This is a genomic window from Sorangium sp. So ce1504, from assembly GCF_051521635.1.
Taxonomy (GTDB): Bacteria; Myxococcota_A; Polyangia; order Polyangiales; family Polyangiaceae; genus Sorangium; species Sorangium cellulosum_B.
This window is the reverse complement of sequence record NZ_CP150365.1, coordinates 10,447,737-10,504,154: the sequence shown is the minus strand read 5'-3', so window position 1 is coordinate 10,504,154 and position 56,418 is coordinate 10,447,737. Positions and strand designations below refer to the sequence as shown.

47 protein-coding genes and 1 pseudogene (2 of these 48 running past the window's edge) are annotated in these 56,418 nt (G+C 72.6%); 19 read left to right on the top strand and 29 right to left on the bottom strand.

The window, feature by feature from the left end:
• The 5 genes from WMF39_RS39515 to WMF39_RS39495 all read right to left on the bottom strand — a co-directional run.
• Positions 1-620 carry the 5' portion of an NTP transferase domain-containing protein gene (locus WMF39_RS39515; RefSeq protein WP_437741626.1) on the bottom strand. It extends 88 nt beyond the left edge of the window, so the window shows 620 of its 708 coding nt (coding positions 1-620); its start codon is at positions 618-620; its stop codon lies off the left edge, out of view.
• Positions 617-1,180, bottom strand: a complete 564-nt coding sequence (locus WMF39_RS39510) for a thiamine pyrophosphate-dependent enzyme (RefSeq protein ID WP_437741625.1) — start codon at positions 1,178-1,180, stop codon at positions 617-619. The genes WMF39_RS39515 and WMF39_RS39510 overlap by 4 nt, the downstream gene beginning before the upstream one ends.
• Positions 1,177-1,689, bottom strand: a complete 513-nt coding sequence (locus WMF39_RS39505) for a thiamine pyrophosphate-binding protein (protein ID WP_012239914.1) — start codon at positions 1,687-1,689, stop codon at positions 1,177-1,179. Before WMF39_RS39505 ends, WMF39_RS39510 begins: the two co-directional genes overlap by 4 nt.
• A gap of 4 nt (positions 1,690-1,693) precedes the next feature.
• A complete protein-coding gene (locus tag WMF39_RS39500) occupies positions 1,694-3,358 on the bottom strand; it encodes an isocitrate lyase/phosphoenolpyruvate mutase family protein (RefSeq protein ID WP_437741624.1) in 1,665 nt (554 codons plus the stop codon).
• 335 nt (positions 3,359-3,693) lie between these two features.
• Positions 3,694-4,005, bottom strand: coding sequence for a 2Fe-2S iron-sulfur cluster-binding protein (locus WMF39_RS39495; RefSeq protein WP_437741623.1), 312 nt, complete (start codon positions 4,003-4,005; stop codon positions 3,694-3,696).
• Positions 4,006-4,089: 84 nt separating this feature from the next.
• On the opposite strand from WMF39_RS39495, the gene WMF39_RS39490 reads away from it, so the two are divergent.
• Positions 4,090-5,379, top strand: coding sequence for an NAD(P)/FAD-dependent oxidoreductase (locus WMF39_RS39490; RefSeq protein WP_437741622.1), 1,290 nt, complete (start codon positions 4,090-4,092; stop codon positions 5,377-5,379).
• A gap of 69 nt (positions 5,380-5,448) precedes the next feature.
• Here WMF39_RS39490 and WMF39_RS39485 read toward each other — a convergent pair whose 3' ends face one another.
• The 4 genes from WMF39_RS39485 to purQ all read right to left on the bottom strand — a co-directional run bounded on the left by WMF39_RS39485 (position 5,449) and on the right by purQ (position 8,771).
• Complete coding sequence (locus WMF39_RS39485; RefSeq protein WP_437741621.1) at positions 5,449-5,790, bottom strand: hypothetical protein; 342 nt, start codon at positions 5,788-5,790, stop codon at positions 5,449-5,451.
• Between the two features lie 173 nt (positions 5,791-5,963).
• Positions 5,964-7,265, bottom strand: a complete 1,302-nt coding sequence (locus WMF39_RS39480; protein ID WP_437741620.1) for a DNA methyltransferase — start codon at positions 7,263-7,265, stop codon at positions 5,964-5,966.
• Entirely contained in the window at positions 7,243-8,049 is an 807-nt protein-coding gene (locus WMF39_RS39475; protein ID WP_437741619.1) for a zinc ribbon domain-containing protein, read from the bottom strand. The genes WMF39_RS39480 and WMF39_RS39475 overlap by 23 nt, the downstream gene beginning before the upstream one ends.
• On the bottom strand, positions 8,046-8,771 hold the full coding sequence (purQ, locus tag WMF39_RS39470) for a phosphoribosylformylglycinamidine synthase subunit PurQ (protein WP_437741618.1): 726 nt from the start codon (positions 8,769-8,771) through the stop codon (positions 8,046-8,048). The genes WMF39_RS39475 and purQ overlap by 4 nt, the downstream gene beginning before the upstream one ends.
• A gap of 93 nt (positions 8,772-8,864) precedes the next feature.
• Here purQ and WMF39_RS39465 point away from each other — a divergent pair, with 93 nt between their 5' ends.
• Entirely contained in the window at positions 8,865-9,473 is a 609-nt protein-coding gene (locus tag WMF39_RS39465; protein ID WP_437741617.1) for a CPBP family intramembrane glutamic endopeptidase, read from the top strand.
• Between the two features lie 39 nt (positions 9,474-9,512).
• On the opposite strand, the gene WMF39_RS39460 is transcribed toward WMF39_RS39465, so the two are convergent.
• Positions 9,513-10,805, bottom strand: a complete 1,293-nt coding sequence (locus WMF39_RS39460) for a response regulator (RefSeq protein WP_437741616.1) — start codon at positions 10,803-10,805, stop codon at positions 9,513-9,515.
• A 206-nt stretch (positions 10,806-11,011) separates the two neighbouring features.
• Here WMF39_RS39460 and mnmA point away from each other — a divergent pair, with 206 nt between their 5' ends.
• The 7 genes from mnmA (at position 11,012) to ftsH (ending at position 20,143) form a co-directional block, all read left to right on the top strand.
• The gene (gene mnmA / locus WMF39_RS39455; RefSeq protein ID WP_437741615.1) at positions 11,012-12,169 is read left to right on the top strand and encodes a tRNA 2-thiouridine(34) synthase MnmA; all 1,158 of its coding nucleotides are present in this window, start codon (positions 11,012-11,014) and stop codon (positions 12,167-12,169) included.
• On the top strand, positions 12,166-12,819 hold the full coding sequence (locus WMF39_RS39450; RefSeq protein WP_437741614.1) for a hypothetical protein: 654 nt from the start codon (positions 12,166-12,168) through the stop codon (positions 12,817-12,819). The genes mnmA and WMF39_RS39450 overlap by 4 nt, the downstream gene beginning before the upstream one ends.
• A 190-nt stretch (positions 12,820-13,009) precedes the next feature.
• A complete protein-coding gene (locus WMF39_RS39445; protein WP_437741613.1) occupies positions 13,010-15,286 on the top strand; it encodes a protein kinase domain-containing protein in 2,277 nt (758 codons plus the stop codon).
• On the top strand, positions 15,283-16,680 hold the full coding sequence (locus WMF39_RS39440) for a class I SAM-dependent RNA methyltransferase (protein ID WP_437741612.1): 1,398 nt from the start codon (positions 15,283-15,285) through the stop codon (positions 16,678-16,680). Before WMF39_RS39445 ends, WMF39_RS39440 begins: the two co-directional genes overlap by 4 nt.
• A 118-nt stretch (positions 16,681-16,798) precedes the next feature.
• Positions 16,799-17,035, top strand: coding sequence for a hypothetical protein (locus WMF39_RS39435; RefSeq protein WP_437741611.1), 237 nt, complete (start codon positions 16,799-16,801; stop codon positions 17,033-17,035).
• The gene (gene tilS, locus WMF39_RS39430) at positions 17,032-18,033 is read left to right on the top strand and encodes a tRNA lysidine(34) synthetase TilS (protein WP_437741610.1); all 1,002 of its coding nucleotides are present in this window, start codon (positions 17,032-17,034) and stop codon (positions 18,031-18,033) included. Before WMF39_RS39435 ends, tilS begins: the two co-directional genes overlap by 4 nt.
• 163 nt (positions 18,034-18,196) lie before the next feature.
• Positions 18,197-20,143 carry an ATP-dependent zinc metalloprotease FtsH gene (ftsH, locus tag WMF39_RS39425; RefSeq protein WP_437741609.1) on the top strand — a complete coding sequence of 649 codons (1,947 nt, stop codon included), beginning with the start codon at positions 18,197-18,199 and terminating at the stop codon, positions 20,141-20,143.
• A gap of 148 nt (positions 20,144-20,291) precedes the next feature.
• Here the strand turns inward: ftsH and WMF39_RS39420 are convergent, their stop codons facing one another.
• From WMF39_RS39420 to WMF39_RS39410, 3 genes are all read right to left on the bottom strand, one after another.
• A complete protein-coding gene (locus WMF39_RS39420; protein WP_437741608.1) occupies positions 20,292-21,761 on the bottom strand; it encodes an alginate export family protein in 1,470 nt (489 codons plus the stop codon).
• A gap of 207 nt (positions 21,762-21,968) precedes the next feature.
• Complete coding sequence (locus tag WMF39_RS39415) at positions 21,969-22,817, bottom strand: hypothetical protein (protein ID WP_437741607.1); 849 nt, start codon at positions 22,815-22,817, stop codon at positions 21,969-21,971.
• A complete protein-coding gene (locus tag WMF39_RS39410) occupies positions 22,808-25,741 on the bottom strand; it encodes a GYF domain-containing protein (RefSeq protein ID WP_437741606.1) in 2,934 nt (977 codons plus the stop codon). Before WMF39_RS39410 ends, WMF39_RS39415 begins: the two co-directional genes overlap by 10 nt.
• 153 nt (positions 25,742-25,894) lie before the next feature.
• Between WMF39_RS39410 and WMF39_RS39405 the strand changes: the two genes are divergently transcribed.
• Positions 25,895-26,635: a ComF family protein gene (locus WMF39_RS39405; RefSeq protein ID WP_437741605.1), complete on the top strand. Its 741-nt coding sequence runs from the start codon at positions 25,895-25,897 to the stop codon at positions 26,633-26,635.
• Here the strand turns inward: WMF39_RS39405 and WMF39_RS39400 are convergent.
• Complete coding sequence (locus WMF39_RS39400; RefSeq protein WP_437741604.1) at positions 26,601-27,155, bottom strand: hypothetical protein; 555 nt, start codon at positions 27,153-27,155, stop codon at positions 26,601-26,603. The two genes, WMF39_RS39405 and WMF39_RS39400, sit on opposite strands and share 35 nt — an antisense overlap.
• Positions 27,156-27,610: 455 nt before the next feature.
• On the opposite strand from WMF39_RS39400, the gene WMF39_RS39395 reads away from it, so the two are divergent.
• Together WMF39_RS39395 and WMF39_RS39390 are read left to right on the top strand one after the other, a co-directional pair.
• On the top strand, positions 27,611-28,630 hold the full coding sequence (locus WMF39_RS39395; RefSeq protein WP_437741603.1) for a polysaccharide deacetylase family protein: 1,020 nt from the start codon (positions 27,611-27,613) through the stop codon (positions 28,628-28,630).
• Between the two features lie 189 nt (positions 28,631-28,819).
• Positions 28,820-29,533: a hypothetical protein gene (locus WMF39_RS39390; RefSeq protein ID WP_437741602.1), complete on the top strand. Its 714-nt coding sequence runs from the start codon at positions 28,820-28,822 to the stop codon at positions 29,531-29,533.
• A gap of 43 nt (positions 29,534-29,576) precedes the next feature.
• On the opposite strand, the gene WMF39_RS39385 is transcribed toward WMF39_RS39390, so the two are convergent.
• Positions 29,577-30,641: an endonuclease/exonuclease/phosphatase family protein gene (locus WMF39_RS39385; protein ID WP_437741601.1), complete on the bottom strand. Its 1,065-nt coding sequence runs from the start codon at positions 30,639-30,641 to the stop codon at positions 29,577-29,579.
• Between the two features lie 14 nt (positions 30,642-30,655).
• On the opposite strand from WMF39_RS39385, the gene WMF39_RS39380 reads away from it, so the two are divergent.
• On the top strand, positions 30,656-31,114 hold the full coding sequence (locus tag WMF39_RS39380) for a hypothetical protein (RefSeq protein WP_437741600.1): 459 nt from the start codon (positions 30,656-30,658) through the stop codon (positions 31,112-31,114).
• A 101-nt stretch (positions 31,115-31,215) separates the two neighbouring features.
• Here WMF39_RS39380 and WMF39_RS39375 read toward each other — a convergent pair whose 3' ends face one another.
• The gene (locus WMF39_RS39375) at positions 31,216-32,577 is read right to left on the bottom strand and encodes a tetratricopeptide repeat protein (RefSeq protein ID WP_437741599.1); all 1,362 of its coding nucleotides are present in this window, start codon (positions 32,575-32,577) and stop codon (positions 31,216-31,218) included.
• Positions 32,578-32,756: 179 nt separating this feature from the next.
• Here WMF39_RS39375 and WMF39_RS39370 point away from each other — a divergent pair, with 179 nt between their 5' ends.
• Positions 32,757-33,812, top strand: a complete 1,056-nt coding sequence (locus WMF39_RS39370) for a hypothetical protein (protein ID WP_437741598.1) — start codon at positions 32,757-32,759, stop codon at positions 33,810-33,812.
• A 36-nt stretch (positions 33,813-33,848) separates the two neighbouring features.
• Here WMF39_RS39370 and WMF39_RS39365 read toward each other — a convergent pair whose 3' ends face one another.
• Complete coding sequence (locus WMF39_RS39365) at positions 33,849-35,261, bottom strand: DUF4331 domain-containing protein (RefSeq protein WP_437741597.1); 1,413 nt, start codon at positions 35,259-35,261, stop codon at positions 33,849-33,851.
• A gap of 32 nt (positions 35,262-35,293) precedes the next feature.
• The gene (locus tag WMF39_RS39360; RefSeq protein WP_437741596.1) at positions 35,294-36,358 is read right to left on the bottom strand and encodes a hypothetical protein; all 1,065 of its coding nucleotides are present in this window, start codon (positions 36,356-36,358) and stop codon (positions 35,294-35,296) included.
• Positions 36,359-36,645: 287 nt separating this feature from the next.
• Between WMF39_RS39360 and kbl the strand changes: the two genes are divergently transcribed.
• The gene (gene kbl / locus WMF39_RS39355; RefSeq protein WP_437741595.1) at positions 36,646-37,836 is read left to right on the top strand and encodes a glycine C-acetyltransferase; all 1,191 of its coding nucleotides are present in this window, start codon (positions 36,646-36,648) and stop codon (positions 37,834-37,836) included.
• Between the two features lie 5 nt (positions 37,837-37,841).
• On the opposite strand, the gene WMF39_RS39350 is transcribed toward kbl, so the two are convergent.
• From WMF39_RS39350 to WMF39_RS39340, 3 genes are all read right to left on the bottom strand, one after another.
• A complete protein-coding gene (locus WMF39_RS39350; protein WP_437295068.1) occupies positions 37,842-39,011 on the bottom strand; it encodes a zinc-binding dehydrogenase in 1,170 nt (389 codons plus the stop codon).
• A gap of 297 nt (positions 39,012-39,308) precedes the next feature.
• Complete coding sequence (lepB, locus tag WMF39_RS39345; protein ID WP_437741594.1) at positions 39,309-40,769, bottom strand: signal peptidase I; 1,461 nt, start codon at positions 40,767-40,769, stop codon at positions 39,309-39,311.
• Between the two features lie 242 nt (positions 40,770-41,011).
• Positions 41,012-42,085, bottom strand: coding sequence for a hypothetical protein (locus WMF39_RS39340; RefSeq protein ID WP_437741593.1), 1,074 nt, complete (start codon positions 42,083-42,085; stop codon positions 41,012-41,014).
• Between the two features lie 84 nt (positions 42,086-42,169).
• Between WMF39_RS39340 and WMF39_RS39335 the strand changes: the two genes are divergently transcribed.
• The 4 genes from WMF39_RS39335 (at position 42,170) to WMF39_RS39320 (ending at position 48,765) form a co-directional block, all read left to right on the top strand.
• Positions 42,170-43,168: an NAD(P)H-dependent glycerol-3-phosphate dehydrogenase gene (locus WMF39_RS39335; RefSeq protein ID WP_437545147.1), complete on the top strand. Its 999-nt coding sequence runs from the start codon at positions 42,170-42,172 to the stop codon at positions 43,166-43,168.
• An 82-nt stretch (positions 43,169-43,250) separates the two neighbouring features.
• On the top strand, positions 43,251-44,309 hold the full coding sequence (locus tag WMF39_RS39330) for a hypothetical protein (RefSeq protein ID WP_437741592.1): 1,059 nt from the start codon (positions 43,251-43,253) through the stop codon (positions 44,307-44,309).
• A 50-nt stretch (positions 44,310-44,359) separates the two neighbouring features.
• The gene (locus WMF39_RS39325; RefSeq protein WP_437741591.1) at positions 44,360-46,306 is read left to right on the top strand and encodes a sigma 54-interacting transcriptional regulator; all 1,947 of its coding nucleotides are present in this window, start codon (positions 44,360-44,362) and stop codon (positions 46,304-46,306) included.
• Positions 46,306-48,765: an endonuclease MutS2 gene (locus WMF39_RS39320; RefSeq protein ID WP_437741590.1), complete on the top strand. Its 2,460-nt coding sequence runs from the start codon at positions 46,306-46,308 to the stop codon at positions 48,763-48,765. The genes WMF39_RS39325 and WMF39_RS39320 overlap by 1 nt, the downstream gene beginning before the upstream one ends.
• 37 nt (positions 48,766-48,802) lie before the next feature.
• Here the strand turns inward: WMF39_RS39320 and nusB are convergent, their stop codons facing one another.
• The 8 genes and pseudogenes from nusB to WMF39_RS39280 form a co-directional block, all read right to left on the bottom strand.
• Complete coding sequence (nusB, locus tag WMF39_RS39315; protein WP_012239877.1) at positions 48,803-49,225, bottom strand: transcription antitermination factor NusB; 423 nt, start codon at positions 49,223-49,225, stop codon at positions 48,803-48,805.
• Between the two features lie 16 nt (positions 49,226-49,241).
• Positions 49,242-49,751 (bottom strand): 6,7-dimethyl-8-ribityllumazine synthase, encoded by a 510-nt coding sequence (gene ribH / locus WMF39_RS39310; protein WP_437741589.1) that lies wholly within the window; start codon positions 49,749-49,751, stop codon positions 49,242-49,244.
• 96 nt (positions 49,752-49,847) lie between these two features.
• Positions 49,848-51,017, bottom strand: coding sequence for a 3,4-dihydroxy-2-butanone-4-phosphate synthase (gene ribB / locus WMF39_RS39305; RefSeq protein WP_437741588.1), 1,170 nt, complete (start codon positions 51,015-51,017; stop codon positions 49,848-49,850).
• Positions 51,018-51,075: 58 nt separating this feature from the next.
• Complete coding sequence (locus WMF39_RS39300) at positions 51,076-51,819, bottom strand: riboflavin synthase (protein WP_437741587.1); 744 nt, start codon at positions 51,817-51,819, stop codon at positions 51,076-51,078.
• A gap of 17 nt (positions 51,820-51,836) precedes the next feature.
• Positions 51,837-52,199, bottom strand: coding sequence for a PilZ domain-containing protein (locus WMF39_RS39295; RefSeq protein ID WP_012239873.1), 363 nt, complete (start codon positions 52,197-52,199; stop codon positions 51,837-51,839).
• A gap of 6 nt (positions 52,200-52,205) precedes the next feature.
• Positions 52,206-54,995: an Rne/Rng family ribonuclease gene (locus WMF39_RS39290; protein ID WP_437741586.1), complete on the bottom strand. Its 2,790-nt coding sequence runs from the start codon at positions 54,993-54,995 to the stop codon at positions 52,206-52,208.
• A gap of 537 nt (positions 54,996-55,532) precedes the next feature.
• The gene (locus WMF39_RS39285; RefSeq protein ID WP_437741585.1) at positions 55,533-56,063 is read right to left on the bottom strand and encodes a hypothetical protein; all 531 of its coding nucleotides are present in this window, start codon (positions 56,061-56,063) and stop codon (positions 55,533-55,535) included.
• Positions 56,064-56,382: 319 nt separating this feature from the next.
• A pseudogene (locus tag WMF39_RS39280) lies at positions 56,383-56,418 on the bottom strand (carboxyl transferase domain-containing protein); its annotated part runs 624 nt beyond the window's last position; the annotation flags it as partial.

The window sequence follows — 56,418 nt, the reverse complement described above, 5'->3', positions numbered from 1 at the left end:
CCGAACGGTACCTCCTGGAAAGCGCGGTCCATCGCGGCCTCGTACTCCTGGTCGAGGCGGCCGGCGGAGACCTCCTCCTCCAGGAGGCGCTGCATCGTGCGACCGCCCTGTGGGCCGACCTTGGCGAAGCCGACGGTCTCGCCGGCGATGTCCCAGTCCTTGCCCACGCGGCGCGCGATCTTGAGGACGCGGCCGGCGCGGACGCCGACCATCATCTCTTCGCCGCTCTCCTCCGAGCTCGCGTCGACCAGCAGGCAGTTCTCGTGGGGCGAGCTCACGAGGCGCCGCAGCAGCGCGGCGGGATACAGCACGTCGGCGTCCATCCACAGCCCGCCGCCTGACAGCCGGTCGGCCGCTACGTGGAGCGAGACGATGCTGCCGTGGGTGAACCGCGGGTTCTTGACGAGCTCGACCTTCAGCGAAGGGCGGAGCGAGGCGAGCGCGTCCTCGATCATCTCGTGCCGGAAGCCGACGACGATCGTCAGATCGGTGACGCCGCTCTCGGTGAGGTTCACGAGGTGGCGCTCGAGCAGCGTCTTGCCCTCGATCGAGATGAGGCACTTGGGCGCGTCCCGGCCGATGCGCCGGCCGCGGCCGGCGGCGAGCAGGATCGCCCTCATCGGCGCGCCTCGGCCGCGAAGCGGGAGGCCAGCTCCTGCGGCGTCTCTGCGACGCGGCCGATGCCCTTCACGGTGCCGCCGTCGACGAGGGCGAGGACCATGACCGGGCCCGGCTGCACGAGCGCGACGCGCAGCGACGCCTCGAAGGACTCGACGGACTCGGCGCGGTGCGTGGCGCGGTAGCCGACCGCGCTGGCGACCGACTCGAGCCTCACGTCGCCCGAGATCGTCCGCTGCCCGCCCGTCGAGGCGTGGGAGCGGTTGTCGAGGACGACGTGCACGAGGTTCGCCGGCCGCTCGCTGCCGACGCTGGCGAGCGCGTTCATGCCCATGAGGACGTTGCCGTCGCCGTCGAGCACGAAGATCCGCTTGCGCGGCTGCGCGAGCGAGAGCCCCAGGCCGATCGACAGGCCGAGCCCCATCGAGCCGATCATGTAGAAGTTCGAGGGCCGGTCCTGCGTCGTGTAGAGCTCGCGGCCGATCATGCCGTTGCAGCAGACGACGAGGTCGTCCTTGCCGACCGCCGCCGTGAACACCTTCAGCGCTTCGAGCTTGTTCATTCGAGCACCCCCGCGGGCACGATGAGCGCCGCCGGCTGCCTGGTGGAGAGCATGACGTCCTTCGCCCACTGCACCTGGGGCCCCATCGGCTCGGCGGCGCGGAGGACGCGGTGCTGGATCTTCATCAGATCGAGGATGGGGAGCATGATCTCGCCCATCATGATGTGCTCCGGGGCGTCGTTGCCGCCCTCGCCGCGCCAGGAGATGACGAGCAGCGCGGGCACCTCGTACATCGTGCTGAGCGAGGCCAGCGCGTTCACGGAGACGCCGAGCCCGGAGTTCTGCATCAGGACCATCGGCAGCCTGCCGCCGAGCCAGGCGCCGAAGGCCATCCCGATGGCGCTGTCCTCGCGGGTCGCCGAGATGTAACGGGCGCTCGCGTCGGCGTCGAGCAGCGAGACCAGGCCCTTCAACAGCGAGCAGGGCACGCCCGCGAAGAAGTCGAACCCCGCCTCCTTGAGCGCGGCGACGAACTCGGGCGCATACGATTTGCCTGAACCGTGGGACATCGCCTCACTCCTTGATGAGCGCCCAGGCGCGACGGTAGTCCTCGAACGTGTCGATCTCGAGCCACCCCTTGTAAACGTCGATCGCCTGCACGTCCGCGCCGCGGTCGACGAGCTCCTGGAGCAGGTCGGTGAAGGTCGCGCTGCGGAGCGACTCGGCCTCGTGGAAGCCGCCCTTCGCGCGGCTCTCCTGCAGCTGGTGGTAGCAGTCGGTGAGCAGGCGCGCGCCCTTCGCGGTGAACAGGGCCATGCCCACGAATTCGCCGTGCGCCTCGCCCGCGGGGATCGCGCGGCCGACGCGGGCCACCCGGTGCGGCGCCTCGGCGCCGACGAAGCGGTAGCCGGCCTCCTGCGCGTCCTTCAGGGCCACGAGGTCGGGCACGCCGCGCGCGTCCTTGGGCCGCTGGCCCTCGGCGTACGCGCGGTCGACGACGATCGAGATGTCCGCCGGGCTCTTGAGGAGCTTCTCGAGGTGGCCGCGCTCGAACACGATGTCGCCGTAGAGGAAGAGGAACGGCCCGCTCAGCTCCTTGGAGGCGCGGAAGAGCGAGAACACCTCGTTCGTCGTCGCGTACTCGTCGTTGTCGTAGAAGCGGGCGTTCGGGACCTTGATCGCCTCCTTCTTGTACCCGCGCACGACGGCGACGTCCTTGACGCCGCACGCGTTGAGCACGTCGATCTGCCGCTCGAGGATGCTCTTGCCCTTCAGGTCGAGCATCGGCTTCGGCAGCTCCTCCGTGAGCGGCAGGAGCCCCTGGCTCTGGCCGGCGGCGAGGATGACGGCGGTGACGCCCGGGCTGCCGGAGGGCAGGAAGCTCGACTCCTCCTGCTTCATCTTGTCGACGCCCACGAGCTGGTAGACGCGCTCGAGCGGCACGACCTTGTCGTCGACGCTGCCGGTGTACATCTCGCGCTTCAGCGTCTGGAGCGTCTCCGTCATCGCCTTGATCGACGAGCGGATCGCGTGGTTCGCGAAGATGATCAGCTTGAAGCCGGCCTTGTGCAGCGTGTCGACGCTCGTCGTGCGGTAGATCGTCGGCACGCAGACGAGCGGCGTGTTCGGGCGGTCCCACGCGCGGGCGAAGGAGAGCACCTCGTCCGGGTCCTTGCTCTTCGAGTGGATGAGGACCATGTCGGCGCCCGCGTCCGCGTAGGCGCGGCCGCGGCGGAGCGCCTCCTCCATCCCCCAGCCGGCGATGAGCGCCTCGGTCCGCGCGATGACCACGAAGTCGCGATCCTTCTGCGTCGCCTTCGCCGCGCGGACCTTGAGCGCGTGCTCCTCGACGTCCGCGAGCTCGCGCTTCACGCCGGCGTAGAAGCTGCAGCGCTTCGGGAAGATGTTGTCTTCCATGCAGATCGCCGCGATGCCCGCCGCCTCGTACTCCTCGACGCAGCGGACGACGTTGACGGCGTTGCCGTAGCCGTTGTCGCAGTCCGCGACGACCGGGAGCGACGTGCTGTTCATCATCTTGGCGGCCTGGAGGTTCTCCGCCATCGTGAGGATGTTCGCGTCCGGCACCGCGTAGCTCGCGGAGATCTCGAAGCCGGAAGCCCAGAGCCCGTCGAACCCTGCCTCTTCACCGATCTTTGCGGAGAGCCCGTTGTGCGCGCCGATGATGACGATCGGCCCGGGGCGGGCCATGAGTTCGCGCAGCTTCCTGGCTTTGGTCACGTCTCCTCCACTCCTTCGCGCGGTGTTTCCATCCCTGCCTGGCGGGCGACCGCGTCCGCATGCGCCGCGGTGCGCGTCCCCGGCGAGCGGCATCCCGTCGTCACCGCGCGCGGGCAGCTCCGGGGGGCGCCTGATCTCGCTCTCCTCCCCGAGGAGCCGGGCCTCAGAACGGGGGCTGCCTTAACACCGTTCGCCAGTGCCGCCAATGGCAGGGCACGACCGGAGCAGACGATCGCGAGGGCGACGGAGCGCGCTCCGCCGCGTGGGGACGTGCGCGCTGCGGCGGTGCCTGATGGCGGGCGCGCGCGATGCTCGCCGCGGGCTCCCCCGGCCGCTCAGCCCTCGCGGCCGACGATCCCGCGCAAACGGACCAGCCCGGGGCCCGCGCGGAGCACCACCCGGCACGCGAGCCGGAGCCGCGGCGGGGCGCCGAAGCGCTCGAGCAGATCGCGCTCGCCGCGCGCGGGCGGTTCGAGGAGCTGCTCCCCTTCGATGACCTCGACGCGGCACGTGGCGCAGCGCGCGTCGCGGCACGAGAACACGATCGGAGCGCGCGCGTCGTCGCAGACATCGATGAGCCTGCCGGCTCCCGTCTCCGCGGTGACGGCGGGGCCGAGCGCGCCGTCCTCGAACACGACCGTGGGCACCGCCGAACCCTCCCTCCTCCCTACCTGGCGCGCGACGCCGAGAGCGCATTTTCTCGGGCGTCGGCACGCACTATACGACGAGCGATGACGGATCGCTGGGACGCAATCATCCTCGGCGGAGGGCCGGGTGGGTCGACGCTCGCCGCATCGCTGGCCCGCCTCGGCCGCCGGGCCCTCGTGCTCGAGCGCGAGAGGTTCCCTCGCTTTCACATCGGCGAGTCGCTGCTGCCGCTGTCCCGCGAGGTCTTCGAGCGGCTCGGGCTGGACGAGGAGCTGGACGCGCGCTTCCTCCGCAAATACGGCGCCCGGTTCCTGTGCTCGTCGACGGGGCGGACGCGGACGTACAGCTTCGCCGACGCGTTCGAGCCGAGGTTCGAGTTCGCCTACCAGGTGCAGCGCGACGCGTTCGACCAGCTGCTGCTCCGCCACGCCGCGGAGCTCGGGGCGGAGGTGCGCGAGTCGTGGGAGGCCGTCGAGGTGGTGTTCGAGGGCCCCCGCGCCGTCGGGGTGCGCGCGCGGCCCCGCGCTCGACCCGACGGCGCCGGGCCGGAGGAGGCCGCGGCCGCGCGCGCCGACTCGAGCGACGTCGTCGAGCTCCGGGCGCCGGTGATCGTGGACGCGACGGGGCGGGACACGCTGCTCGCGTCGAGGATGCGGCGGAAGGCGCAGCTGGCCGAGCTCGACAAGACCGCGCTGTTCACCCACTACGAGGGCGTGCCCCGCGAGGAGGGGATCCACCAGGGCGACATCCAGATTGTCCTCTTCGAGCACGGGTGGTTCTGGTTCATCCCGTTCCGCGGCGAGGTGACGAGCGTCGGCGCGGTGGTGTCGTCGAGCTGGATCCGGAGCCGGGCGAAGGGGGAGCGGCTCGACGAGCTCTTCGATCGCACCGTCGCGCAGAGCGGCTGGGCGCGGGAGTTCCTCGCGAGCGCGCGGCGCATCAGGCCGGTGGGGGCGCTCGCCGATTTCTCGTACCGGATCGACCAGCTCGCCGGAGATGGATGGCTCTTCGTGGGCGACGCGGGCGGGTTCCTCGACCCGCTCTTCTCGACGGGCGCGCACCTCGCCATCAAGGGCGCCGATCTGGCCGCCACGGCCATCGACCGCGCGCTCGACGCCGGGGACACCTCGCGCGCCGCGTTCGCGGCCTACGAGGCGGAGATCCGCTACGCCGTCGATCTCTTCCTGGGGGTCGTTCAGGGCTTTTACAAAGGCCAGTTCCGGGAGACGCTGTTCGAGCCGAACCAGCGGCCCACGATGCGCAAGCTCATCACGAGCATGCTCGCGGGCGACGTGTTCCACGCCGAGCGGCGGCCGCAGTGGGCCTCGTTCCTCCGGCAGCAGTATCCGGCGGAGGTGCCCGCTTTCGCGTGAAGCGCGGCGGGCGGCCGAGCGTGTGCCTCGCCGCGTGCACGCTCGCCCGGGCGCTCGGCCGTCCGGCGCTCAGCGGCCGCACGCTTCGCGGTCCAGGACCGCGAAGCGCATCTGCTTGCAGGCGGCCGCGAGCGCGACGCGCGCCTCCGCCCTCGCGTCGCCCTCCAGCGTCTCGTCGTCGGCCTCCGCCCTGGCCTCGAGCACGTCGCGCGCGATCCGGATCGCGGCCTCGTGGCTCTTCCTGCTCTCCGCGGGCAGCTTGCTGGCGCAGGTGGTCATCGTGGCCAGGTAGCTGTCGCAGGCGTCGACCCCCGTGCTGTCGAGGTCGGCCTTTCCCGGATCGCCGCCTGCCTTGCCGCAGCCGAGGGCGAAGGTGCCCCAGAGAAGAAGTGCCAGGTGAGCTCTCGCCATCGTCGCGCGCGCCGGAGCGCCGCGCGCCGCAGGAGGCCGGTGCTGGCCGCCTCGCGCGCTGCCCGACGCCGGCGCACCCTGCCATGAGCCCGCGCGGCGGGGCAATTTTCGGTGGCTCAGGCGCCGCGGCGCGCCCTGCGCATGCGCCTGCGCCGCGGGGAGAGCCTGGCGGGTCAGGCGCGGATCAGCAGGATGGCGTGCTCGTGGCGCGGGCGGCGCTGGAAGGCGCGCGCCGTGGGGCGGTGGAAGTGGGGGCGCGGCTGCGACGCGACCGCGCGGACCGCGAAGCGCGCGCCGGACGCGGCGGCCCTGACCACGTCGACCGCATAGACCGGCGCGCCGGCGACCACGCTGTCGGCGATCAGCAGCACGAGCGGCGCGCCGCTCCGGAGGACGCGCGCGAGCGCGGTGAGCACGCCGCCGAGCTCGTCGCGCCAGCGCGCGCGGCCCGCCTCGGGGCCGAGCGGGTCGAGGTGCCGGCGGGCCCCGATCTCGTCCTGCTCGAAGCGGGCGCTGCGGAGCCGGAGCCAGCGCAGCCTCGCCTCGTGGTGGGCGAGGTAGTCGTACACGCCCGGGTAGGGCGGCGACGTGATCGCGAGGTGGACGGAGCCGGCCTCGACGCCGCGGAGCACGCGCGCGTCTCCCTCCTCGACGAGCGCGGGCGGGCTCGCTTCGAGCGGCGCGGCGACCTCGGCGAGGCGCTGGGCGAGCTCCTCCGCCTTGCGGATGAAGAGCCGCGCCGGATAGCCGGCGGCGATCCGCCGCGGCAGCTCGTGCTCCGACGTGTCGGACGTGCGGCGGCTGAGCTTCGTCAGGATGGCGGAGAGGACGAGCTCGAGATCGGCGCGGAGCGCGTCGGCGCCGTGGCCCGCGAGGCGGTCGAGGCCGACGCGGAGCCCGTCGAGCTCGAGGAGCACGTGCGGCTCGAACAGGGCGACGTCCTCGGGGCCGTACCGGCGGCTCGGACCGGCGCGCGCCTTGCGGCGCTCATCGGCCGCGGCCGCGACCTCGCGGGCGGCGGCGACGAGCCGCTCCCGCTCGCCGGGGGTGCTGCCCTGCACCTTGAGGCGGGCGAGGCGCACGGCCAGCGGGTTCGCGTCGACGCCGATCGCCGCCCGGCCCGAGAGCCGGGCCTCGACGAGGACGGTGCCGCTGCCGCAGAAGGGGTCGAGCACCCGCTCGCCCGGCCTCGAGAGGCCCTCGATCAGCCGGCGGGCGGTGTCCGGGTGCATCCGGGCCGGGTAGCTGTGGAACCCGTGCACGTGCGCGCGCGCCGCTTCCTCCGCCGTGCTCGAGCTGGCCACGTCGAGCGCGTGGGCGAGCTTCGCGGCGCTTTCGGGGTCACCCTCGAGCACCGTCGCGCCGCCGATGTGGGTCAGGGCGCGGCGCTCCTGGGGCGCGGGCCGGCTCGCGCGGGCCTTCTGCTGCGGCGGGCCTGGCTTCGGCTTGGGATCAGCGCTTCGCGGGGTCGACATGGGCGGTCCGTTGCGTCAGGGGCTCGGCAGCGAAGGCTTCCTCTTCGGCGGCGAGGGCGTGCGCCACGCTCTCGGCCCCCGCCTCGCCCCGGTCTTCGCCGCGCGCCGCGCCGACGCGCAGCTTCGGCGCATAGCCGAACTCGCCCGCGGGGCTCACCGCGCCGCGCACGACGTCGTTGACCTCCAGCAGGGCGAGGAGCTCCTCGGCCTGAGACTCGGCGATGCGGAGGGTCGAGGCGAGCCCGCCGGCGGTGAGCGGGCCCTCGGCCTGGCGGGCGACGTCGGAGGCGACGGAGACCCAGGCGGCGTCGAGCGCGGGCGAGATGTCCCGGCTCCGCGACTTCGCCCGCCGGAGCGCCCAGAGGGCGAAGGCGCCGACGGGCGCCATGGTGAGGAGGCCGGCGGTGAAGAGCCCGACGCTCGCGCTGAGGACGAGCAGCAGCACGGCGAACAGGAACAGCTCGAAGCCGAGCAGCGCGCTGGCCGCGACGCCCGCGGCGCGCCAGACCGAGCGCGCCGAGGCCGCCGCGCGCGCCTTCTGGAGCAGCGGCACCTCGCGGCCGGATCGCTCGACGCGGTCGTCGGCGACGGGGACGCGCGGGCCGCCGCAGGCGTCGCACGCGAAGCGCAGCTCGAGGTGCGCCGAGACGCCGGTCACGCCGCCGCAGTGCGGGCAGGCCTCGGCGCGCGCGGCCGCGCCGCACTGCGGGCAGCGATCGCCCTCCGGCGCGAGCGCCGCGTCGCACACGCGGCAGCGGGCGGCGCCGGGCGACGCGTCGCTCACGGCGCGCTCGCGGATGGGGCCGAGCGGGCGCCGCCCACGCTGCGCAGCACGGCGTCGAACAGGGCGCGCCCGTCCGCGCAGCCGTGGCCCTGGAAGGGCTCGCTCATCCGTTCGGGGTGCGGCATCAGCCCGAGCACGTTCCGCCGGGGCCCGCCGTAGATGCCGGCGATGTCCATCGCCGATCCGTTGGGGTTCGCGTCGCCGCCGACCAGCCCCTCCCGGTCGCAGTACTGCAGCGCGATGGCGCGCTCGTCGACGAGCTTGCGGAGCGTCTCCGGATCAGCCTGGTAGCGCCCTTCGGCGTGGGCGATCGGCAGGCGGAGCACCCGCGGCAGGCCGGTCGTGAACGGCCCTTCCGCGCGCGGCGTCACGAAGACGTCGCGGCACTCGAAGCGGAGGTGCGCGTTGCGGGTGAGGGCGCCCGGGAGCAGCCCCGCCTCGGTGAGGATCTGGAAGCCGTTGCAGACGCCGATCACCAGGCCGCCGCGCTCCGCGTGCCGCCGGATGGCGGGGACGATCTGGCTCGTGCGCGCGATGGCGCCGCAGCGCAGGTAATCCCCGTAGGAGAACCCGCCGGGGATCGCGACGAGATCGGTGCCTGCGGGGAGCTCGGCGTCGCGGTGCCAGGCGGTCGACGTGCGGACCTGGAGCACGTCGCGGAGCGTATGGATCATTTCGGCATCGGCGTTGGAGCCCGGGAAGATGACCACGGTCGCGTGCATGGCCGTCGACGTACTCCGGTTGCCGGCGCTCGGCCAGGGGTCCTGACGGCGCGCGCGGCTTCACCGGCTTCTTTCGGCGTGCCATGATGGGGCATGGCGTCGCGATGGGCGCGGACCGGTCGAACCGACGCGACGGTGCAGGCGGCGTCCGGCTATCTCGTCCTCGCGGCGCTGGCGATCTCGCTGGGCCTGGTGCTGCGGGATGGATGGCCGTGGATCCACCCGAGCCCGTGGCTCGCGCTGCCGCCGCTGGCCGCGGTGCTGATGAGCGCCGCGCTCGGCCTCACGCTGGCGGCCGGCGTCATCGTGACGACGCGCGTCGCCGTGGCCCGGTTCAGCTGGGCCCGGCGCCTGCACGCGGAGCTCCGCCCGGTCGCGCGCGACTTCTCGCTCGGCCAGATCCTGCTCCTCGCGGGCCTCTCGAGCCTGGGGGAGGAGCTGCTCTTCCGCGGGCTCCTGACGCCGCTCCTCGGCGTGCTGCTGAGCGCGATCCTCTTCGGTCTGATGCACCAGATGCGCGGTCCGAGCCGCTGGGTGTGGATCGGCTGGGCGGTGGGCGTTGGCGCGGGGCTCGGCGCCATCTTCGCGGCGACCGGGTCGCTCGTCGGGCCGGTCCTGGCGCACGCCGTCGTGAACGCGGTCAACCTGAGCTACCTGCGCGATCACGATCCGGGCGAGGTGGAGCAGCAGCCGACGCTCTAGATCGGCGCTTCCGTTTCTTCTTGTACCCGTTGCCCGCCGTCAGCGCTTCTTCGCGTCAGGGCGGGGAGGCCTGGCCGGCGCCGGTCTCGGGGGGATCGGGGTCGCACGCGGCGGGCCTTCGTGGCTTGCCGGCTGGGTCTCCGGGGGGGCGAGGGTCCCGCGGGAGAGCTCGCCCGTGTCCACGGCGCTCTGCCGCTCGCGCCCTGGCGAGGACGGTCGCGAGGGCGGCGTTCGGCTCCCGCTTCGCGGCAGCGTCGGAGGCTCGCTCTCCTCCACGCGCATGCCGCGCTGGCTCGACGGCTTCGCCGTCCTGCGGGCCAGCGAGGGCAGCGTCGGCGGGGCCGCCGGGGTCGCCAGCTCGAACTCGAAGTTCAGCTCGAGCGACGGCGGCCCATCGGCGATCGCCACGGCGGGATCGGAGCCCCTCTGTGGCAGAGGGGTGGGCCCGCGGCGCAGGCGCTCCTCGGACACGACGCGCGACGACGGCGGCGCGACGTCGTCGAGAATGGACGACGGCCCGCCGAGCGCCGTCGTCGCGCTCCGGGGCTCCGGACGGCGTCGCGACGGCGGGAGTGGCAGCTCGACGCGGGCGCTCTCGTCCTCGAGCCGGGTCGCCTCGAGCAGGTACGCAGCGATGGACGTCCGCTGCGCGGGCAGGGGGCGGATGCCTGGCACGAACGCGAACCGTCCGACCTTCCAGCTGAGCATGGTGCGGAGCGCGGCGAGCGCCGAGGCGCGCGTGCCTCCCACGGTCCCCTCGACGATGCACCCTTCGGCGATGTCCAGCTGAGCCCGACGTTTCTTGCTGCTCACCTCGAACACGCCCGACCGCCGCTCCATCTCGAGCACCGTGAGGACTGTCGCGATGGACATCTGGCTGAGATCGCCCTCGATCGCGGTCTGATCGACGGAGGCCGGGATGGACATGAGGCTGTCCCGCCGCAGGCGCAGGCGCGACGCCATCTGCACGAGCGCGCCGATCTGCGCGACGACCTCGCCGACCCGGAACGGCTTGGTCATGTAGACGTCGGCGCCCACGTGGAACCCTTCGAGGCGGGCCTCCTGGTCGTCGAGCGCGGAGAGGAACAGGAACGGGGTGACCGATACCCGGGACGGCTGGGTGCGCACGTTGCGCGCGACCCAGTAGCCGTCGTGGTCGGGCAGGCCGATGTCGCAGACGATGCACTCGGGCTCCAGGGTGCAGGCGGTGGAGAGCCCGGCCTCCGCGGTGGCGCAGAAGATGACCTCGTAACCTGCCTCCCGGATCGCGGTGGCGAGCAGGTCCGCGATGTACTCCTCGTCCTCGATCACGAGCACGACCCCGCTCGGCATCTGGCAGACGGTACACGCGCCCTGCGGGGGTGGCCAAGGGTGAATGGCGGAGAGCCAGCCTGATCATTCATTCGCCGGCGCGCCGCCGTCCCGGCTCCTCGCGCGAGCCCTCGCCGCGGCATCCCGCGCGAGCTCGCCGCGGCATCCCGTGCGGGTTCGCCCGCGGCGTCCGGCCGCGGCGAGGAATCCACGCTATAAGAACGGAAATGGCAACTCTGGTCCGAGAGGCCGACGGTACGGCGCGGCCCGGCGAGCGGGCCTCGTCGGGGGCTCGCGTCTTCATCGCGATGAGCGGCGGAGTCGACTCGTCCGTCGCGGCGGCGCGCCTCTGCGACGCTGGATACGAGGTCGTCGGCGTGACGCTGCACCTCTGGGACTACCCCGACGACGGCAGCGTCAAGAGCCGCTGCTGCGCGCCCGAGGATCAGCACGACGCCCGCCGGGTCGCCGACCACCTCGGGATCCCGCACTACACGTTCGACCGCCGCGCCCTGTTCCGCGAGCACGTCGTCGACCCCTTCGTCGAGGCCTACCTCGCGGGTGAGACGCCGAGCCCGTGCGTGGCCTGCAACCGCTCCGTCAAGCTCCGGGAGCTGTTCCCGCTGGCGGAGCGGCTGGGTGTCTCGTGGGTCGCGACGGGCCACTATGCGCGGGTCGTCCTGGAGGAGGGCGGCGCTCGCCTCTACCGCGGCCGCGATCGGCACAAGGATCAGAGTTATTTCCTGCACATGCTCCGGTCGGACGAGCTGTCGCGGCTCCTCTTCCCGCTCGGCGACTCGACCAAGGACGAGGTGCGCGCCGAGGCGATCGCCCGCGGGCTCCCGGGCGCCGAGAAGGGGGAGAGCCAGGAGCTCTGCTTCATCCCCTCCGGCCGTTACGCGCCGTTCGTGGCCGACCGCGCCGCGGACAGGCTCCGGCCCGGCCCCATCGTCGATCGGGACGGCCGCGTGGTCGGGTCGCACGGCGGGGTGCACGGCTTCACGGTGGGCCAGCGCAAGGGCATCGGCGTCTCGCTCGGCCGGCCCGCGTTCGTCGTGGGCCTCGACGCCGCGTCCGGCGCGGTGCACCTCGGCGACGAGGGCGATCTGTACGCCGCGGGCGCCGAGATCGCCGACGCGGTGTGGTGCGACGACGCGGTCTTCCCCCTGGAGGCCGAGGTGCGGGTGCGCGCGCGGCACGAGGCGGCGCCTGGCGTCATCGAGCGGCGCCGCGACCCCGCGACGGGCGCGGAGAGCTTCGTGGCGCGGTTCGCGAGCCCGGTGCGGTCCGTCTCCCCCGGGCAGATGGCCGTGGTCTACCGGGGCGATCGCGTCCTCGGGGGAGGCCGCATCAAGGCGGCCCTTCGCTCGCAGGCGGCGTCATGAGGGCCCGTGCGCTCGCGCCCCTCGCCTGCGCGTTCTCGCTCGGGTGCTCGCTCGGGCAGGGGGAAGGCGAGGTCGTCAGCGAACGGCTGCGCGCGGCCGGCTGCTGGGACGACAGCTACGACATGAACCCGGACTTCTTCGCTGCGGTCCCCTACCGCTCCACCTTGCAGGTCCGGGTGCAGCGGGGGAGCGACCTGCAGGAGATCTCGGACGGGCTCGCGGTCCTGATCGATGACGTCGACCTCATCCGCGGGGACGGGACCGTGAACAAGCTCGACGTCGACCTGAGCGTCGGGCTCCCGCCCGGCGTCGAGCTGCCGGGCTCGCCTCCACCGACGCCGAAGCCGGAGGGGCTCGCGCCGCTCGTGCACATGGCGCTTTACCTCCAGCGGTCCTGCCACAACCAGAACATCGTGCTCTACGCCGTTGATGGGACCATCAAGTTCCAGGCGCTGTTCAGCGGCGATCCCAACGAGACGGACGCGGTCGACAAGTACACCGACGCGACGTTCGACGTCTGGGTCGGCGATCCGCGCGACGCAGGGCTCGGTCATCCAGCCGACGCCATCCCTCGGGAGCTCCTCTCGCGGGTCACCGGGGGGTTCCGCTTCTACTTCGAGCGGGGTCAACCTGGGCAACCGTTCCCCTGAGCCCGTCACGACTCCGTCCTGGGTTTCAGGTGGTGTCCTACCTGTCGGGACAGGCGCCTTCAGCGCCCCGGTGGATTGAAGCTGACCATCTGGAAGGTGTCCTGGCCGAGACGACATGGCAAAGCGCCGCGAACTCGCGGTAAAGTAGTGACCGCTCATGCCCCAACCCCCGCCTCGACCCGCATCGCGAATGGGCGGACCTCCAAGCCCCGGGTCGACCAATTCATCGCTTGAAGCGCGCGCGAAGGAGTCCGAGAAGCAGCAGGGGACCTACTTCCTGGGCCGTTACCGTGTGGTCGACGAGATCGGGGTGGGCGGAATGGCGAGCGTTCACCTGGCTCGCATGGATGGCCCGGGCGGCTTCCAAAAGTGGGTCGCGATCAAGCGGATCCACCCTCATCTGGTCGAGGACGATCAGTTCGTCGACATGTTCCTGGATGAGGCGCGCATCGCGGCTGGCATCAACCACGCCAACGTCGCGCAGGTCTTCGATCTCGGGAAGGACGACAACACCTACTGGATCGCCATGGAGTACCTCCACGGCGAGCCGCTCCGGGAGGTGATGCGCCGCGCGGAGGAGCGCCGGCTGCGCATCTCGCCCGAGCTCGCCGCGCGCATCTGCTCCGATGCCGCAGAGGGGCTCCACGCCGCTCACGAGCTGCGCGGAAAGAACGGCCAGCTGCTCGGCCTGGTGCATCGAGACGTCACGCCGCACAACCTGTTCCTCACCTACGACGGCTACACCAAGGTCGTGGATTTCGGGATCGCCAAGGTGGCCGACCGGCTGTCGTCCACCCGCGCGGGAACACTCAAAGGCAAGTTGGCCTACATGTCTCCCGAGCAGGTGCGCGGCAACGAGATCGATCGCACGACGGACGTGTTCGCCCTCGGGGTCGTCCTCTGGGAGCTCACGACGAACCAGCGCCTCTTCCGGATGGATACGGATCTCGACACGCTCGAGAAGGTGCAGGCCTGCGTGGTCCCGCCGCCGTCCACGATCGTGCCCGACTATCCGATCGAGCTGGAGAGCGTGGTCATGAAGGCGCTCGCCAAGCACAAGCAGGACCGCTTCCAGACCGCGCGTGAGTTCTCGCGAGCCCTGCAGAATTTCCTGATGAGGAGCGGGGTCTTCGTTGGCTCCGAAGAGGTCGCGCAGTTCGTGCAGCAGGTGTTCGTCGATCGCATCCAGAAGCGCGAGGCGCACCTCGCGTGGGCCGCCGAGGTGACGTCCACCATCAACGTCGAGCAGGTGCGCGCGCGCAGCTCGACGACGGCCACGGACAGCGTCGGGCTGCGCAGCCGCGGTCGAGAGCCTGAGCCGCAGCAGCGCCTCACGCCGCCGCAGATCCTGCGGCACAACGCTCCGCCGGCGAGCGGGATCGCGCCGGTCGGGCGCCCGCAGCCGAGGGACGCGGACGACAGGCAGATGGTCGCCTCATCGCTGATGGATGACGATGAGGATGTCCCGACGACGGTCGCGACGCGCGAGCAAGCCGAGCCGGTGCGCTCCCTTCCTCATGGCGAGCGCCCGATGGTGCGCCCGGCGGCCGGCATGGTGCCCGAGCCGGCGCCAGCGCAGCCTCGCCAGGCCGGCGTCCAGTCCGGCATTGCCACGGTGCGTCCTGGTATGCCGACGGCGCGCCCCGGCTTTTCGCCGGCCTACCCGAGCCCACCGCGCGTGCCCGGCGGCCGCGATCCTGCTCCGCCTCCGCTCTCCTCGAGCCCGTACCCTCCGCGCGACTTCGACGCCGGCGAGCTCGCGCCCCTCCCCAAGGGAGGCCTCCTGGACAGCGATCTGGGCAACCCGCTCGCGTCCACGCTCGCGCTCCCGTCGCAGGATCCACCGCCGGTTTTGCAGAGCGCGAGCGAGCCTGCGCGTCACGCCCGGATGACCAGGACCCCTGCCGTCGCCGCGCCGTCGCCGGCGCACGCTGCAGTCCCGTACGCGCTCCCCTTCAATGGCCAGGGCTATGCCGCAGCCCATGCGCCCCCTGTCAGCTCGCCGGTGCAGGCGCCTCAGGCGCCGATGACCGTGGGGCAGGCCCAGCTGTTCGCGTCCGCGGCGACAGCGCAGCCTCCACAGTCGCAGATCGAGACTGCGCTCTCCCTGCCGCGCCCGGATCCGGCGGCCATCTGGGCCGCCACGCAGGACGCGGCGTCCAAGGGGAACGGCAGGAACACGCTCGTGCTCGTTGCCGTCATCACCCTCACCGTGCTGTGCGTGCTCGGTATCGGCGCGCTGATCTACATGAAGACGAGCGCCGTGCAGCCCTCGCCTTCCAGGGGCGTGGATGCTGTCCCTGCGTCGCCCGCCTCGACGGACGCGACCACCACGGGCCAGTCGAGCTCCTGCGTGCCGGGGAGCTCCGCGGGGGACGGGCGCGCGCGCGGCCTCGCCATCCGCGACCGAGCGTCCGTCGTCCACCCCGGCCCGATCCGCCTGCAGCGCCTTACGATGAAGGGATGAAGTCTCTCCACCGCCGCTCGAACGGTGCCAGGGCGCGGCACCGCCCCAGCGAGCGAGCTCAGCTGCGTATCGATGCGCTGGCCGCCGGAGGCGCGGGGGTCGGTCGGCTCGCGGGCGAGGTCGTCTTCGTTCCTGGGACCGCGCCGGGTGATCTCGTCGAGGTCGAGCTCGACAGGAGCGCACGCCCGGCGAGGGGCAGGCTCCTCGGCGTCGTCGAGCCGAGCGCCGACCGCGTCGCTCCGCCGTGCCGCTTCGCTGACGCCTGCGGCGGCTGCGACTGGATGCACGTCCGTATCGAGGCGCAGCAGGCCGCGCACGAGCAGATCGTCCGGCAGGCCATCGCGCGGGCGACGTCGCTCACCGAGGCCGATCTGCCGCCGATCCGCGTCCATCCGGCCCCCCTTCCGCTCGGCTACCGGTCGCGGGCGAGGTTGTTCGCGCGCGCGGAGCGCGGCGAGGTGCGCGTGGGTTATCGCGCGCCGAGGACACACGCCGTGGCGGCGGTCGATCGCTGCGTGGTGCTGGTCGACGCGATCGCGCCGCTCGCCGGCGAGCTGCCCGGCGTCCTCCATGGAGCCGTGGGGGAGGGCGATGTCCTGATCTCGCTGGGCGCCTCGAGCCGCCCGGTGGTCGAGGTCCTGTGGCGTGGCCAGCTGCCGCCGGCCGTGTGGCAGCGGCTGGACGAGCGCACGGCGCGCGGCGAGTGGGCCGGCGCCCGCGTCACGCTCGACGGTGCGCGCGAGGCCGCGTCGTTCGGCGATCCGCGGCCCGCGATCCTGGGAGCGGACGGCCTGCCGCTATTCCTCGCGCCGGGCGGGTTCGGGCAGCCGTCCGAGGAGGGGGCAGCCGTCCTCGCCCGCCGCGCCGCCGAGCTTGCCCACCTCGACTCCACCCGCCCGCCGCACGTCCTGGAGCTGTTCGCCGGGAGCGGGACGCTCTCCGTGCTGCTCGCGCGCGGCGCGCTGCGACCCTCTCCGGCCGCCGAGCCCGGCGGGGCCGCGGCCTCCGGCCCCCCGGGGCCCGCGTCCTTCACGGCCGTCGAGCTCTCGCCCGGGGCGGTCGCTTGCTTGCGGCAGAACCTCGCCGCTCGGGGCCTCGCTGGCAAGGCGATCGAGGCGGACGCCGATCAGTACCCGATCCCGGCCCGCACCGACGTCGTGGTGCTGGATCCGCCGCGCAGCGGGGCTCCCGGCGCGGCGCGCGCGATCGCCGCCTCGAGCGCGCGCGTGGTCGTGTACGTCTCCTGCGATCCGGCCACCCTCGCGCGCGATCTCGGCGGGATCCTCCGCGGCGGCTTCGAGATCACGGACATCGAGGCGGTCGAGCTCTTTCCCCAGACGAGCCATATCGAGTCGATAGTGCGGCTCTCCCGCGCCCGCAGATCCGCGCGCTGATCCGCGCGGGAATGCCGGCCTGCTCTCCGCGCCGAGCGCTGCTCCGCCGAGCTCGGCCGGAGGGCCGCGCGCGGCCGCGTGGCGCCGTCGCCCGGCAGCTTGCGCTACGCTGCCAGGGATGATTCACCACCTCGACGATCGACTCCGCGAAGAGGCGCGGCGCTATCGGCTCGTGTTCGCCTGCCCCGATTGCGCCTCGTTCGACCCTGTGGTCGCCGACCCCGACGAGGCGGGCGCCGGGCCGCCTGGCCGCGGGCCTCGTTGCTCGCTTGGCTACCCGGTCGCGCCGCACCTGAGCACATCGCTCGAGGATCGCCACGAGATCATCTTCTGCAAAGCGTTCGAGCTGCGATGAGCCCTCCTGCTGGACCTCCCCCGCCGCCCAGGCGGGGCCGGTCGCACCCCCCGTCGCTGATCCGCCTCGCCGAGCGGCTGATCCGGGACGAGCGGCTGCTCGCTCGCGGCGACGTCGTGCTCTGCGCCTGCTCCGGAGGCCCCGACTCGACCGCCCTGCTGCACGTCCTTTCGCTGCTCCGGCGGCGGATCGGCCACGAGGTGGTCGCGCACGGCGTCGACCACGGCCTCCGCGCCGCGGCCGCGGCCGAGCTCGCGATCGCCCGCGACCTGTCCGAGCAGCTCGGGGTCCCTTACGCCGAGACCCGCGTGAACGTGGCTCCCGGCGCGAACCTCCAGGCCAGGGCGCGCGCCGCCCGGTTTGCCGCGCTGGCAGCCGCCGCGGCGGCGCACGGCGCCCGCGCGATCGCGACCGGCCACACCGCGGACGACCGGGCCGAGACGGTGCTCTTGCGCCTGCTGCGGGGCGCGGGGCCGCGTGGGCTCGCCGTCCTGCCGCCGCGCGCCCCGCTCCCGTCCGACGTCGCCGGCGCGGCGTGCGGCGGCGCGGAGCCGGGCTCGGCGGCGAGCATCGAGCTCATCCGCCCCTTGCTCCAGGCCCGCCGCGCCGACGTCCTGGCCCACCTCGGCAGACATCGACTGGCGTCCGCCGAGGATCCCAGCAACCGGGATCCCCGTTTCACCCGCGTCCGCGTCCGCCGCGAGCTCCTCCCGCTCCTCGAGGACCTGTCGCCGGCGATCGTCGACCACCTCTGCGCGCTCTCGGACATGCTCGTTGCCGGGCGAGATCGGCCGCCTGGCGGCGATTCAGACGTCCTCGACGGCAGCGAGCCGCTGTCGATTCCGCTCGGTCGGGCGCAGCGATTCGCGATCGAGCGAGCTCGCAAGCTGGGGCGGCCGCTGCGCGTCCGGGTTCGCGGCGGCGAAGAGATCGCCGTGGGCTTTCCAGAGGAGTCCAGCGTGCTTATCGAGGACGGGTCTGCGCGTCGCGGGACCTGACCGCATGCACCCCACCCGCGGCCCCTGTCGAGTCCCCTTTTTTCGCCGTGTCACCACGGTGGAGACCCGCGGTCGACGACCGAGCTGACGGGTGGCATGCTGACTGGAACACGCGTACAATTTCAGTACACGCCGGCTCGCCGCGCGAGCTTAGAGGGTCCTCGTGAAGCAATCGCACAAGACGCTGCTGCTCTGGGTTCTGCTGATCATGATGTTCTTGGCGATCTGGCAGTTCTTGAGCCCGGATTCCCGGCCCGCCACACAAGTCGCGTTCAGCGAGTTCATGGCCCAGGTCCAGGTCGAGGCCAAGGACAAGGATCCGCACGTCGAGTCGGTCACGATCAAGGACCGCGAGTACACCTTCTGGGTCAAGGACCCGAAGAGCGGGACGAAGACGAAGAAGGTCACGATCGGGCCTGACAACGCCGACGAGATCACGAAGACGATCGTCGACAACAAGGTCGCGGTGTTCTTCGAGAAGGAGGAGACGTCGCCGTTCTGGCCGGGGGCGATCATGTACCTCCTGCCGACGGTCTTCCTGCTCGTGATGTTCTATCTGTTCATGCGCCAGCTCCAGGCCGGCGGCGGCAAGGCGATGAGCTTCGGCAAGTCGCGCGCCCGGCTGCTCAGCGAGGCGCAGAACAAGGTGACGTTCGCCGACGTCGCGGGCATCGACGAGGCGAAGGACGAGCTCGAGGAGATCATCGCGTTCCTCAAGGACCCGAAGAAGTTCCAGAAGCTCGGCGGCCGGATCCCGAAGGGCGTCCTGATGATGGGCCCCCCCGGGACGGGAAAGACGCTGCTCGCGCGCGCGATCGCCGGCGAGGCGGGTGTGCCGTTCTTCTCGATCTCCGGCTCGGATTTCGTCGAGATGTTCGTCGGCGTCGGCGCGAGCCGGGTGCGCGACCTGTTCGAGCAGGGCAAGAAGCACGCGCCGTGCATCATCTTCATCGATGAGATCGACGCGGTCGGCCGCCACCGCGGCGCGGGGCTCGGCGGCGGTCATGACGAGCGCGAGCAGACGTTGAACCAGCTGCTCGTCGAGATGGACGGCTTCGAGTCGAACGAGGGCGTGATCATCGTCGCCGCGACGAACCGCCCCGACGTCCTCGACCCTGCGATCCTGCGGCCTGGCCGCTTCGACCGGCGCATCGTCGTGAACCGCCCCGACGTGCGCGGCCGCGAGGGCATCCTCCGGGTCCACACGAAGAAGGTCCCGCTCGGTCCGGACGTCGACATGGAGATCCTGGCGCGGGGCACGCCCGGGTTCGTCGGCGCCGACATCGAGAACCTTGTCAACGAGGCGGCCCTCCTCGCGGCGCGTCAGGACAAGGATGTCGTCTCGATGGCCGACTTCGAGATGGCCAAGGACAAGGTGCTGATGGGCGCCGAGCGCCGCAGCATGGTCATCAGCGACGAGGAGAAGCGGACCACGGCCTACCACGAGGCCGGGCACGCGCTCGTCGCGAAGCTCCTGGAGAAGCTCTCGGATCCGGTCCACAAGGTGACGATCATCCCGCGCGGCCCGGCGCTCGGCCTCACGCAGCAGCTGCCGAAGGAGGACCGGCTCAGCATGTCGCGCGACTTCGCCAAGGCGCGGCTGTCGGTGCTGATGGGCGGCCGCGTGGCGGAGGAGATCGTGTTCGGCCAGTTCACGACGGGCGCGGGCAACGACATCAAGCAGGCGTCGAACCTCGCGCGGCGCATGGTGACCGAGTTCGGCATGAGCGACGTGATCGGGCCGATCTCGTACGGCGCGGACGAGGAGAGCGTGTTCCTCGGGCGCGATTTCACGAGCCGGCGCCGCGACTACTCGGAGACGATCGCCAACCAGATCGACGACGAGGTGCGGCGGTTCATCCTCGACGCCCACGCCGAGGCGCGGCAGCTCCTCACGGACAACCGCGAGATCCTCGAGCGGCTCGCCACGGCGCTCCTCGAGCGCGAGACGCTGGACGCCGAGGAGGTCGACGCCATCGTCGGGGGCCGCGAGCTGCCGCAGCGCCAGCGCGTCGTGATCCCGAGCTACAGCGATCGCGATCGCGCCGCCAAGGAGAAGCGCCGCGCGGCCAGCATCTTCGGCACCCCGAAGCCCGCCCCGAGCACCTGATCCCGAAGCGCGGGGCGGCGCCCGATGCCTCGGGCGGCCCCCCGCGTACCTGCGGCGCCACGCGGGACGGCGCGGCGTCCCGAGCCCCCTCCATTCCCTTCCCCAGCAGAAAAGCGGCGCGCGCAGCCGGCGCGCTCCCCGGATCGCCTCAGGGGGCGGTCAGCGTTGCCTGCAGGAACGCCCACTGCTGCAGATCCGCCGGGCGCCCGTCGTCGTGCGCGCGGTTCGCCTTCGTGAAGATCGTCTGGGCGCCGTCACCGAAGATGAACAGGCCGTAGCCGAGCGCGAGGCGCAGCGGCTCCCATGGCTGCAAGGCGAGCGAGACGTCGATCTCGTGGCCCAGCGTCCGGCTCTCGTTGTCGCTGGCGGCGCCGACAGGGAGGAGGCGCGCTGTCACCCACCTGCCTGCTGGAGAGGCGAGGCCGACGAACGTGTATCCGGCGGAGACGGTCAGCGGGTCGAAGGGTGAGGCGCGGACGCTTCCGCCCCCCTCGATCACGTTGGACCACGCGTAGAGCCCCATGGGGCCGTGGTTGTTCTGTGCGTCGGGCAGGATCGGATCGAAGCGGCGCTGCGCCTCGCCCACCGCGAGCGCACCATCGTCGCCCGTCGCGTAAGCGGTGCGGGCGCTGAAGGTGAGGTGGGCGGGGAGCGCTGTCTCGAGCTCTGCCCGCGCTGCGGCCGCGAACGCGCCGAGAGCGCGGTCGGCCGCGAACGTGGCCACACGACCGAGCTCGTACGCCCCCTCGATCGCGTAGCGAAAGCCCCGGCGGTCGCCGGAGACGCGCGCGTCGAGGACGACGGTGTCGCCGGGCGTGAGCCAGGTCGGGCGCGGCTCCCGGGTGATGCGCGCGAGGGCCGTGGCCTCGAGGTGGAGCAGGGGAGCGAGCCGCCAGATCGCGTTCAGGCCGTAGAGCTGGGACCCTGTCCCGGCGGCGATGGGCTTGCGCGTCCCCGCCACCTCGGGCGGAGCGCCTCCCGGCGCGGCGAGGAGCACGGCCATCGCCTCGAGGTCGACGTTGCCGAGCTGCAGCCCTGCGCGCACCGCATCGAGCGATCGCCCGGTGAGCGTCTCGTCGTCCGCTCCGACGAGGCGGCCATCCCCCCACGCGATCCGCTGCCGGCCCAGCCGGATGAAGGCGCGGCGCCCCGAGCGCGTGCGCAGATCGATGTACGCCTCGTACGGCGCCGTCTCCGGGAGGGCCGGCTCGCCCGGCCCGACGAAGATCGCGTCGTCGTTCCCCCAGAGCCGCGCGTCCTGCAGCGTGACGACGCCCGTGACGGGGCCGCGCCCGACGGTCAGCCCGAGGCGCGCGCGCTGGGCGAAGAACCACTGCGTCTTGACGACGTTGCCCGTGTCGCTGAGCGGCGGCAGCGCGCCTCCAAAGCCCTCGGCGAGCACCGCGTTCGAGCTGTAGACGTCGCCGCCCGTGTCGACCGGGTACCGGCGGAACTCTCCGCGGAGCCGGAGCTCCACCGAGGGGCGGAACGTGAACCCGCCGACGGCCAAGCCCTCCGACTGCGGCGACGCCTGCGCCGCTGCCCTCCTGGGCGCGAGCGTGAGCGCGAGGAGCGCCGATCCCAGAGCGATGGAGGCGAACGGCAGGGATCGGATCATCAGCGAGGAGGGCCGGAGCGCGGGGGCGTCGAACTGCAGATGTGCGGCCAGGACCGCGGCGTTCAGGCGGGCCGCGCTCCTGGATCGCTCGCGGGAGGATAGGCGTCCCGATGCGCGTCGGACAAGTGGGGAAGCGGCACCGCTCCCCCCCGGCGGCCCCGGCGTCCGGCGGCGTCAGCTCGCGCGCCGCGCGCCATGCGGGCGACGTCAGGGATCGAAATCGTCCTCGCCGTGCGACGTCGGTGGCTTCGGCGGCTTCGGGGCGGCCCCCGTGCTGCTCCCGCGCCGCGGCGGCGCCTTCACGCTCGCGGCGGGTTGCCTCGTCGGCGGTCGGCTCGCCGCGCCCCGCCGCGCCGGAGCGTCGCCCGAATCGACGGCGAGCACCAGATCGAGCGCGAGCTTCGACGCCCTGCCGGCGTGTCGATCCGCGGCCGCGCCCGCCTCCGCGATCACGCGCTCGGCCGCCTCGAGCTCGTGCTTCACCTCGCGACGCTGCGGATCGTCCGCGAGCGCCTCTGCCCACGCGGCCGAGAGCGACGCCCGCTTCTTCTCGAGCTCCGCGGCGCGGTTCGACAGCTCGCCGAGCTGCTTCGACGTCGCGAGGGAGCTCTTCAAGGACGCCTCGAGCGCCGCGATGGTGTCCCTGTCCTTCGCGTCCAGCGAGCGCCCGCCTCGGGCGCTCACGATCCGCGCCTCTGGCACGAGCTCGACCTGGAGCAGCACGCCCGCCGCGCGGAGCTCCGCCGCGCGCGCGCGCGCCGCTTCGAGCGCCGCCTTGCCGTCCGATTTCGGATCGAGCCCGAGCGCGCGCGACAGCTCGGCCGGCGCCGCGTTCGAGAGCTCCTCGGCCTTCAGCGACTCGTCGCGGAGCGCCCGGGTGGCCTCGAAGAACTCGTCGTAGGGCTGCTTGCCCGTGCGCAGGGCCTGTCCCTGATCGAGCAGCGAGACCTGCGCGGTGCACGCGGCGAGCAGGGGTGCGTGCGGCGCGACCAGCAGCAGCGCGAGCGCCGCCATGCGGAGCCGGCTCGCGCGGTCCGGCGGCCTCGTCACCCACATTGGAGGATGACCCCCCAGAGCTCGTAGCTCGCGGCAGGCTTCGAGAGGAACACCACGCCCACGTAACCCGAGCGCGACGATACGCCGAGCACGCCTTGCCCGAAGTTCCCGGCCGGCGGTGAGAGCGCGATCGGATCCCCGATCGGGGAGAAGTTGGCGGCCAGGGTCTGCGCGCGCATGGCGCGGCTCCCCGGAGGGCCCTCGGTCCACACGAGGAGCCAGCGTCCATCTCCGAGCCCCGCGATATCCGGCGCGAAGGCGTCTCCCCCGGGGCCGCCGGAAGGGAGCGGGATCACCTGGGTCGACCCGGGGATGGACCCCGGAGCGGCCTGCCCGGCGCGGATCTCCCATCGCCCGTCCGTTGGCCGATCGGCAAAGACGACGGCGAGCGCGCGCTCGTTCCATCCGAGCGATGGCTTGCCGATCGAGCCTCCGGAGCCGGTCACCCGGGTGAGCTCGCCGACGGGCTTGCGCTCGGCGTCGAGCCAGCCTGCCCACACGGCCTTCTCGCGGCGGAACGCGACGGCGTAGCCGCCGGCGCCCGCCGCGAGCGCGCGTGGCGCCTCGAGCGGCTCATCCCCTTGCACCGGCCAGAGCGGGGAGGGGGCGGCGTCGGGAGCATCGGCCGCCACCAGAGCGCCGTCCGCCAGACCGACGACGAACGACCTCGGCCCCGGCACGCTGACGGGAGAGCGGATGGCCTGCTGCGCCGCCGTGAGGACGGTGAACCGCTCCTCGACCGGCGAGATGCTCACGATGTCGGCGGCCTCTCGGTTCGAGAACCGCTCGCTCCGCTCCCCGGTCGCGGGATCGATCTCGAGGCCGACGGCCTCCATGGGGCTCTTCGCGTACCCCACCACGAGCTTGCCGCCCTTCGTCGCCGTGACCTCGAAGGGGATGCTCTTCGCAACGAGCGGCGCCCATGGCTGGGGCTGACGCGCCACCCAGCAAGGCTTCGGCGGGACGGGGATCGCCGAGCGCGCAGCGTCCTGCGCTGCGCCGAGCGTCGTGCGCGCCGTCCCGACCGGCGACTGGCGCGCGGTCGTGACGGAGCGGCGGCCCGCGAAGAAGGCGACCACGCTCATGAGCACCGCCGCTCCGCAGAGGCCGACGAGCGACGAGACCGGCACGGTCACCGCTGCAGAGAGCCCCTTGCCGTCGCCGCGTCGCGCCGCGAGCGCGCGCGGGTTGAGCGCTTGCGGGCCGTTGCCCGATCCCAGGACAGAGCCCCGATCCGAGCGCTGGCCCGAGGCCTGGAGCGCGTCGGCAGCCGTCGCGCTGCGCTGCGGGTTCGACAGCCCCGGCCACGAGCGCATCGCCGGGTGCCCCTGCGACGCGCTTGCTCCGACGCCGACCGACGGGATCGTCGCGTACTCGCGGCGCCCCATCGGCGCCTCGGCGGCCAGAGGAGAGCGCTTCGTCTCGCTGGGCACGGGCGGCGTGGGGAGCTCCGGGCTCTCGCGGCGCAGCACCGTGGTGGAGGGCTCCGGGGCGTCGCTGCGATCGCGGCTCGCCGCGGGATCGCGGCCGTCGGCGGCCGGCGTGTCCTCGGCGCTGCGGGGCGAGGGACCGTCGGTGGACGTCGCTGGGCTCGCAGGGCGAGAGCCAGGCGATGCCATCGCCGTGGGGGCGGCGCCCGTGACAGGCGCAGGTTCGGCCGGCGCAGTGAGGGGCAAGGTCGGGGTCGCCAGCAGGGCCGACGGCGCGGGGGGCGCTGCCATCAAGGGCGTGGCGCGGGGCGCGTCCGCAGGGGGGCGCGGAGGCGGCGCGGGGAGCGCTCCGAGACGGACGAGGGCCTTTGCGCCGGCCGCCGTCTGATCCGACGCGTCAGGCGCGCGCGGGCCTGCAGGCCGCTTCGCGGCGACCGCGGGGAACCGGACCGGAACTGGAGGCGGCGGCACGGAGCGCTTCCCCGTGGGCGCGGGGCGCCTCGTGGCCCGGCCGGGGCTCGACGGCGCCGGTGGCGTCGCCGAGAGCGGCTTGCCGGCGCCCTGATCCGCGCCGGTCGTCGCTCCGCCGCGCCCATCGTTCTGCGGTGCAGCGCCCGCCGGCGCCGCGTCGCGATCGACGGGGAGAGGCGGCGGCCGGGGTGGTCTCGCCTCTGCGCGCGACGTCGCACCGCCCGCGGCTCTGGGCGCAGTTCCCGGGCTGCTGGGCGCGGCCGCGCCCGCCGCGCGCCTCGGCGGCGCCGGCTCATCGCCGTCCGTCGTCGCGCCGGCGCCGCCCGCGGCGCTGCCTGTGTCTGCGGCAGGGCGCTGACCCGCGGAGGTCTCCTCGGGTTCCTCCGCCCCCGAGGGGAGCTTCGGCGCGCGTGGGATCTCGGTCGTCCCCTGGTCGCCGGGCGAGGGGCCGTCGTAACGGGGGAGCTGGGTGATCGCGCGGGCGACCCCCGCATCGAACGTTCCACCCGCGGCTGGAACGACGATCGGCGGGTTCTGTCCGCTGGCCGGCGCGTCTGCCGGCGCCTCGACGCCCGTGAGCGTCGTCATGGACTCTCGCTTGCGCGGCGGCAGGGGAGGCGGCTTCGGTCGCGTGGTCGCCCGGCTCGCGTGCGGCGCCGCGGGCCTCCGCCCGTTCGAGGACCTCTCCGTGGGCGCCGGGCCGATGGGCTGACCGCTGCGGGCGGGCGCCGGGCCCAGATCCTCGATGAGCTCGATCTCCAGCGCCGCGCCGTCCTCGCGAGCGGCCTCTTCAACTGCGGCGGCCGGCCCCTCGGGCGCAGCGGTGCGCGCCTCGGGCTTGCGCCGGAGCTGGGCGGCGTCGGCGAGCTCCGGCTGCCTGGACGCGGGCGCCCAGGCGTCCATGCCCTTGCGCCAGACGAGCGTGGAGCCTGGAATGATCCCGGCAGCCAGCGCGCTGCGCAGCTCGGCGGTGCTCAGGCTCCGCTGGACGCCACGCTCATCCGTCCATCTCCACGCGCTCAACGGGGGCCCCTCCGCCAGCTGGTAGAGCGCCGGAATTTCAGGACGTGAACCACGACGATCGCGATCGTACCGCGCGTCGTTTGCAAAGAGATCTTCTTTCGTGCGCCCACGCAACCGCACGTCCACTCACGACGAAGATCGCGCTGGTAGCTCATGAGCCTTTCCAGCGCCCTCGCCGCCGCAGTCCGCTCCGTGGTCGCCGCCGCTGCGCGCACGCTCAGCCCGCCGGCCTGTGCGGGCTGTGACACCCCGATCGCCGATGCCTCGGTGTTCTGCGCCGATTGCGCGCGGACCTCCGTGCCTTACGCAGAGGGGGCGCCGCGAGGAGGAGCGGGCACGCGCGTCGCGGCGGGAGCACCTCTCGTCGCGTTCGCTCCGTTTGGCGGGGCGGTTGCGGAAGGTATCCGGCGCTTCAAGTACGGAGATCGTCCGGATCTCGCGCGCCCGCTCGGCCGGTTGATGCTCTGCGCGGCGCGCGATGCGGAGGTGCGCGTCGACCTCGTTGTCCCGGTGCCGCTGCATCCGCGTCGTCTCGCCGAGCGCGGGTACAACCAGGCCGCCCTGCTGGCCGCGCACGTCGCTGACGGACTCGCGGTGTCCTTCGCGCCACGGGCCCTCTGCCGTGTCCGTCCCACCGCGCAGCAGGCGCAGCTCCCGCGCGATCTCCGCCTGCAGAACGTGGCAGGTGCGTTTCGCGTGCACGCGCCCGAGCGCGTCCAGCGCCGGAGGGTCGCGCTCATCGATGACGTGGCGACCACGGGGGCCACGCTCGCGGCGTGTCGAGATGCGCTCCTCGGCGCGGGCGCAGCTTCGGTGACCTACCTCGTCCTCGCGACCGCCGAGAGCGGGGCGGACGAGCTCAGAAGCTCACCTCCGTCAGCACACCGCACTTGACGCGGACGGTCCTGCCCTCGGTGAGCCATCGCGTGCCGTCGCGCGTCGGCTCGCCGAGTCGAACGAAAAAGCGCCCGCAACGCACCTCGACGGGTCGCTCGCTGGGCCCCACCGGCACGCCCGTCACGTAGACGGTCGCATTCCGGGAGGAGTTGAGCTTGAGCAGGCCGTGGCCCTTTCGCGGGGTCGGCGGAGTCGTCGCTGCAGCGTCGACGGATGTCTGTTGTTGAAGGGCTGCCGTCTCGGTGGCCGGTGGTGCTGGAGGTGCCGCCGTCTCGGTGGCTGATGGTGCTGGAGGTGCCGCTGTCTCGGCATGCGGCGTCGAGGATGCTGTCGGCGTCGGCTGCGCCGTGGCGTCGGTCGCGCTCGCCGGGGGCGCGGCCGCCAGCTGCACGGAGACGGCCGCCTGCTTTGAAGCCACCGCGGTGATGCTTTCAGGACTGCCGGTGGCCACGATCGCCGGTCGAGACGCTCGGTTGCGCGCCGCCAGTTCGGGCAGGCTCGTCTCGACGGTGTACACCCCCAGCGCAAACAGGATGGTTGCAGTCGCGAGCGCAACTCCAGCGGTGCCGAGCGGCGAGAGCGGCTTCGACAGGGGGGCCTCGGCTGAACCAGGTCCGGGGGAGGGCGGCTTCGACGGGGGGCCCTCGTCCGACCCAGGTTGAGGTACGTCCACGCCCGTCGACCCAGGTTGAGGTACGTCCGCGCCCGTCGACTCAGGTTGAGGTACGTCCGACCCAGGTTGGGGGGCGTCCGGGGGGGCGTCCGTCGAGAACATCGGGCGCCACTTTAGCGGGATCGCTGCCGCGCCGGATTCCCCGGTCGGCGGCCCACCCGCCGGAAGCGCAGGAGCTTCGCCGCCGGAGCCGGTCTCGAAAGCAAGCACGAACGTCGAATGTGTGCTGGAATACATTCGTGTACGTCGTCGCACATCCACTGACGTGGATTCGCAGGAGGTTGCCGCGCGGTCGTCGTGTGCTGGCTGCCGGGGTGCTCGACACCCTCGGGCTCCTGGATCGCTTTCTCTGGCTGCGCGCGAAGCTTCGGCTGCCCGTGCTCTCCGTGTTCACCTACCACCGCATCGCGGACGTCTCGGAGGTGGACGAGCTCGATCCGGGGGTCGCCGAGGTGAGCGCGCGCGAGTTCGAGGAGCAGCTCGCGGTCATCAAGACGCACGGCACCGTGGTGTCCCTCCGGGATGTGCGGCTCCTCGCGAAGGGACGGAAGCTCCCGCCGAACCCCGTCATGGTCGCGTTCGACGACGGCTACCGTGACAACCACGACGTCGCGTTGCCCCTCCTCGAGCGCGCGGGGGTCACGGCCACGTTCTTCATCGCCACCGGGTACCCCGACAGGGGCCGCCTCTTCTGGTGGGATCGCGTCGCGCTCCTCATGCACCGGTGCCGGCGGGCGCGCGTCGAGATCGCCTACCCAGCGACGCTCGTGCTCGAGCCGCTGCGCGACCCGATCGCCGCGGCGATGCTCGTCTGCCAGACCATCAAGCACACCTCCGGGGTCGACATCGGGCGCCTCTGGGACGAGATCGAGCGCGCCACGGGGGTGTCGATCGACCTCGGCGAGGAGCGCGCGCTCGCGACCAGGACGATCATGGACTGGAACGCCATCGGGGCGCTGCGCCGGGCGGGCATGGACGTGCAGTCGCACTCGCACAGCCATCGTGTCCTCCAGACGCTCTCGCCCGAAGAGGCCACTCGCGATCTTGCGCGCTCCCGCCGCGTGCTCTCCGACGCCCTGAACGAGGCCGTGTACGCGGTCGCGTATCCCGTCGGATACAGCCTGTGCGGCGCCTTCCATCGCGCCGTGAAGGACGCCGGCTTCGAGATCGGCTTCACCAACAACTCCGGCCTTTGCATGCTCTCGTCCTTTGACCCCCTGAATTTCCCGCGCATCGCCATGGACCGCGGGCAGATCGGCGCGCTCTTCAAGCTCAAGCTGCTCATCGGCCAGCGGCCCGGCTCTCGGTCTGGCCGCTGATCGAGCAAAGACCGCGCGCCGCTCCGCCGCCGCGCGTCCCGAGCGCCTCCGCTCGCCCGACGCCGCCTCGGCCGGCGCGCGTGTGGCCTGGGCTGTGCACGTGCACGTCGCTGGGCCGGTTCTGCACGCGCGTGGCCTCAATGGGCCAGGAAAGCTGCTGCGCAGCCTGTTCGACGAAGGGGGGCTCCCGTGAAAGGCACAATCCATGAACGCAGCTTCCGCGCCGCCGTCTCCATGCTCGGCGCGGCCTCGCTGATCTCCGCGGCCCTCGCGTCGGGATGCGGCGGTGCGCCGGCGCCCGCCGCCTCCGCGAAGGCGCCCGCGCGACCCGCGCAGGCATCGCCCGACGGGCAGGGCGCGCGGGGCGCGAGCGTCGAGCAGCGCGATCAACGCGAGGCCCAGCGCGCCTGGTGCGTGTACCTCGAGGCGCTCTACCAGCGGGCCACCGAGCAGGCGAAGGGCTGGCCGAAGTTCGAGCAGTGCACGCAGATGACGACGATGGCCTCGCCGAAGATGCTCCGCGCGACCTCGGAGTGCTCGCTGGCAGCGCTGCGGCGCTTCGAGGGCGATCCCTTCACCGCCGCCTATGCGGAGGAGGTGAGCCGCTGCGGCTCCGAGGCCATGACGGCTACCACGCTCCCGCGCGCCGACCTGGCGCCGTACATGGCCGTCCTCTGCGGCCGCCTCGCGGGGTGCGGAGACCTCGACTACGACACCTGCCGGCAGAGCCTGGAGGACGGCCTCGGCCCGCAGCTCGAGCGAGCGATCGGCGCGATGAACAGCCGCGGCCGGCACGAGGTCCGCGCCTGCTTCGGCAAGCTCGCGTGCGGCGCCGATCTCGGCCCCCAGATCTCCGCGTGCCTCGAGCCCATCATGGACGACCTGCTCTGGCTGCCGGGGTGAGCGGCCGCCGCGCCGCGCCCAGGGCGGCGGCGCCGCGCGGCGGTCAGCCGGCGGCGCCCGGCAGGCGGCAGCGCGCGATCAGGGGGACATGATCGGACAGCCCTGCGAACGCGCCCCTGTGCCCGAACGGGTGCGTGCCCGTGAAGTCCAGCCACTGGAGGCGCTCGGACGAGTAGACGTGGTCGAGGTGCATGCGGAGGTTCATGAAGCCAGCCGTCGGGAAGGCGCGCGCCTCGGTCTCGGAGAGGCAGCGGACCTTGGCGAACGCGTCCACGAAGCCGATCTCCTCGCGCAGGAAGCGATCGACCGGCGAGCCTGGCAGCGAGTTGAAGTCGCCGACCACCACGAAGTTGTCGCTCCGGCGCTCGCGCCGGACGAAATCGGCGAGCACCCTCGCCTCCTCGATCTGATTGGGCCCGAACCCCATCCGCGCCTCGCCTGTCCAGAACTCCCGCGAGAACACGCTCGGCAGGCTGAGGTGGGTGTTGAACACATCGAAGCTCTGCCCGCTCTCGTGCTCGAACGACACGTGCGCGCAGATGCGCGTCTGCTTCAGGCTCTTGACCCCCCGCCGATGGGTGATGTCGTGCGGGCGCTCCGCGTTGTGGTGTCCGATGTGGAATGTGTCGCGCGCGAGCACCGCGAGCCCGGTCGTGTAGATGTTCGTCCGCGAGGTAAGCCTGTAGGTGTGCGCGGGGAAGTAGTAGGCGACGTAGCGCTCGCGCCGCTCTGCCTGCGCCAGCGCCGCGTGCAGCTCGGTCATCAGGCGATCGAGCTGGGTCTCCTCCGGGTGCCAGCGCGGGTTCATCGTCGAGGACCTCAGCGACTGGGTCTCGACCTCCTGGAGGCACACGAGATCGGGCAGCGGGGACATCCGCGCGAGCGTCGTCGCGATCCGGGTGATGGCGGCGCTGGTCGAGGCGATGCCCCGCGTCCCGTGCCCGAAGTAGCGGACGTTATAGGTGACGATCCTGAGCGACGTGGCGTCGTCGCGCGGTGTCCCGGGGCCGCGGAGAGCGCCGGACGCCGCGCGTGTCGAGGTCGGGTCCGGTCCCCGCTCCGCCGGTGTTGGGCCGCTCGAACGAGGTGGGAGGCGTCGCTCGGTCATGTATCCTCTCGCCCATGGGCAAGAACATCATCGTTTCCGAGGATACCATTCGTGACCTGCTGGAAGCGCATGCCTCCCTCTCCGCCTGGTATTACGAGCTCTGGACGGCGCTGCGGGTCGCGAAGGCCTCGGCGAGCGCCCCCGATGATGCGGCCCGTGCGGCGTTTGTCGAGCGGATGGCCATGAGCTTCCCCGAGGTCGCGTCGATCGCCCGCTCGATCCAGGTGCCGAGGATGTTCGTCCCGCCGCCGCCCGCGGTGAGCGTGCCCCCCATCGCGCAGGGCGAGCCGGGAGGAGATGAGGCCCCGACAGCGATCGAGCCCGCGCCCGCTCGGCTGCGGGAGCTCCATGGCCAGCCACCCAAGAGCCAGCCAGGCTCGGGCCCCATTGATGAGCCCGCCCCGGCGCCGTCGCAACCCGCTATCGCTCCTCCACCACTGGTGGTCCCGTCGACCGTGAAATACGACACCTGAGGTCGAGTCCCCGCTCGGCCGGACTCGCGAGCTCTCACCACAAGGCACGCCTCGCGTGCTCACCCTCAGCGCGCCTGGCGCGCTGCTCCTCGATCAGGCCGTCAGCGCGCCGGGCCGCGGGGGGCCTTGCGACGCGCGAGGAGCTGCTCGGCCTCGGCGGCCCCTGTCATGTCGAACCTGGGGTTCAGATCGAGCGCGTCCCGCACGAGCCGCTCGCCTCGCGCCACGTCCCCCAGGGCGATCCGGATCGCCCCGGCGTGGTAGAGCAAGCGCGCGTCCCTCGTGCCGAGCGCCAGCGCCCTGTCGCTGGCCGCGCGCGCTTCGGCCAGCTTGCCCGCGCGGTACAGCGCCCAGGCGTGGGTGTCCTCGGTGTAGACGTCTGCGCGGACGGCGCGCTCCGCGTCGGCGAGGCGGAGCGCCTCGTCGCGCTCAAGGCCCTTGGTCGCGTAGTACAGCGCGAGGGTCCGGCGGTCCGACAGCTGCCCCGCGTCGACCGCGCCGGCGTAAGCCCGCGCTGCGCCGGCGTGGTCGCCTGCAGCCATCCTGGCGTCGCCGAGCAGCCACGCGGTCTCCGCGTCCGGGCTCTGCTGGTGGGCCCGCTCGAGGAGCTCGACGGCGCGGCCCCACGCGCCGCGGGCCAGCGCGACGCGCGCCCTGCCGGCGAGCGCCGGCGGATACCCGGCCTGCGCGGCGAGCGCCCGCTCGAAGCCCAGGTCTGCGCCCTCGTGGTCGCCCTCGTGCCAGAACATCATGGCCGCCTGGGTCAGGGTCCACGCGAGCGCCTCGGGTTCGCCCGGGTCGCCGGCGTCGATCGCGACGCGGATGATCCGCTTCGCCGTCGCCGCGTCGCCCTGGAGCCACCGCAGGTGTGCGGCCCGCGCGTAGGACGGCAGGCCGGGCCGCTGGTCGACCATCCGCTGCGCCGCGTGCGCCGCGACCTGGAAGGCGCCGAGCGCGAGGGCGGCGTCGCTGAGCGTCCCGAGCGCGAGCGCGTCGCCCTCGTCCCGCGAGAGGACCCGCTCCGCCGCGTCGCGCGCCTCGGTGAACCTGCGCTCGTGGATCAGCACGAGGCCGAGCAGGTTGAGCGACGCGCGATCTCCTGCGGCCAGCGCGAGCCCGACCTCCGCGCACGCGTGAGCTCGGCCGTAGAGCGACGGATCGCCCGAGGCGCGCGCCTTTCGGAGCCACGCGTGGCCGAGCGCGCTCCAGAGATCCGCGCCGCCGGGCGCCGTCGCGAGGCGTCGGGACAGCGCCTCGATCTCGCGATCGACAGCGCTCGCGCCCGCCGGGGCCGCGAGCGCGAGCGCGCGCGCCGCGTCGAGGCTCGAGGGCGCCGGCGCCTCGGCGGCGCGCCCGGTCGATACCGTCGCGGCGGGGACGGCCTCGGCGCGCGGGCGCTCGGTGCAACCGAGGCTTCCGCTCAGGGCAGCGCAGGCGAAGAGGCAACCCGTTCGTCGCAGCATCGGAGCGCTGACCTCCCCTCGCGCTGGAGCTCCGCCCTGGGCGCGCCGCGGCTCACCCGGGGGCGTCACAGGCTCGATCCGATCGCGAAAGAGCTTGCCTCGCCGGCCTGCGCCGGCAAGCTCGCCGCTCCAGCGCATCGTTCGATCGACCAGCAGCGCGCAGCGCGGAGGAGATCGCATTGCCTGTCCAGACGGATGGCCACCGCCTGCAGCGGCTCTGCGCCGCGGCGCTGATCGTGCACCTCTGCGCCGCGTGTGCTCGCCGCACCTCGCCGGAGGCGGGCGCGACCGCGGCGCCCTCGCCGGGGGTGGATGCGGCCGCGGCGCCCTCGCCGGAGGCAGGCGCGATCGCGGCGCCCTCGCCGGGGGCGGATGCGACCGCGGCGCCCTCGCCGGCAGGGCCCGCGGAGAACCTGCCGGGCGACGAGATCACCCCCGTCTACGGGAAGGCCGAGGGCGCGCCGGAGCCGCTCGCGGCCCGGCTATGCGACGCGCTTCACGCGTTGCCCGCGCGGCGCAAGGCGGCGTGCTGCGGCGGCGCCGCGGGCTTCCAGGCCGCCGCCGAGTGCGCGCGCGCGCTGAGCGTCGCGGTGCGCGCGCGGGCGGTGACGCTATCGACCGACGAGGTGGGCCGCTGCGTCGATGCGATGGAACGATCGCTCGATGGGTGCGACTGGGTCTCTCCGCTCGCCGCCCCGGTCCCGCCCGCATGCGAGGGGATCGTGCGGGGCGCGCTCGACGAGGGGGCCCGGTGCCGGTCGTCGCTCGAGTGCGCGGGCGGGCTGCGCTGCGAAGGCGCCGGCCCCACCGACGCGGGCACCTGCCGCGCCCCGCGCGCCGCGGGGCCCTGCGGCCTCTCGGTCGACGCGCTGGCCGCGGTCACCCGGCAGACGCGCTACGCCGAGGCGCACCCCGAGTGCCGCGGCCACTGCGCCGGGCGCGCGTGCGCGGACGACGTCCCGCTCGGCGGCCGCTGCGAGGCCCACGCGGCCTGCGGGAGGGCCCGCCGCTGCGTCGACGCGCGCTGCAGCGAGGCGGCGCTGCCCCCCGCCGGCGCCGCCTGCCTCGGCGGGCTCTGTGCGGCCGGCGCGCGCTGCGTGGACGGGCGCTGCGCGGCGCCGAAGGCCGAGGGCGAGGCCTGCACGCGCGACGGCGAGTGCCGCGCCGCGTGTGTTCGACGAGCGCGCGGGGGCGCCGCACGCGGCGTGTGCGGGATGCGGTGCGCTGCGCCGTGACAGGCGAGCTGCGCGCGCTGCGCCACGCCGGGCGGCTCAGGGCCGGAAGTGGCCCTGGGTCGCGCCCTCCCAGGCCGTCGCGAGGTAAGGGAAGGCCGGGAGGAACCGCGCGTCGTTCGCGCCCACGCCGTCGCCCGCCGTCGCGCCGAGCGCGCCGGTCAGGACGAGCGTGAGCAGCGCGTCGGTGACGTCGGTCTGCTCGTGATCCGCGCCGGGGACCAGCGCGCGGCCGTTCGGGAAGCCCGACGGCATGCCCAGATCGATCCGGAGCACGTCGCCGACGGTCTGCAGGCTGTGCCCTCCGAGGCTCGCGGGCTTCAGGTTGAAGGCGTCGATGAGGTCGGTCCGGCTCTGCTTCAGCGCCTCGGGATCGAAGGCCGCGAGCGGCTGGCCTGCCTGGTAGAGCCCGGCGAACTCGGCGTCCCGCACCAGGATTGGGTTCAGGAAGTAGGCTCCGAAGTTGGCGAGATCGTCGCGCGGGTGCGCGCGGTTGTACTTGTCCTTGTCCTGCAGGCCGATGATCCAGGTGTTGATCAGCGGCAGGCCGACACGCGACACCTGGACCCAGGGACCGAGGCCATCTTCCTTGCCGTTCGCGCGCAGGATCCGCACCTTGCGGCGGCTCGCGGAGGCCCAGACGCCGAGCGTCTGTCGGTCGCTCGGCCCCGGCGTCGGCTCCGCGCCGCCGTTGACCGCGGCGAGCGGGAGCTCGAGCGCGAGCGTGTGGACGTTGAAGCCGGCGAGGTTGTCGCGCGCGGTGCACGACGGGTTCGGCGCCGCGAGGAGCGGGCACAGCCCCGCCAGATCGGACGCGCGGCCGAGATCCGCGTAGAACCCGTCGTCGCGCGGCCCGGCCCAGGCGCGCCCCGCGCCGCCCGCCATCTGCTTGAGGAACTTCGAGGACATCGCGAAGGCCGGGTAGCCGCCGCCGGTGATCCGGTAGGCGAGCTGGTTCGTCCTCCTCCCGATGTTCGGCGGCGCGACCGGGGCGTCCCTCAGGAGCACGGTCGACGCGCCGCCCTCGATCCTCGTCACGGTGTACGTCTGCTCCCCGCCGGCGAGCTGCGAGAAGAACTCGTTGCCGCCGCTCGGCGCCGGCGTGAGCCCCGCCGGATCCGCCGCCACGTACGGCCTGGTCGAGAACCGGAACTGATAGGTCAGCGCGTCCTCGAGGCTCGACGGCCCGCGCGCGATGTGCACCTCGTAGAGCACGTCGTCCGAGAAGCCGTGGAAGTTCGGCCCGCTGGCGGGCTCCTCGAGCGGGATGTAGCTCGCGAGGATCACGAGGTTGCCGCCTTCCACCCACGCGTACAGGTCGGTGTTGTCGGCGGCCGGATCCCTCGCGATGGCCGGCGCCTCGCGGTGGCTCGACGCTGCGGCGAGGCTGGGCGCGCTGAGCGCGACGGACGCCGTGAAGACGGCGACGGCGCGCGACGGTCGGTGGATCATGCGTGCGGGTCCTTCCATCGCTCCTCTGCGGCTCATTGCCTGAGCAGGAACACCGAGCCTTGCTCCTGGGCCCTGTGATCGACGAACGCGAAGACGTCGGCGCCCCTCGCCCGGTGCAACCCCCCGGGCTCGTCGTGGCCAGGCGCGCCAGCGGCCGTCGCCGAGCGCGCTCCGGACGCCACCTCGATCCACACGACCTCGTCGGCGCCTCGGGTCGGGTCGCGCGTGAGCACGAGCAGCGCCGCGTCGTCGCGCGTCAGCGCGATGCCGCACGGAGTACCGACGTGGAGCCCGGTCGCGAACGGGCTCACGAAGCCGTCCTCGATCCTGAAGATGGTCGCCGTCTTGTCGGGGCTCGCGAGGGTGTCGCACACGAAGACGTCGCCCCGGCCGGCGACCGCGATCCCGCTCGGGTCGACGAGCGGGCTCCCCTTGGCGAGCGCCGACACCTCGCCGCCGCGCGCCGGCAGCGAGAACACGCCGGGCTGGCCATCGTCGCGATCGCGCCCCGAGAAGATGATCCGCTCCTCGTTGTCCGCGCCGCGGGCGACCTCGAGGCCGCGCGCGCGCAGCCCCTCGCCGCCGTCGATCGGGGCGACGGCGCCGCCGGGCAGGTCGATCGCGAAGAGGGCGCCCGCGTCGCCGAGCGCCGGGCCGCCCGCGCCTGGGTCGGCCACGAAGACGCGACCGCCGTCCGCGCTCGTCGCGATCCCGAGCGGCGCGACGAGCGGCGGACCGGCCGCGATCTCGGCGGCGCCCGCGCCGCCTTGCGCGCCGATCCTGAAGACGCCGGCCCTGCCGTCCGCGCCAAGACCGGTGAAGTACACGTAAGCCCCGGCGATATCCGGCGTCGCGTCGAACGCGATCGCCGGGACGAGCGGCAAAGCCGCATAGGGAGCATCACCCCCCGCGCCGCCCCCGCCTCCCGTTCCGCTCGCCGCGGTCGTGCCAGGCGCTCCGCCGGTGGAGCCCGCGCTGGTCCGTCCGGGCGGATCCTCCGCGCGGCTGCAGCCCGGGTTGCTCGCGGCGGCCGCGAGCGACGCGACAGCACACAGCACACCGGCGCTTCGCCGGAAGTCCCCCCTGGCTTCCGTCATGCCTGCTCCTCCCGAGGGCGCCGTTCGTGCGCTCGGCTCGCGCGGCGCGCGCTGGCACGCGACGCGAGCCGCACGGCGATCGCGCGGCGCTGGACGCTGCCCGTTCTGCCACGTGCCTCCCGGATCGAGTAGGCCGCGGCCGCGCTGCGCGCGACAAAGCCGCGTGCACCCTGCCTCCCGTGTCCGGGGTCGCCTGCTGGCGCTCAGGCCCATGAGCAGCGCCGCCCTGGGTGTCCGGACGGCGTTCCCCCGTCGACCGGCCGACAGCCCCGTTTTATAACGACGTCATGTTCGATGTCGCTCGGTCACTGTACGTACGGGCGTTGGAGGACATCCGTGCGGCGGGTCTCTACAAGGAAGAGCGGATCCTCGCGACGCCGCAGGGGCCGGTGATCCGGACCGAAGGTGGCGCTGGGGTCCTCAACTTCTGCGCGAACAACTACCTTGGCCTGTCGTCGCACCCGGCGGTCATCGCGGCGGCGAAGGAGGCAATCGACACGCACGGCTTCGGCCTCTCCAGCGTGCGCTTCATCTGCGGCACGCAGGACCTTCACCGGCGGCTGGAGTCCAGGATCGCCCGCTTCTTCGGCACCGAGGACGCCATCCTCTACTCGTCGTGCTTCGACGCGAACGGCGGCCTCTTCGAGACGCTCCTCGGCGAGGAGGACGCCGTCATCTCGGACGCGCTGAACCACGCGTCGATCATCGACGGTATCCGCCTCTGCAAGGCCGAGCGGCACCGCTACGCGAACGGGGACATGGCCGCCCTCGAGGACATCCTCCGCGCGACGGCCGGCAAGCGGCTCCGGCTCATCGCCACCGACGGCGTGTTCTCGATGGACGGGTACCTGGCGAAGCTCGACACCATCTGCGATCTCGCCGACAAGTACCGCGCGATGGTGATGGTCGACGACTCGCACGCGACCGGGTTCATCGGGCCGACGGGGCGCGGGACCGCGGAGCTCTGCGGGGTCATGCACCGCGTCGACGTGATCACCTCCACCCTGGGCAAGGCGCTGGGCGGGGCGAGCGGCGGCTTCACGACCGGCCGGCAGCCGATCGTCGACCTGCTCCGGCAGCGATCGCGGCCGTACCTGTTCTCCAACACGCTCGCCCCGGCGATCGCCGGCGCCTCGATCGCCGTGTTCGACCTCATCGACGCGGAGCCCTCGCTGCGCGCGCGGGTGATGGAGAACGCGCGCCGGTTCCGGCAGGGGATGACGCAGGCCGGCTTCACCATCAAGCCCGGCATCCACCCGATCGTGCCCATCATGCTGGGCGAGGCGCAGCTCGCGAACGAGATGGCGAGGGCGCTGCTCGCCGAGGGCATCTATGTCATCGGCTTCTCGTACCCCGTCGTGCCGAAGGGCGAGGCCCGCATCCGGGTGCAGCTCTCCGCCGCGCACGAGCCCGAGCACGTCGATCAGGCGATCGACGCCTTCCTGCGGGTCGGCCGGCGCCTCGGCGTCGTCGCCTGAGCGGCTCAGTAGCGGAGGATCACCTTCGGGTGGCTCGAGATCGCCTCCTGGAAGGCCGCCGCGTCGTAGTCCTCGAAGTCGAACACCGTCCCCTCGCCCCGGTTCAGGATGACCTCCCAGATGAGGTCGTGGATGTTCGGATCGCGCGACTCGAGCAGGTGGCGCGTGATGTGCCACGTCTCGAAGATGCGCCGGCCGATCACGCTGTGGAGGCTGATGCCGTCCACGATGAGGCGGTCGAAGTTCTCGATCACCGCGTCACCGCTCTTCAGGCCGAAGAGGATCACGTCGCCCCCGCGCCTCGCCGCGTGGATCGCGTTGTTGACGCTGCTGTTCACGCCGCTCATCTCGAGCACGACGTCGACGCCGACGCCGTCGGTGAGCTTCCGGACCCGCTCCGTCAGCTCGGGATCGCTCGCGTGGGGCCGCTCCGGGCTCGCGCGGTGCGGGCGCAGGACCGCGTCGGCGCCCAGGCGGCGGGCCATCTCGGCGTTCCGCTCCGCCGGCTCCACGCCGATGACGTAGATCGCCCCCATCGCGCGGGCGATCGCGATCGCGAACAGGCCGATGGTGCCGCAGCCGAAGATGGCCACGCGCTTGCCGCGGAGGTTCACCTTGGTGCACGCGTGCACGGCGTTGCCGAACGGCTCCTGCACCGCGGCGACCTCGGGCCGGATCCTCGCGATGTCGGTGCGCCAGAGGTTCTTCGCGGGCAGCTTGACGAGCTCGGCGAAGCAGCCATCCTCGCTGATCCCGATGATCTTGTCGTCCGCGCACACGTGGGTGTCGCCGACGCGGCACTGGTAGCAAGCGCCGCAGGCGATGTGGCTCTCGGTCGACACGATGTCGCCGATCTGAAGCCCGAAGGACCGGCGCGCGTCGGTCCCGAGGTCGACCACGCGGCCGAGCAGCTCGTGGCCGATCGTGCGCGTCGCCTTCCGATCGCGATCGAGCGACGAGAGGATCATGTCCTTGAAGGCGCTGCGGAACCAGATGCCGCGATCCGAGCCGCAGAAGCCCGTCATGATCGGCTTGACGAGGACGCTCGCGCGGTCGTGGTAGTCCCTGGCCTCGTCGATCGCCGGGCGCTCGACCTGATCTTTGGACAGCCCGACGGTGGACTCCCACGGCTGCTTCTCGCGGTTGTACGTCAGCGCCCACATCGCGTCGCTCATGCACCTGGCTCCTGTTCGGGGTTCGAGGCGCACGCAGCTCACGCAGCTGGCGCACGGGCGCCTCGGGCATGGGAAGCGTGGCGCGTGAACGAGCGACCGCCCATCAGAAAATTGCGCTCGGGCTGCTCCCGTCTCCGGCGTCTCTCCTCGGCCTCTTCGGCTCGATCCCGCGGCGCCCCGGGCGCACCGCCTGCTCCGTCGCCCTGGACCGGATGACTCGCCGCGTCGACCTCGAGGGGACAAGACCGCCCACGCGCTGTCGGGGAGGCTGCGCGCCCACGCGCTGCCGGCGCGGCTTCAGCGGCGCTTCGACTGAGGGCGCGCGGGCGGGGGCGGCGGGGTCGTCTCGGAGACGGGGGGCCGCTCGCGGAGGCATTTCTCGAGGCCGTCGTGCAGGGTCGCCTCGTGGGCGCCGGGGAGCTTCGGGCGCCCCATGACGTTCACGAAGAGGCGATCCTGCGCGATGCCGCCGCCGGGGCCGAAGCTCATCCACACGAACATCGCGCGTCCCTTGATGTGATCGAAGGGCACGCCCGCCCCGAGCCCGCCGCGCCAGCTGCGCGAGTCGTGGCTGTTGTTGCGGTTGTCGCCCATCACCCACGCCTCGTCGGCGGCCACCTTGAAGGGGCCCTGGAGATCGCCGCAGATGCCGCCCCGGCACGAGGAGCCCGGCGTGCAGTCGTCGCTCTCCACGCACATCATGCCGTCGGGGTTCTTCTCGTAGAGCGTGAAGTACGACTTGTCTCCGAGGTACTCGACGAACAGCTCCGCTTGCCGGCCCTCGTAGTGGTAGGGGCCGACGTGACAGTGGGGGACGAGCCAGCCGTTGATGACGGGGCGGCCGTTGATCGCCTCCAGCGTGTCGCCGGGGATGGCGATCGTCCGCTTGATGAAGTCCTGCTCCTTGTTCTCGGGGAACTTGAACACCATCACGTCCCCGCGCGACGGCGGCAGGCGAGGGAAGAGGCGCTGGTCGGTCCAGGGGATGAGCGGGCCGTAGGTGAACTTGTTGACGAAGATGTGGTCGCCGACCATGAGGGTCGGGATCATCGAGCCGCTCGGGATCTTGAACGCCTCGACGACGAAGGCGCGCAGGAGGAGCGCGACGGCGACGGCGATGCCGATCGACTCCGCGTACTCGCGCATCTCGCCCTTGCGCCAGCGGCCGAGGTGCTCGCCGACCGCGCGATCGGCGCGGCTGTGGGCGGCGTCGAACTCGTCGGCGTCGAACGTCTCGGCGCTCATCGCGCGCTCGAGGGCCGCGATCGCCTGCATCACCTGCTCGCGCTCGCCGCTCGTCAGCTCGCGCTCGACGTCACGCTTGCGGCCGCGCAGGATCCGGTGGGCCTCCTCGAGGAGCGCCGCGGCGTCCTCGAAGCGAGCGCGCGCCTTCGGGGGGATGTCCCGGCGGCCGCCCACGCCGATCGCCGAAGCGAACGGCAGCTCGTGGCGGAACCGCCAGAGGATCATCGCGAAGATCGTGAAGAGCACGATGCCCGCCGGGATCTGCTGCTCGCCGACGAAGACCCGGAGCGGCTGGGAGCTCCCTCCCTCGGCCGGCGGGGTGAGCAGCCAGACGTTCAGGACCGCGAGCGCGAAGGGAACGATGCAGATCCACACGAGGTGGAACAGGAAGCGCAGCGGCGCCCGGCCGTCCCTGCCCCCTGGCGGAGGAGAGCTGCCAGTCGAGCGCGGGTCTGCGCCGCCTGTCGACTTGGCCGCGCTGGCGCGGGGCTCCGAGCTCGCGCTTCCCCTCATCGAGGGTCTGAACTCCGAGCTTGCGGGCCGGCTGGCCGCGACCGACGGGACGCTCTGGGGTTGATCATCGGGGCGCGGCGGCAAGAGAGAGCTTATGTATACGCCGCCCCTCGCCGCGGCAAGTGCGCAGGCGTGGCGGGCGACGCGCGGTCCGTCGGCGTCGTCGCCCGCGTGTCCTCGTTCGCCCTCGTTGCCCTCGTTCGCCCCTCGTTCGCCCCTCGCTCGCCCCTCGTTCGCGCTCGTCAGGGCGCGTCTCCGACCTCGACGGCGTAGCTCACGAGGGCCGCGCGGTCGTCGCGGGCGTACGTCGTTGGCTGCGTCCGCCCTGCGGCGCTCGTGTTGTCGATGACCAGGTAGTATTGCCCCTTGGGCAGCGGCACCGTTCGCCGCCAGGGGGCGCCGGAGTACACCGGCTCGTCGAGCAGGGCCGCCGCTGCCAGGGGCGCCGGCGCGGGCTGCGTCAGGTACGCCTGGAGCCACGGCTCCCCGGTGCCGCGAGGCACGAGGATGACGTCCACGCCGGGCGCGCCCTCGACGGCGACCGTGAGCGTCAGGGCCTCGTCGCTGCCCGCGATCTCCAGCGGGCCGATGATATCGCGCTGCTCCTGGTGCACCTCGGTGCGCTCGTTTGCCAGGAGCAGCTTGCCGTTGTCGCGGCGCTCGTACGGCGCGTCGGGCCGCTTTCCCTTCTCGATGATGCCGAGCCCGAACTGCACGGCGCCGTCGTCGTCGCGGATGACGGTGAACCCCCGGGCGATCTCGGTCTTCAGGAGCTGGGCGCCGAGCGCGTTCGCGTACGCGCTGCCCTGGGCGAGCGACACGCCGCCGAGCGAGATCGCGGCGGGCTGCTCGATGAGCTTGGTCGTGAAGCTCGCCGCCGTCGTCGAGCGCTGGCGGAAGTACACGTACATCGTGTCGCCATCCATCAGGAAGTCGTGGTCGTACTCGACGGCCGCGCTCGCATCGAAGCTCATGCGCTTCGTCAGGTTCGTCCAGACGACGCCGCTCCCCCCGAACTGGAGGAACAGGTGCCCGTTCGCGAGCTCCTGGGCGACGCACGAGCCCGGGTAGAACCGGCCCGTCACCGGATCCTCGTCGCGGAGGCGCAGCGGCACGCTCCGCTTCCGCATCTCGGTGCAGAGCTGGCTCGTCGCGAAGGCGAGGATGGCCCTGCGGAGGGACAGGTTTCCCGGATCGTTCACGACGCCAGGCATCACGCCGAGCGCGCCTTGGCCGCACGCGCCGCACACCGTTCCGAGCAGCGAGAGGCAGAGCGCGAGGCCGAGCGCGCGCAGCGCGGCGGTGCGAAAGAGCATGGGCGCAGCATAGTCGAAACACCGGCGGGTCGAGCGGCGCGCCGCCGTCGGCCCCCGCGCGCGGGTGGTGATAGGGTCACTGCCATGGCGAACGTCGCAGTCATCGGGGCCGGCGCGTGGGGGACGGCGCTGGCGAAGTTGCTGGCGGACAAGGGCAACCCCACCGCGCTCTGGGCGCACCACGGCGAGCTCGCCGAGCGCATCGGCCGGGAGCGCCAGAACGACCGGTACCTGCCGGGCGTGGAGCTGCCCGCGAGCCTGCGGGCGACGGGCGATCTCGAGGACGCGCTCCGCGGCGCGGAGCTCGCCGTCGTGGTCGTCCCGTCGCACGCGCTGCGCGAGGTCGTCCGGGAGGCAGGGCGCCACATCCCCCGCGACGCGCTCGTGTGCAGCGCGACGAAGGGCATCGAGAACGACTCGCTGATGCTGATGAGCGAGGTGCTGGTCGACGAGCTCGGGCGCGAGGCCGAGCCGCGTCTCTCGTACCTGTCGGGCCCGAGCTTCGCGCGCGAGGTCGCGGCCGGCCAGCCGACCACGGTCGTGGTCGCTGGCAGGAGCGAGCGGGAGACGCACGCGGTGCAGCGCATGTTCGCGACCGACAGGTTCCGGGTCTACTCGTCCGATGACGTCGTGGGCGTCGAGGTCGGCGGCGCCCTCAAGAACGTCATCGCCATCGCCGCCGGCATCTGCGACGGCCTCGGCTTCGGCCACAACGCGCGCGCCGGCCTCATCACGCGCGGCCTCGCGGAGATCGGCCGCGTGGCGGCGGCGAAGGGGGCGAACCCGCTCACCCTCGCGGGCCTCTCCGGGATGGGCGACCTGGTGCTCACGTGCACGGGCGAGCTGTCGCGCAACCGCACCGTCGGGATCGAGATGGGCAGGGGACGGAAGCTCGACGAGATCCTCGCCGGCCTCGGCCATGTCGCCGAGGGCGTGAAGACCGCAAAGAGCGCGCACGACCTCGCGGACAAGCTGGGCGTGAGCGCGCCGATTACGGTCGAGGTGTACCGGATGCTGTACGAGGGAAAGCCGCCGCAGCAGGCCGTCGTGGACCTCATGACCCGCGCCCTCACGAGAGAGTGAGACGCGGGGCCGGCTCGCGGGAAGGCGCTTTCTCGCGCCGCCGCGCGCCTCGCCTCTCGCGAGCGTGTAAAGTGGCGGCGCGATGCACACGCGACCTCTCGTGAGTCTCCTCTCCGCGCTCCTCCTGTCGAGCGTCAGCTCGACGGCCGCTGCCCAGTACGGCGCGCCGCCCTACGGTGGTCAGCAGGGCGGCGCGTACGGCGGTCAGTACGGCGGCGGGTACGGAGGCCAGTACGGCGGCTACGGGTACGCCCCGCAGAAGAAAAGCGAGCCCAAATCGACGCCGCTCGAGGTCGGCTACCTCTACGCCACCTCCGTGGCCTATGGCGTGGGGACCGGCATCTGGATCGACGCGCTCGCCGGCATCGACGATCCCGGCGCGCAGTTCATCGCCCCCGCGCTCCTCGGCGTCGCGGCGCCGGTCGGCGTCTACTTCCTCGACTCGCCGCCGATGCCGCGCGGCATGCCGTCCGCGATCGCCACGGGCATGGTGATCGGCGCGGGCGAGGGGCTCGGCATCGCGTCCTACCAGTACGTCAGCGCCCGGAAGGGCAAGGAGTGGGGCTTCCTCGGGCTCGCGACCGCCGAGGTGATCGGCTCCACCGTCGGCGGCGCGGCGGGCTGGGGTTTCTACTATCTCCTCCGGCCCAAGCCGCAGACCAACATGCTCGTCGCCTCGGGCGCGGTGTGGGGCTCGCTCATCGGCAGCGCGTTCGGGGCCGCCGCCAGCAACGGCGACTGGAGCGAGTCGAACGACAGCATCTCGCTCGGGGGCCTCATCGGGTTCAACGTCGCGACCGCGGGCGCCGTCGGCCTGTCCGTCGCGTGGACGCCCTCGTGGAACCAGCTCGCGTGGATGTGGGGCGGGCTCGGCATCGGCACGGTGGTGTCGTTGCCCATCTACCTCGCGTACATCGGGAGCGATCATGACCCCCGCCGCGGCCTCATCGCCCAGGGCGCGGCGGGCACCCTCGGCCTCGTCGCGGGCGCCTTGTTCCTCGGGAGGCCGGACTCGAGCGCCTCCGTCGCCCTGGACGACCAGGAAGATCGTGGCCGTCCCCCGTTCGCGCGCGTGCTCGGCGGCAGCCTCACGCCCTATCGAGGCGGGCTCGGCGCCGTCGTCGTCGGAGAGCTCTGGTAAGCCGCGGTGTGCCGTCCAACACGGCTGCATGAGGCCGCGGCACGCCTGCTATGCTGCCCTCGATGCCGACCCTGAAGTATTTCGCCTCCGAGGGCGCGCCACGCCTGTACAGCGTCCACAAACCGGTCACGACGATCGGCAAGGCGCTCGGAAACGACGTCGCGGTCGCGGGAGCAGGGGTGCTGGACCATCACGCGCAGATCGTGTTCGACGGACGCGATTTCGTGCTGGAGGAGTGCGAGCGCGACGGGGAGATCGCGATCAACGGCAAGAAGAAGCGGCGCGCCCGCCTGGTGCACGGCGACCGGCTCCAGCTAGGCACGGTCGAGGTCGGCTTCTCGATGTTCGCCGAGGCGCCGACCGTCCAGGAGCGGCTCCCCGCGAGCGACGGCGGGGCGGAGCGGCCCGCGCCGCTGCAGGGCTCGTCGGAGCTCGCCGGCGTCCGCAAGCTGTTCGCCTTCAGCGAGAAGCTCATCAACCGGCGCAGCGTCGACGAGCTCCTCGAGGCGATGCTCGACGACGTCATCGAGCTGACGCACGCCGACAAGGGCTTCCTCCTGCTCCTCGAGGGGGCGGAGGCGGCGGCCGACACGGCGGTCTGCGGCGGCGCTCCGGCCGCGCCGGCCGCGGGCGGCGATCGCAAGCTGGCGGTGCGCGCGTCGCGCAACATCCGGAAGGAGGCCATCACCGACGCGGCCGGGGGGATCTCGGACAGCATCGTGCGTCAGGTCATCGTCTCGGGCCGCCCGGTGATCGTCTCCGACGCGCTCGCCGACACGCAGTTCGGCCGGAGCGACAGCGTCATCGCGATGAAGCTCTCCAGCGTGATGTGCGCGCCGCTCCTGTCGCAGGGCCAGATCATCGGCGCGCTCTACGTCGGCAACGACAAGATCAAGCACCTCTTCGACCGCGCCCAGCTCGACCTGCTCAGCATCTTCGCGTCCCAGGCCTCGCTCATCCTCCAGAACGCGATGCTCCTGAACGCCCTCAGGGCCGACAAGGCCAAGCTCGTCGCCGAGCTGCACGACAAGAAGTTCGGCGAGATCATCGGCGCCTGCCCGTCGATGCTCGAGGTGTTCCGCAAGCTGCAGAAGGTCGCGGCGACGGACATCAGCGTGCTCATCACGGGCGAGACGGGGACCGGGAAGGAGCTCATCGCGCGGGAGCTGCACCGGCGCAGCCCGCGCGATGGCGGCCCCTTCGTCACCATCAACTGCGGCGCGATCCCCGAGAACCTCATCGAGAGCGAGCTCTTCGGCCACGTGAGGGGCGCCTTCACCGGCGCCATCGCCAGCCGCCCGGGCAAGTTCCAGGTCGCCGACAAGGGCACGCTGTTCCTCGACGAGATCGGCGAGCTGCCGCTGAACCTCCAGGTGAAGCTCCTCCGCGCGCTCCAGGAGCGGGTCGTCTTCCGCGTCGGCGACTCGAAGCCCGAGAAGGTCGACATCCGCATCGTCGCCGCCACGAACAGGAACCTCGAGGAGGAGATCCGCGCCGGCAATTTCCGGGAGGATCTCTACTACCGGCTCAACGTCGTGAACCTGTGGCTCCCGCCGCTCCGCGAGCGCGGCGACGACGTGCTCATCATCGCCAAGGTCCTTCTCTCGAAGTACGCCGACGAGCTCGGCAGCGCCGTGCGAGGCTTCAGCCCGGCCGCGCTCTCCGCGATCAAGAAGTACCCCTGGCCGGGCAACATCCGGCAGCTCGAGAACCGCATCAAGAAGGCGCTTGTCCTCTGTGACCAGGCGCTCCTCGCCGTGGAGGACCTCGATCTCGGCCCGGGCGCCGAGACGGCCGTCATGCCGCTGGAGAAGGCCAAGGAGGAGTTCCAGCGGCGGTACGTGCTGGAGGCGCTCGAGCGCAACAACGGCAACCGCACGCAGACGGCCCGCGACCTCGGCGTCGACCCGCGCACCATCTTCCGCTACCTCGAGAAGGAGCAGAACCCGATGCCGAGCGGGGCCGGCGGCGTGGCCCGCGATCCGACCGAAGCGTGATGGACTACAACCCCGAAGGGCCCTTCGCAGATCCCTGTCCCACCAAGACCCGCGCCGACCTGGAGTGGGATCGCGTCCTCGAGGCGCTCGCGGAGCGATGCGCGTCCCGGGGCGGGAAGCGGCTGGCCCGGGCCCTGCCGTTCGCGTCGACGCGCGCCGAGGCCCTCACCGCGCTCGCGGAGGTGCGCGAGGCGGTGGAGCTCTCCCGGGCCGGGGAGCCGGTGCCGGCGCGCGACGTCGCGGAGCTCGAGGACGCGCTCGATCGGGCCCGCATCGGCGCGGCGCTCGCGAACGAGGAGCTGCGCGCCGTGCTCGGCCTCCTCGAGGCCGCGCGGACGTCGCGGCAGTACCTGCAGAACCGGCGTCAGATCGCGCCCGCGCTCCACGCCGCGTGCGCGACCGACCCCGAGCTCGACGCCGTCGCGCGCGAGCTCGCGGCGGCGTTCGATCCGGACGGCACGCTCGCCGATCGCGCGTCGCCTCGCCTGGAGGCGCTTCGCGCGGAGCGGCGCGCGGTGCGCGAGCGGCTCGTCCGGCGCCTCGAGGACCTCATCCAGAAGCACGAGGACATCCTCCAGGACCGCTACTGGACGGAGCGCGACGGGCGCTACGTGCTGCCGGTGCGATCCGACGCGCACGAGCGCTTCCCCGGCATCGTCCACGCGACGAGCGCGAGCGGCGCCACCGTGTTCGTGGAGCCCCGGGTGCTCGTCGAGACGGGCAACCGGATGAAGATGGTCGACGCCGAGGTCGCGCGGGAGGAGCAGGCGATCTACGCGGCGCTCACCGCCCGCGTGGCCGAGGACGTCGAGAGCGTCGCGGCCGCCGCCCGCGCCCTGGCCCACGCCGACGTGCGGGCCGCGGCGGCGCGGCTCGCGGAGGACCTCGACCTCACCTTCCCGGACGTCCCGGAGGACGCCTTCGGGGCCGGGCGGGGCGCCTCGGAGGGCGGATCGAGGCCGACCTCCATCGAACTCATCGGGGGCCGCCACCCGCTCCTCGCGCTCGACGGCGTGAAGGTGGTCGCGAGCGACCTCGCGATGAGCGCCGGCCGCGCGATGATCGTCTCCGGACCGAACGCCGGGGGCAAAACCGTGGCCCTGAAGACGCTCGGGCTCGCGGCGCTGATGGTTCGCGCGGGCCTGCCGGTCGCCGCCGGGGAGGGCTCTCGCGTCGCGCTCTTCGACGTCGTGCTGACCGACGTCGGCGACGAGCAGAACCTCCACAAGAACCTGTCGACCTTCAGCGCCCACGTGAAAAACCTGGGGCGGATCCTCGGCGAGACGCGCCCCGGCGCGCTCGTCCTGCTCGACGAGCTCGCCGGCGGCACCGATCCGCGCGAGGGCGAGGCGCTCGCCGCGGCCGTGCTCGACGCGCTGTGCGCGCGCGGGGGCACCGTCGCCAGCACCACGCACTACGAGGGCCTCAAGGCGCTCGCGCTCGGGGATCAGCGCTTCGAGAACGCCTCGGTCGGCTTCGATCTCGCCACCATGAGCCCGACCTTTCGGCTCGTCGTCGGCGTGCCCGGCGCATCGAGCGCGCTCGCGGTCGCGCGGCGGTTCGGCATCCCGGGCGCCGTGTTGGAGCGGGCCGAGCGCTTCCTCACGAAGGAGGCGGTCACCTTCGAGCAGATGGTCGAGAAGCTCTCCGCCGAGCGCCGCGCGCTCGAGCTCGCGCGCGAGGACGCCGAGCGGGAGGCGGCCGCCTCCCGCGCGAAGCGGCGGGAGCTCGAGGCAGAGATCGAGCGGCTCCGGGACAAGGAGCGCGGCGTGATCACGCGGGAGGGGGAGGCGCTGCTCGCCAGCCTGCGGCGCGCGCGCGAGGACCTCAAGGCGGCGCAGGCGCGCCTGCGCGGCAAGCCCACCGAGGAGGACGTGCGCGCGGCCGCTCGCGCCATGGACGCGGTGGGGCAGAAGACGTCGATCGGCGGCGAGCTCGAGCTGCGCCCGAAGGACGAGCCGCAGGCGCGGCCGGCGATCGATCCGGCCGCCATCCGCGTCGGCGCCCGCGTCTACGTACCTCGCTTGCGGGCCGAGGCCGAGGTGGTGGAGGTCCTCTCGGGCGGCCAGCTGCGGGTCACCGCCGGCTCGCTCAAGCTCACGACCTCGATCGCCGAGCTGCGCGGCACCGGCGCGCCGCCGGCCGCCGCGGCGCCCCCGCAGCGCCGCGTCGATCTGGACGCCGCCGCCGACCCCGACGTCCCGATCCAGACGGCGGACAACACCGTGGATCTCCGCGGCCTGCGCGCGCACGAGGCGGTCGCGATGGCCGAGCAGTTCCTCGACCGCTCGCTCGGCGCGGGCCGCAAGGTCACGTTCTTCGTCCACGGGCACGGCACGGGCGCCCTGCGCGATGCCGTCCGCGAGGCGCTGCGCGGGAGCCCTTACGTGGCGCGCCTCCGGCCGGGCGGCCCGAGCGAGGGCGGCGACGGCGTGACGGTCGCCTGGCTGAAGTGGTGAGCGAGGCGCGCGCCTGAGCGACAGCGCGCCGTGACGCTCAGCGATCCCGGTCGACGCGGCCGAGGTTCTCGGCGATCCGGTCGAGCACGCCGTTCACGAAGGCGCCGCTCTCCTCGCTGCCGTAGCGCTTGGCGAGCTCGACCGCCTCGTCGAGGATGACCGCGCGCGGCACCTCTGGGCGGTTCATGAGCTCCCACGCGCCGAGCCGGAGGACGTTCCGATCGACGCGCGCCATCCGCTCGAGGCGCCAGTTCGTGCTCGCCTTCCGGATCGCCTCGTCCACGGCCGCGAGATCCTCGGCGACCCCGACCACCACCTCGTCCGCGTAGGCGCGTCCCTCGGGATCGCCCGGCGTCTCGCGCCAGAAGGTCGCGACGACGCGGGGCGCCGAGCTTCCACCAGCTTCCACCGCGAACAGCATCTGCAAGGCCGCTTCGCGGCCGGTAGAGCGCGCACCCATCTCTCAGAACCTTCGTTTAGAGGCCAGCTGTGTCCAGCGCGGCGCCGAGCGCGAGCATCTCGATCGCGCTGACGGCGGCCTCCCACCCCTTATTGCCATGCTTCGTGCCTGCCCGCTCGACCGCTTGCTCGATCGAGTCGGTCGTGAGCACCCCGAACGTGACCGGCACCCCGGTCTGGAGCGACACGGTCGCGATCCCCTTCGTGACCTCGGCCGCCACGTAGTCGAAATGCGGCGTCGAGCCCCGGATCACCGCGCCCAGGGTGATGATCGCGTCGACGCTCTTCTTGTGCGCGAGCCTCCCCACGATGGTGGGCATCTCCCACGCGCCCGGGACGCGCACGATCGACGTCCGACCGAGCGCGCCGCCGTGCCGCGCGATGGCGTCGAGCGCGCCCTCGACCAGGCGGTCGACGATGAAGTGGTTGAAGCGGCTCGTCACGAGCGCGAAGCGCGCCCCCGGCGGGACCACCAGGTTCCCTTCGATCACCCTCGCCTGTGCCTGCCCGACCGCTTGCTCTGCCATCCGCCGTTCCTCTCTCCTGCCGCGCGGGATGCGCGATCGCCGCGATCGCGATCCTGTCCGAGCGTCCTTTTACCAGCGAACGAGCGCGCCCGTCTGTCAGGCTTCGCCCTTCATCGAGACGAGCGGCACCCGCTCGATCACGGTGAGCCCGTACCCGGTGATCCCTGCGATCTTCGGCTGGCTGTTCGTGAGGAGCCGGATCTGGTGCACCCCGAGGTCCGCGAGGACCTGCGCGCCGAGGCCGAACTCCCGCAGCGTCCACGGCTGCTGCGTCTTCACGACGGGGAGCGTCTCGTCGGAGCCCGAGCCCTTCAGCAGATCCAGCTCGCGGCCCAGGTCCCCTCGCGACGGGATGTAGACGACCACCCCGACGCCGGCGCTCTCGATCGCGAGGAGCGCCTCGCGCAGGTTCGAGCCGCCGTCGAGGGGCGTCGAGCTGAAGAGGTCGGCGATGGTCGACCCCGAGTGCACGCGGCACAGGATGGGGTCCGGCGTCGCCACCGCGCCCTTGGTCAGCGCGAGGAACTGCCGCTGCTCGTTGATCACCTCGTAGACGTACACGGTCCACTCCGTGCCCGTCAGGTCGAGCCGCAGCGTCCGCTCGCCCACGCAGCGGACCAGCCGTTCGGTCTGGAGCCGGTACTGGATGAGGTCCGCCACCGTCACGATCAGCAGGCCGTGCTTCGCGGCGAACACCTCGAGATCCCGCATGCGGGCCATGCTGCCGTCGTCGTTCATGATCTCGCAGATCACGCCCGCCGGCCGGAGCCCGGCGAGGCGCGCGAGATCCACGGACCCCTCGGTCTGCCCCGTCCGCACGAGCACGCCCCCGCGGCGCGCCTTCAGCGGAAACACGTGCCCCGGCGTGACGAGATCCTCGGGCGCGGCGTCGCGCGCGATCGCGACCCGGATCGTGTGCGCCCGATCGGCGGCGCTGATCCCCGTCGTCACCCCGGTGCGCGCCTCGATGCTGACGGTGAAGGCGGTGCCGAGAGGCGGTCCGCTCCGCCCTGGCGCGGACATCATCGGCAGCTCGAGGCGCGCGACCTGCTCCTCGTCGAGGGCGAGGCAGATGAGCCCGCGCCCGTGCATCGCCATGAAGTTGATCGCCTCGGGGGTGACCGCCTCCGCAGCCATGCAGAGATCCCCCTCGTTCTCGCGATCCTCGTCGTCGACGAGGATCACCATCTTGCCCGCGCGGATGTGATCGAGCGCGGTGTTCACCCGGTCGAGGACCGCTTTGTCGATGGTCAGCCGATGAGGCATCGGGCCCCCGGAGGTCATGTCCTGGTCGAGCCTGCCGCTCGAGGCGGCTGACACAGCCTCACCAGAATCCCCCCGCGCGCAGCTTTGCGAGGAGTCGTTCGTCGTGATCCGCATGCTCTCCCGTATTTCCGCGCTCTTCGCCGCGCTCGGCGGAGGCATCGCCGCCGCGCGTGTCTTGGCTCGAGAGGCCCTTCACGCTGGCGAGCGATGCGACCTCGAGCGCCCGCGCCACGTAGCGCGCGAGCACGTCAACTTCAAGGTTGACGGCCGCGCCGGGGCGGAGCTCTCCGAGGAGAGTCCGGCCGATGGTGTGCGGCACCAGCATCACGTCGAACCAGATCTCGGCGGCGCCCGCCGTGGACACGGCGTTGAGCGTGAGGCTCGCGCCGTCGACGGCGATCGAGCCCTTGGGAGCGAGGTACGGCGCGAGCTCGGGCGGGGCGCTCACCCGGAGGCGGATCGCGTCGCCGGCCCGCGCGTGCTCGACGACGCGGCCGAGCCCGTCGACGTGGCCCAGCACCACGTGCCCCCCCATCCGCGCGCCGAGCGGCGTCGCGCGCTCGAGGTGGACGCGCGCGCCGACCGGCAGCGCGCCGAGCGTGGTGCGGCCGAGGGTCTCGGCGGACATGTCGCACTCGAAGCCGCCGGGCGCGATGCGATCGACCGTGAGGCAGGCGCCGTTCACGCTCACGGACTCGCCGAGCGTCAGCGGCCCGAGGCTCGCCTCGACGAGCGCGCGGGCCACGGCGCCGCCGCTCCGGCGGCGGAGGACCCCGATCGTCTCGACAAGCCCGGTGAACATCGCCGACGCCCCTCTGCCTAGCCCTTCGAGGTGCGGTGCCCCTGGCTGGTCAGGAGCTTGTCGATGAGCCCCTGCGAGTAGCCCGACAGCTCGGTGAAGACGACCCCCATCCCCTGCGGATCGTCGTGCACGCGCACCACCTCGCCGACGCCCTCGATCGTCTCGATGTCGTCCATGATCACGGTGAACCGCAGGTTCACCTTCGTCCCGACGGCGAGCGGCGTCTTCGAGCGTACGAACACGCCGGTCCGCGAGATGTTCGTCACGTACTCGTTGATGAACGCGTCGTAGGACTCGAACTCCTTGTTGATGGTGACGCGCTCTTCCTTGCGTCCCGTCTTCGCGTCGCTGCTCTCCGGAGAACCCTGATCGTCCACCATGACGCCTTACCTGCCTTGCAGATCGAACTGCTCGAGGTGGTACTCCTTCCGGGGCACGAGATCGATCCGGCGCTGGAACAGCCGCTCCGCCTCTTGCACGGCGATGCGTTCGTCGTTCTTCAGCAGGTCGATCACGGCCGGGTGCGCGTTGACCACGACCGAGTAGCCGGGCAGGTTCATCCGCTCGCGCCGTATCTGCCGCAGGATCTCGTAGGCGACGGTCTGCTTGGATTGCAGCTGGCCCGTCCCGTCGCAGTAGAAGCACGGCTCGAGGATCGTCCGCCCGAGGCTCTCGCGCGTCCGCTTCCGGGTCATCTCGATGAGGCCCAGATCGGAGATCCGGTTCAGCGTGGTCTTCGCCTTGTCCCTGGAGAGCAGCTCCTCGAGGCGGCGCCGCACCTTTTCCCGGTTCTGGGCGCGCTCCATGTCGATGAGGTCGAGGATGATGAGCCCGCCGATGTTGCGGAACCGGAGCTGGTAGGCGATCTCCTCGACCGCCTCCAGGTTCGTGGTCAGGATCGTCTCCTCGAGATCCTTCGACCCCTTGCCGACGAACCGCCCTGTGTTCACGTCGATCGCGGTGAGCGCCTCGGCCTGGTCGATGATCAGGTGCCCGCCCGAGGGCAGCGGGACCTTCCGCGACAGCGCCCGCTGGATCTCGTCCTCGATCCCGTACGCGTCGAAGATCGGCTCCGTCCCCTCGTAGAGCTCCACCGCGTCGGCGCGCTCGGGCATGAACATCTCGACGAAGCGCCGCAGCCGGATGTACTCCTCGCGGTCGTCGATCACGATCTTCTCGATGTCGTCGGTGAAGAGGTCGCGGGCGGTCTTCAGCACGAGGTCGAGCTCGGTGTAGAGCACTGCAGGCGCCCTCACGCCGCTCTCCCGCTTCTTCGCCACCTCGCCCCAGAGGCGCACGAGGTAGCCGACGTCGGCCTTGAGCTGCTTCTTCGTGAGACCCTCGGCGAGCGTGCGCACGATGAGCCCGCCCTGCGGAGGCTTCATCGCCTCGATGGCGTCCCGCAGCCGGGATCGCTCCTTCTCCGAGCCGATACGCTTGGAGATCCCGATGTGATCGACCGTCGGCAGGTACACGACATAGCGGCCGGGCAGCGAGATGTGGCTCGTGACCCGGGCGCCCTTCGTCCCGATCGGCTCCTTCGAGACCTGGACGATGACCTCCTGCCCTTCGCGGACGACCTCGCGGATCGGCGTCGACTTCGAGATCCGCGGCGGCTCGTTCTGCCAGCTGCGTGAGCTCTGCTGGCCCCGCGCTGCGCTCTTGCCCTTGCCGTCCCGCGACTGCTCGCGCCCGCGCTCTCGCGTCCGCTGCTCGCGCCCGCGTTGCTCGCGATCGCGCCCCTCGCGTCCGCCCTGCTGTCCTTTGGCGCCCCGGTCGCGCCCTTCGCGTCCCTCGCGCGGCGCCTCGCGCCCCTCTCGGCCCTCACGCGGCGCCTCGCGGCCTTCGCGCGGGGCCTGGCGTCCCTCGCGCGGCGCCTCGCGGCCTTCGCGCGGGGCCTGGCGTCCCTCGCGCGGCGCCTCGCGCCCCTCTCGACCCTCGCGCGGCGCCTCGCGGCCTTCGCGCCCCTCGCGCGGCGCCTCGCGGCCTTCGCGCCCCTCGCGCGGCGCCTCGCGGCCTTCGCGCCCCTCGCGCGCTTCCGCGGGGGCCGCCTCCGCGAGCGCGGCGCCGCCCTCGAGGTTGGCGCGCCGGTCGCGCGTCCGTCCCGATCGGCGCACGCGCGCCTCGCGCCGTCCGCGCGCGCGCCCGCTGCGCGCACGCGCCGCCGGTGGGACGTCATCGCCCGAGGCCGCTGCCGCGGCCTCCGGGACCGGCGGCGCGCTCGCCTCCTGTCCGGCCGGCCAGTCGTCGGCGGCGCCGTGCGCGGCGGGCTCGTCCGACGCGCTCGCCTCCTGCACTTCCGTCTCGCCGCTGTCCGCGGTGTTGCTCAGCGCTTCCGGACGCTCCTCGGCCGCGCTCCACGCGTCCGCGGCATCCTCCGGTGGCGGGGAGGCAGGCTCGACGTCGTAGCCGGGCGCGTCGAGCTCGTCGTCGTCCTCGATGCTCGCCTCGTCGGGGCCGGATTCCTCGTCGCTGGCCTCGTCGGCGTCGCTGTCTCCGCCTGGCGCGACCAGCTCCTCGTCGTCGTCGTCCGCGCCGTCGTGCTCGTGCCCGTCGTCGATCTCCGGCTCCGAGTCGTCGGCCTCGTCGAGCGCCACCATCGTCCCCACGCCGGCGAACGCCTGGCCGGAGGGGCTTCCGAGCACATCGAGCGCCGTGGGCAGCTCGATCGGCACGTCGCTCCCTTCGTCGAGCGAGCCGCCGGCATCGAGCGAGCCGCCGGCATCGAACCCTTCTTCCGCCCCGAAGTCCCCTCCTTCCCGGAGCTCGTGTCGTCCGGGAGTCAGGTCGGGGCTCTCGGGCGCGGCTTCTGCGCCCGATAGCTCATGCACCTCGCTTTCGTCAGGTCTAGGCGCCTCGCTGCCACGCGCGGCGCGGCCTCGCGAGGAGGCGCGCTCTTCCTCAACAGTCCGGCGGTGCCCAGCCAGGTACGCCTCGAAATCGTCGGGCCGGATGAGGTCCTCGACGTGCAGGAAGGCTGCTCGCTCGAGCCCCACGTCGATGAACGCGGCCTGCATTCCGGGCAAAACGCGGCTGACCTTGCCGAGGTAGATGTTTCCGAGCGTCCCCTTGGAGCTCTCCCGCTCGAGATGCAGCTCAGCGATGATCCCGTTTTCGATCAGCGCGACGCGTGTCTCGCGGATGTCCACATTGATGACGAGAAGGTTCTTTCCCATGTCGGATGCCGCACATCGGCGGCGCCGCCAAGCGTTACCACGGGTTGCCCGGCCCATGAAGGCGCAACCCGGAGTATGCTGCGCGATTGGGGCCCGGGACCGGAGGTCGCCGAGGCAGGCCGGCCGCCAGTGCGTGAGCTACCTCGCGTCTCCGCCGCTCTGCCTCGGCGTCGCCCGGCGGCGCCTGCTGCCTGGCCTGCGGACCGGCGGCTCCTGCCGCTGGGCCCAAGGCCCTGGCCCGGAGCGCCGGTCGAGGCGTCCGCACGGCGGCGAGGGCGCGCGAGCTGGGGCGACGTCCGTCAGGAGGCGCACCTGGCCCTCGCTCGGGACCGCCCCGTTCCCTCGCCCCCGCTGGCGCGCCGCCGCTTCCGTGCTGCTCCGGAGCCGCCGGTGTCGTGCCCCGCGCCGCCCTCCGCCGGCGGCCGAGCCGCGACGGCTGGCGCGGGCGAGCCGTCCGTCGCGGCTCGGCCCGCATAAAGGCCGAAGGGGGCGGCCATCTGGCGCCCCCTTCGGAGATGCGCTGCTGTTGTCAGAAGCTCACAGGCTACACACCGGCTCTCCGGCGGCATCGCAGCTCTCGGCGCACTCCTCGCAAACAGTGCACGTGATGAGGGCGTCGTAGGCCTCGACCCCGGCCGCGTTGTCCGTGCGGCACGTCTCGATGCACGTGGCCGGGTCTTCCTCCGCGGCGCAGCCATCGATACACACCACCACGTCAATACAATCGCTGCTGCCCACGCAGGCCTGGCGGACCTCTTTGCACGGACCATCGACGGCGCACTTGTAGCAGCCCGTATTCGTGTCGCGGCCGCACGTGTCCTCGGTGTCATCACAGGTCGGGGTACCCGTCGAGGAAGTGCTCGTGGCGCTCGTGCCTCCTTCTCCGCCGGAGCCGCCGTTGCCGCCGTTGCCGCCGTTGCCGCCGGAGCCGCCGTTGCCGCCGCCGCCAGAGCTGCTGCTCCCGCTGCTGCTGGTGGTGCTGGAGCCCGACGACGTGTTGCCGTCGTCACCGCAAGCCACGAGGGCGCAGCCGGAAATCAAAACCGCAGCGAATACCCAAGATTTCATGCTCAATACCTCCACAGAACCCAACCGACCCTTCATTCGTGTACTCGGCGCCCCCCCAACGCTCGGCATGCCTGCCAAACCACCCGTTTTCCTGCGACCGGCCCCCGGGTGCACCTGTGCAGATCGTCGGTCAGAGAGAAGCATCGCGCGTGGAGTTCAAAGAAAAACAGCCACGCAAGTCGTTTCTACACGCTCGGGATCGGCCGCGCAACGGCGTCGCTCGCCCCAGCACCCACCTGCCGTGGCGCTCTAAGCGGTCTGCTCGCTGATCTCTCCCAGAGCACGCCTCTCGCGGGCTGCCAGCTGCCGCAAAATTCTGCTAAAGCGGGATGTTTCCGTGCTTCTTCGGTGGGGT

Bases quoted from the DNA above. Each gene is read 5' to 3' on its own strand.
- WMF39_RS39510 (WP_437741625.1), bottom strand. From the start codon at position 1,180: ATGAACAAGCTCGAAGCGCTGAAGGTGTTCACGGCGGCGGTCGGCAAG.
- WMF39_RS39505 (WP_012239914.1), bottom strand. From the start codon at position 1,689: ATGTCCCACGGTTCAGGCAAATCGTATGCGCCCGAGTTCGTCGCCGCG.
- WMF39_RS39490 (WP_437741622.1), top strand. From the start codon at position 4,090: ATGACGGATCGCTGGGACGCAATCATCCTCGGCGGAGGGCCGGGTGGG.
- WMF39_RS39485 (WP_437741621.1), bottom strand. From the start codon at position 5,790: ATGGCGAGAGCTCACCTGGCACTTCTTCTCTGGGGCACCTTCGCCCTC.
- WMF39_RS39480 (WP_437741620.1), bottom strand. From the start codon at position 7,265: ATGTCGACCCCGCGAAGCGCTGATCCCAAGCCGAAGCCAGGCCCGCCG.
- purQ (WP_437741618.1), bottom strand. From the start codon at position 8,771: ATGCACGCGACCGTGGTCATCTTCCCGGGCTCCAACGCCGATGCCGAA.
- WMF39_RS39465 (WP_437741617.1), top strand. From the start codon at position 8,865: ATGGCGTCGCGATGGGCGCGGACCGGTCGAACCGACGCGACGGTGCAG.
- WMF39_RS39460 (WP_437741616.1), bottom strand. From the start codon at position 10,805: ATGCCGAGCGGGGTCGTGCTCGTGATCGAGGACGAGGAGTACATCGCG.
- mnmA (WP_437741615.1), top strand. From the start codon at position 11,012: ATGGCAACTCTGGTCCGAGAGGCCGACGGTACGGCGCGGCCCGGCGAG.
- WMF39_RS39450 (WP_437741614.1), top strand. From the start codon at position 12,166: ATGAGGGCCCGTGCGCTCGCGCCCCTCGCCTGCGCGTTCTCGCTCGGG.
- WMF39_RS39445 (WP_437741613.1), top strand. From the start codon at position 13,010: ATGGGCGGACCTCCAAGCCCCGGGTCGACCAATTCATCGCTTGAAGCG.
- WMF39_RS39440 (WP_437741612.1), top strand. From the start codon at position 15,283: ATGAAGTCTCTCCACCGCCGCTCGAACGGTGCCAGGGCGCGGCACCGC.
- WMF39_RS39435 (WP_437741611.1), top strand. From the start codon at position 16,799: ATGATTCACCACCTCGACGATCGACTCCGCGAAGAGGCGCGGCGCTAT.
- tilS (WP_437741610.1), top strand. From the start codon at position 17,032: ATGAGCCCTCCTGCTGGACCTCCCCCGCCGCCCAGGCGGGGCCGGTCG.
- WMF39_RS39420 (WP_437741608.1), bottom strand. From the start codon at position 21,761: ATGATCCGATCCCTGCCGTTCGCCTCCATCGCTCTGGGATCGGCGCTC.
- WMF39_RS39415 (WP_437741607.1), bottom strand. From the start codon at position 22,817: ATGTGGGTGACGAGGCCGCCGGACCGCGCGAGCCGGCTCCGCATGGCG.
- WMF39_RS39405 (WP_437741605.1), top strand. From the start codon at position 25,895: ATGAGCCTTTCCAGCGCCCTCGCCGCCGCAGTCCGCTCCGTGGTCGCC.
- WMF39_RS39385 (WP_437741601.1), bottom strand. From the start codon at position 30,641: ATGACCGAGCGACGCCTCCCACCTCGTTCGAGCGGCCCAACACCGGCG.
- WMF39_RS39380 (WP_437741600.1), top strand. From the start codon at position 30,656: ATGGGCAAGAACATCATCGTTTCCGAGGATACCATTCGTGACCTGCTG.
- WMF39_RS39375 (WP_437741599.1), bottom strand. From the start codon at position 32,577: ATGCTGCGACGAACGGGTTGCCTCTTCGCCTGCGCTGCCCTGAGCGGA.
- WMF39_RS39365 (WP_437741597.1), bottom strand. From the start codon at position 35,261: ATGATCCACCGACCGTCGCGCGCCGTCGCCGTCTTCACGGCGTCCGTC.
- WMF39_RS39360 (WP_437741596.1), bottom strand. From the start codon at position 36,358: ATGACGGAAGCCAGGGGGGACTTCCGGCGAAGCGCCGGTGTGCTGTGT.
- kbl (WP_437741595.1), top strand. From the start codon at position 36,646: ATGTTCGATGTCGCTCGGTCACTGTACGTACGGGCGTTGGAGGACATC.
- WMF39_RS39350 (WP_437295068.1), bottom strand. From the start codon at position 39,011: ATGAGCGACGCGATGTGGGCGCTGACGTACAACCGCGAGAAGCAGCCG.
- lepB (WP_437741594.1), bottom strand. From the start codon at position 40,769: ATGAGGGGAAGCGCGAGCTCGGAGCCCCGCGCCAGCGCGGCCAAGTCG.
- WMF39_RS39340 (WP_437741593.1), bottom strand. From the start codon at position 42,085: ATGCTCTTTCGCACCGCCGCGCTGCGCGCGCTCGGCCTCGCGCTCTGC.
- WMF39_RS39335 (WP_437545147.1), top strand. From the start codon at position 42,170: ATGGCGAACGTCGCAGTCATCGGGGCCGGCGCGTGGGGGACGGCGCTG.
- WMF39_RS39330 (WP_437741592.1), top strand. From the start codon at position 43,251: ATGCACACGCGACCTCTCGTGAGTCTCCTCTCCGCGCTCCTCCTGTCG.
- WMF39_RS39325 (WP_437741591.1), top strand. From the start codon at position 44,360: ATGCTGCCCTCGATGCCGACCCTGAAGTATTTCGCCTCCGAGGGCGCG.
- WMF39_RS39320 (WP_437741590.1), top strand. From the start codon at position 46,306: ATGGACTACAACCCCGAAGGGCCCTTCGCAGATCCCTGTCCCACCAAG.
- nusB (WP_012239877.1), bottom strand. From the start codon at position 49,225: ATGGGTGCGCGCTCTACCGGCCGCGAAGCGGCCTTGCAGATGCTGTTC.
- ribH (WP_437741589.1), bottom strand. From the start codon at position 49,751: ATGGCAGAGCAAGCGGTCGGGCAGGCACAGGCGAGGGTGATCGAAGGG.
- ribB (WP_437741588.1), bottom strand. From the start codon at position 51,017: ATGCCTCATCGGCTGACCATCGACAAAGCGGTCCTCGACCGGGTGAAC.
- WMF39_RS39300 (WP_437741587.1), bottom strand. From the start codon at position 51,819: ATGTTCACCGGGCTTGTCGAGACGATCGGGGTCCTCCGCCGCCGGAGC.
- WMF39_RS39295 (WP_012239873.1), bottom strand. From the start codon at position 52,199: ATGGTGGACGATCAGGGTTCTCCGGAGAGCAGCGACGCGAAGACGGGA.
- WMF39_RS39290 (WP_437741586.1), bottom strand. From the start codon at position 54,995: ATGGGAAAGAACCTTCTCGTCATCAATGTGGACATCCGCGAGACACGC.
- WMF39_RS39285 (WP_437741585.1), bottom strand. From the start codon at position 56,063: ATGAAATCTTGGGTATTCGCTGCGGTTTTGATTTCCGGCTGCGCCCTC.